The following is a 57671-nucleotide window of genomic DNA, read 5'->3' as shown; positions in this document are numbered from 1 at the left end:
ACCGCTATGGACTGATGATTACCTTTGTGTTGTCGTGGTTTAGTGCCAGTATATATTTGATTGTATTTTTACTGTTGCCAAGTTTGGCGGTGGAGTATTTTGACGCATCAACTAGTGAGATTATGATTGCCAATGGCTTGGCGATTTTGTTTGCAAGCATTGGGGCGGTAATGTTCGGTTATTTGTCAGACCGCTTTAATTCGGGTAAAGTCTTTGGCATTGGCTGTATGTTATTGACTGTTACGAGCGTGTTGTTTTTTTATCATTTGGCACAAATGGGCGATTTTATATTGCTGTATTATGTGATATTTGGCTTTTTTGTCGGGGTGATTGGGGTTGTGCCAAGCCTTTGCGTGGGTCTATTTCCGACCAAAGTCCGCTGTTCAGGCACGGCGTTGGCGTATAATTTGGCGTATGCAGGGACGGGGGTATTAACGCCGATTTTGCTGACATTTATGGTGACAAAGCTTAGCTTAGCCCCTGCGTTATATGTGGTGTTCTTGTGTATTGGCGGTGTGATTGTTTCTATATTATTGGCAAATTTGCACGGGCTTTACCGATTGGAAAAAAAATAAGCTGGGTAAAACCCAACTTATGTTAAGTAACTTTTTTGAATTATTTTTAAGCTGTGTCATAATTATTGCACCGCACTCGCTGAGGTAGGTACTCCAACTTTTGGTAATTGTTCTGGCGTTGGTGCAACGCCGAACCATTGTTCGTAAATTTTGGCATAAGTACCATCTGCAACCACTTCAGCCAAGCCTTTATTGAGTTTTTCAATCAAGGTTTTGTTGCCTTTTTTGGCAAGCCAAACCATCTCATAAGGCACAAAATAATTCCCTTCGCCTGTAAAGCGGAATTTTTTATTGCCAATTGATTTTAAATGATATTGCATGACGCCCTGTTCAGCAAGTACGGCATCTACTTTGCCTTGTGCCAGTTGCTGTAATGCCAAATAATTGGTTTTTGTCAGTACTAAGTTTGGATTATTTTCACCTTGTAGTTTTGTTAAATCTTCTGCTGAAAAAGTGTCAGTTTCTGTTGCCACTTTGACATTTTTTAGATCATCAAAGGTTTTAATGCTGGTGTTGTCAGGTGTTGTTACAATGACATCTTTGCCATAAGCATAGGTAGCTGATAGTTCATAAGCGTTTTCTCGCTCAGGGTTTCGTGCAATGGTAGACATCCCTACATCATGAGCGTCTGTATTCACACCTGCCAAAATGTTTTCAAATGATTTTGAGATAACGGTAATATTAATACCTGCTCTTTGAGCAACTGCATTCATCAAATCCACATCAAAACCAACAATCGCCCCCTTTTCATTCTTGAACTCATAGGGTGGATAACTCGCATCGGTTGCTACCACGATACTTTCAGCATTTGGGTCGGCAGATACTGGTGTAGTAGTTGGATTGCTTGCTGGCACAGGGCAGTTGTAGCTTCTGTTTTGGTTTCTTCAGCTTTATTGCAAGCCACTAACCATAAACTACTGACAGCGAGCATCGCCCCTGCTAAACGTGAAAATGAAAATTGCATAAAACACCTTTCGTCTGTTGGATTTAAAAATAAGTAGTCAGAAACACCACATACAACAAAGAATTTTTAAAAATTTATTTTATTATAACCCAAAATAGATTGAATAGAAATAGTAACGGCTTACATCAGGCTGTTTTAAGGATAAAAAATGGGTATAAAAAATAGATTAAAGCTAAAACAGATATCTTAAGAGATTGTAACAATGCTACTTGATTTTGTACAAACTTAACCATTTATCACTTTTGTTGTTGATTTGTTAAATCACTCTCGCTACAATAAAAAATGTAGAATTATGCGTTCTTATATTTTATCAAACGCTAGTGTTGCACAATTGTCGGTAAATAAGTTTGATGAAATAAATCATGCATAATCCCAAATGTTGGCTGAATTTAGCAAAAATTTGGTGCATTTGGTCAAGTACTGGCAAAGTAAATTCAGCAGTTGATAAAGAGCTATCAACTTGTTTTGATTTTGTCAAAAAAATTTTACCAATAAGTTAGCAAAGGTGAGTTGAATTATGAAGGCATTGTTAAAAAAGACATTGGGGTTAAGTATTGTGGTTGGCAGTTTGCTAGGTGTCAGCGTGTCAAGCCATGCGGAATTGGCATTACAATCAGGTCAGGCAAAAATCAGTTGGGGCGGACAAGATAGCCTAGATAAAGCCAAAGCCGTGATGTACAATAACAGCAGTTTGTCAACCACAACCACCACCCGCACCGTCCAAACCATTACCAATCAACCAAGCACAACCAATCAATACAACTGGTCTGCCAATTCAGGCAATACCAATTGGAACAATCCAAGTAGCTACTACGCTAGCTCAAAAGGGGCGTTGGTGCTAGATGCGTTAACAGGGCAAGTCATTTATGAAAAAAATGCCGATGTCGCTCGCCCAATCGCATCAATTAGCAAAGTGATGACCGCCCTTGTGGTGTCTGAGTCGGGTGCAAACATGAATGATATGTTGACCATTGACTCGCTTGATTTTAAAACCCCAAAAAAATCAGGTAGCGACCGCTTAAAAGTCGGCGATCAACTTAACCGTGCTGAAATGCTACTGATGATGCTGATGAAGTCAGAAAACCCTGCAGCAAAGGCTTTAGCCCGTACTGACCCATCGGGTTATGATGGTTTTATGTACAAAATGAACCAAAAAGCTCGTGAACTTGGTATGACTCAGACCGTGTTTTATGACCCGTCAGGGTTAGATGCCCGTAACGTTTCATCGCCACGTGATTTGGCGATTTTGGCACGTCATGCTTACAAACATAACTTGATTAGCCAGTTTAGCACCACACCAAATCGTGAGTTTTATGTCAATAATACGGCATCAGGTTTTCGTAGTATTGCGGCACGCAGTACCAATTATATGGTGCGTGATGGTTTGTATAATATTGGTTTTTCAAAAACAGGTTTTATCCGTGAAGCAGGCAACTGCGTGATGTTTGAAACCACGGTAAATGGTCGTCCGTCAATCGTGGTATTGCTTGGAGCTCCAGATTCAAAAACCCGTTGGCAAGATGCGGAAAATATCATTGCAAATTTGAGTATGCGTCGTTTTACTTAATTTAAGTTGATAAAGCTAATAATAAAAAACCGATAATTGATTGACAATTATCGGTTTTTATTTTAACAGGTTTTATAAAGCAAAAACAAAGATTTCTTAATTATAAACCAACCTTAAACCTAAGATAACAGATTAAAGGTTAGCTTGATAACAATAAGCAAGCGGTTTTTGCGATGGTGATTATAAAAAATTATAAAATACCATAATTTACCAACGCATCGGCAACACGGCTAAAGCCTGCGATATTCGCACCTTTTTTGTAGTCAATTTTACCATCAGCTGTTTTACCATATTGCACACAGGCTTCATGAATATTTTTCATAATGTCTTGTAATTGGCGGTCAAGTTGTTCAAATGTGCCATATTGACGTACCGAGTTTTGCGACATTTCCAAGCCAGAAACGGCCACGCCACCTGCATTTGATGCTTTACCAGGGGCGTAGTTGACGCCATTTTTTTGAAATTCGGTAATCGCATCGGCATCGCTTGGCATATTTGCCCCTTCAGCGACATATTGTACACCATTTTTCACCAAGTTTTTTGCATCATCGCCGTTGATTTCGTTTTGGGTGGCACAGGGTAGTGCGATATCCGCTTTGATGTGCCAAGGGCGTGAGCCTTCAATCCATTCACCGCCAAAAACGTTTACATACGCTTTTAATGGCTTGCGTTGGGCTTTTTGTTGGATAACCCAGTCAATTTTTTCTTGGGTCAAGCCGTTTTCGTCATGCAGTGTACCGAGTGAGTCTGATAAGGTGATGACTTTTCCGCCAAGTTCAGTTACTTTTTTGGCGGCATAAGTTGCCACGTTACCTGCCCCAGAGATAAGCACGGTTTTGCCTGCTAAACTGTCGTTGGCGGTTTGTAGCATGTTGTCAAGGAAATACACCAAGCCGTAACCTGTCGCTTCAGTACGGATAAGACTACCGCCATGTCCCACACCTTTACCTGTTAACACGCCTGTCCATTCACGGGTCATGTTTTTGTACATGGCAAACATATAGTTCACTTCACGTCCGCCCACACCAATATCACCTGCAGGCACGTCCATATCTGCTCCGATAAACGGTGCTAATTCACGGATAAACGCATAGCAAAAACGGCGAATTTCGTTGTCAGATTTACCTTTTGGGTCAAAGTCAGAGCCACCTTTGGCACCACCCATTGGCAAGCCGGTTAACGCATTTTTAAAAATTTGTTCAAAACCCAAAAATTTTAACACTGACGGATTGACGGTTGGGTGAAAACGTAGACCGCCTTTATAAGGTCCTAACGCATTGTTAAATTGTACACGCCAGCCACGGTTTACTTGTACGTTACCGCTGTCATCTTCCCAGTTTATACGAAAACTAAACATACGGTCAGGCTCGGTAATACGGCTTAGCACATCAACGGCTTGGTATTTATCATGATTGTCGTACACGTCGGCGATATCTTCTAATAACTCTTCAACCGCTTGGATAAATTCAGGTTCATGGGCGTATTTTTTCTTAAGAATTTCTAATACTTGATTACTTTTCATAAGGTATCCTCAAAAGTGATATGAGTAATGATTGGGATTTAACGCATATATTAAATGCTTATTTCACAAAGCGGAATGAATATAGCAATTTTTTTGATAGATTACAAAACATTTATTGTTGACTTTATGTTATGTTATCAATGAGTTCATGACGGATAAACGGTATTAATCAAACGCTGAACGCATAAATTTTTTATCACAAATAATTCTAAAACAAGTGTGTTCATGCTCTACCACATATTTCAAATCGGCATGATTGGCTTGACAAAATGCTTGTGATAAGTACAACCCAAGCCCTGTACCGTCATTGTCGGTGGTAAAAAATGGGTTAAATAAATCTTGAATATGATGTTCAGGGACACCTGACCCTGTGTCAATGACATCAATGTGAATAAATTTGCCCGTATCATAGACATCAAGGTTAACAAAGGCGTGTGGGTGGGATTTGCTACTAAAACGCAAGCCGTTTTTAATTAGATTCGTCAACACTTGTTCAAGTTGATAGCTATCAAACAAAAGTCCGCTATCAGTATCGCAATGCAAAAACACATCATGGTCTTTAAAATTATCATGAATAAAAGTAGGTAACCATGTTTTTGGTTCAAGATAAATTTGGTGGGGTTTTTGTTGGCGAGAGAGTTTTAGCACGTCTTCGATAATTTGATTGACACGTACGGTTTGTTTAAAAATCATGTCGTATAGCTCGATATCTTCGCTGTTAAGCGATGAGTTGGGCTGTTGGGCATCTTCTTTGAGCATTTGGCTTGCTTGGCTAATAGTGGTGAGTGGATTTCGGATTTCATGGGCGATGCTCGCGGTTAATTGCCCAAGTGATGCCAGTTTGAGCTGTTGGGCGTGGGCTCGTTCACGGCGTAAATCTTCCACCAAAATCAACGCCAAATTTTCATCTAACTGAGTAATGCGTAAACGATAATCGGTAAAAATTTGTATATTTTTGTTGGTGTTGGCTTTATGTTGGCGAAAAATTAGGGTTTCTTGGCTTTGTTTGATATAAGGTTGGATTAAATCGGCAAGCTCTGGCTTAATATTAGCCAAACAAAAATTTTCAATTTGTGTTGGCAGATTTAACTGCTCAACCACCTTATCATTGGCGATTAACACTTCTAAATCATGTGACAGTACCATGACACCTTGTTCAATGATTTGCACGATTTTTTTATTAATACTGTTGACCGCATTCATCTCTGTCACTTGACGTTCCGACAGAGCTTCGATTTGTTTGACCCGCTTTGACAAACTATGGCTCAAATACGCCACGATGATAAAACTTGCGGTCATTAAGCCAAATTCATTAAACATGGTATAGCTAATATCGCCTTTTAATGGCTGATAAAATTGCTGATATAACACTAAACTAATGGCAAAAAGCGTGAGTAACGTGGCTTGATGACTGCGTACTAGCATAAACGATGATGCAACTTGCACAAAAAATAATAATATAATCTGCAAATCCGAGCCACCACTAAAATACAATATCATCGCCAACGTGATGATATCCACGGTAAGGCTAAACATTAATAACAAATTGCGTGGATAATAATAATAAACCACCAACACCGCAATCGCAAACAACAAATAACCAAAAGTCGGCAATAAATTCATTAAAACTAACAAATTTTCACTGCTTTTTTGCATTGCCACGATAAAATTTAGGGTAAAAAATACCGCAATAATTATCCGATAAAAATTATAAATCATACCAAGGCGTTTGGTTTTATTCTTTTGCAGTTCATTGTTAAAAATAGACAAAAAAATCGGATTGGTAATCATTTTTTTTCACTTTTATTTTAGTGTAGATTAAGGTTTTATTAATCCATGTCGCATGGCAAGGTGGGTGAGCTTCACATCGCTATCAAGGTTGAGTTTTTCAAAAATGCGATAACGGTAAGTGTTTACTGTTTTGACACTGACAAATAACTGGTCGGCGATTTGTTGTGGACTTTGACAATTCACTACCATCATGGCGACTTGCATTTCACGTTCGCTTAACAAATCAAACGGATTTTCACTTTTTTCAGCGGTGAGCATATCGGCAAGTTGCTCTGCCACATCTGCACTAAAATAACGCCCGCCTTGTGCGACTTTTTTGATGGCCTTTATCATCTCGTCAAGCGGTGTGCCTTTGGTAATATAGCCCGTTACCCCTGCTTTTATGAGCATGGCGGGATAAGGCTGGCTGGCGAGTGAACTTACTGCCAAAATTTTGCTGTTTTTGTCAATCTGCATCAGACGTTTGGTCACCTCCAAGCCGTCCATATTTGGCATATTGACGTCCAACAATACCACGTCAGGTTGTTGGTTTTTTGCCAACAAAATAGCGGTTTCACCATTATCGGCATCAGCAATCACCTGTATGTCAGGGCTATCAGCTAGCATACGGGTAATCCCCATTCTCACTAAATCATGGTCATCTACCACCAACACTTTAATCATGCTTTCCCCAAAATTTGTTGTCAATTTTGGCATTTTAGCATAAAAATTTAGACTTTAAAAAAACTCAAAGTAAAATTGATAAAAAAAGTTGCCAAAAAAATGGCTGATTTTGGTAAAAGGCTTTATAATAGCTGAAATTTACCAGTAGGGTGGGATAAATCCGAGCCTACAAAAACAATTTTTATAATGAAGTAGAAAAATGCGTATCCGAAAACTTTTTAAATTTGAAAATGCTCATATCGTGCGGAATTGTAGCTCTGACCGTTGTAAATATTCTATTCACGGACACAGTTATCAAGTTGAGTTGTTGCTTGAAGCCCACCGCCTTGACAATGGACAAATGGTGTATGATTTTGGCTTATTAAAATCGTCCATTAAGGATATGATTGACAGTTTTGACCATGCCATTTGTTTTTGGGATAAAGATGATAGCGAGTATATTGACGCTTGCAAAAAATTTAGCAGTCGTTGGGTGTCGTTACCTGTTTCGCCGTCAGCCGAGCAGTTTAGCCGAGTGATTTTCTTTTGGGCAAGAGAAATTTTACAACAGACCCAAATGCAAAATGGTGAAACCGATGTCAAAGTGTATTCGGTGATTGTCCACGAAACCGCCACAGGCTACGCCCAATGTTTTGCTGATGATGTGAATAATGTACAAATGGGCGAGTTAAAATTAACCGATTTTGCCTTTAGCGAACAAGTCAAAGCCGAATGGCATGACCCAAAGATGTATGATAAACTCATCAATGGTGAAAAATTTGTCAATCCAGAAGTGGTAAAACAAGTTGAAGTTTGATTGTTTAAATGAAGTGGACGTTTTGTAGCTAATAAAACGTCCCTTTTTTTATGAATTATTCAGCAGGGCGATATCTATCTTTTAAAAAATCTTCATCGGTTTGCCCCATGATTTTAATCTCATCATCGCCCAAAATAAACTTGATATACAACACTTGTGTCCAAACAATCACAATTACCATAATCGGTGTTGCCAAGGCAATGCCTAAAATGCCTGTCAATGACCCCATGATAATTTGTGATAGTAATAAGGCAACAGGTGGTAAATCTACCAAGCGTTGCTGAACCAGTGGCGAAACAACATAGCTTTCAATCTGTTGTACAACCACAATCATCACTATCACCCAAAGCAGCATCTTTGGGGTAACAATCAAAGCTACCAATACAATCGGTATCGCTGCAAGCCAAGGACCTAGCACAGGGATAAAATCTGCAATAAACGCAATCACGCCCAGTGCTAACGCAAATGGCACGTCCATAAACCACAAAGCAACAGCGGTACTCACCCCAACAAAAGACATGACAACCATCTGACCAACGAGCCATTGTTTTAATGCTTCATAACTGCGTTCTAAGAGATATTTTGCCTTGTCTCGGTGAGCTTTAGGAATGAGTGCGATAAAACTTTGCTGATACAGTTTAGGATTTAATACCAAAAATAATCCCAATAACAAAATTATCAAAAATGTACCCACCCCACTCATAAACTTGCTTAACAGCATGGGTAGGGTATTCACCGCTTCTTGGCTATACTGCGAAAAAAAGGCGTGCGGATTTTGTTGAATTTGGATAAACCAATCACGGCTAGTAAGCCACTTATACAAAACAGGATAACCTTGCAAATATTCATCAATGGTGGTAATCGCAGTGGGTATCATTTTTTTAATATCGGAAAACTGATTAACCAAATCGGTACCAAAATTCGCTAAAAAAGTACATATCACTGTGAACAATAAAAAAGTGATAATACCAATTAACAAAGGTTGGGAAACTTTTTCTAATTTTTTGCCAATTTTGGGGATTTGTCTGGCATAATCAGCCAAACCCGACAAAAAAACGGCAAATAACACTGAGCCAAAAATGATTAACCAAACCTGTAATAAATAATAAAAGCTGGCGAACAATGCCATAATCGCAAAACCAAAAATAATCAAGGCTCTGGGTGGTAGGGTATACTGATTCATGGTTTTACCTATAAAAAACGCTTACTGCGGGTCGTCATGATAACTGTAATAACTGGCATTTAAATCCACGATATCAATTTTTTGCGGATTTTTGTCTCGATGATGAAAATTATTTTCACGTTCAGATTGCTGTAAAATGTCAGGAAATTTTTTGGCAATTTCGGCATTATACGCCACAAGGCTTTCATAGTCAGCATTAAAATTATCCGCATTTGCCATAATCCACATACGATTGTAAATGTCCGAGCGAGCGGTTAAATCCAACAAAACCCCTTCAAAGGTAAAATAATAATATTGTGATAACAGCTTGATTTGACCGTTTTCAAGTCGCCTTGCAATATGATATGGCTTTAAATCGTTGGGATGCGATACGCCCACTGCCCCCAAAATTCCTGATAGGGCTTTAAGGGTATTTTTATGAAAATTATACACACGTTCAGCCTTATCAGGGACGTATAGTGCCTTTTGGCGGTAAGGATCTTGCGTTGCAACCCCTGTTGGGCATTTGTTGGTATGACACGAACGAGATTGAATACAACCCACCGCAAACATGAAGCCACGAGCCGAATTACAAAAATCTGCTCCCAGTGATAAGATTCTGGCAATGTCAAAAGCGGTGATGAGCTTACCACTGACGCCGATTTTGATTTTATCACGGATTTTTGCTCCCACAAGTGTATTATGCACAAACAAAAATCCGTCCAATAATGGCATACCCACATTATCCATAAACTCAACAGGAGCTGCCCCAGTACCGCCTTCCGCACCGTCCACCACGATAAAATCAGGATAATCGTTCTCATCTATCATTGCTTTGACAATCGCCATAAACTGCCACGGCTGACCAATGCACAGTTTAAAACCAACGGGTTTTCCGCCTGATAATTCACGCAGTTGTTGCCAAAATTTCACAAGTTCTCGTGGTGTATTAAATGCTGAATGTGATGCAGGCGAGATACAGTCCACATCCATCGGAATATCACGGGTTTTGGCGATTTCTTCAGTGATTTTTTCTTTGGGTAACACCCCACCTTTACCGGGTTTTGCCCCTTGTGATAGCTTGATTTCAATCATCTTGACTTGTGGGTCTTTGGCTCGTTCGGCAAATTTTTCTGGGCTAAACGTGCCATCATGATTACGACAACCAAAATAACCTGTGCCAAGCTCCCAAATTAAATCACCGCCATGAATTTTATGATACGGACTAATCGCTCCTTCGCCTGTATCGTGAGCAAAACCGCCCATTTTTGCCCCCTTATTTAATGCCTCCACGGCTGCTGCCGACAGACTGCCAAAACTCATGGCTGAAACATTAAATACTGATAAATCATAAGGTTGTTTGCATTTTTCATTGCCGACATGGATTTTAAAATTGGTCTCTTTTAGTGGATAAGACCCCATCGACTGTAAAAACCACTCCTTACCACTAGCATACAGGTCTTCCAACGTACCAAACGCACTGGTGTCACTCACATTTTTGGCTCGTTGATACACCAATGCACGTTTTTGCCGAGAAAAAGGCACAGCGACTTGATCGTCTTCCAAAAAATATTGGCGAATTTCTGGGCGAAAATTTTCAAACAAATAGCGAAAATGCCCCGATAATGGATAATTACGCAAAATGGCATGGCGTTGTTGGCTGATATCATAAATCCCAAGCCCAACGCTGGCAAATCCAATCACAATCAGCCACCATTTAAGTAAAATTAAACCCAAAATTAAGGTAATCACTGCAATGCCAAATACGCTATAACGCATGATAAGCCCAAAAAAATATGATTCATCGCCATCTGTGTGGGAATTTTTAGTCGGGTGAGCGGGATTTGCAACGGTCATACGGCTACCTAATTTTTATTATCAACGTTAAAGTGGCGAATTATAACATTATTTTGTCAAATAGTTGGGTTATCGTTATGTAATTGGTAGATTTTAGGCTTTATTTGGCAAATTTATTTAAAAAAATTGGTAGAAAATTATGGTAAAATAACCATAATTTTTAGATACTTTTTAATTTAACCAACAAATTTTAGTAAACCAATAATGATGAAAAATCAAACCCTTATTTTAAAATCCGAAACCGACACCGAAAAATTTGCCACAGAGTTTGCCAAAACCAATCCAACAGGTTCGATTTGGTTGTCAGGCGACTTGGGGGCAGGTAAGACGACTTTTACTCGCTATTTGCTTCAAGCACTCGGGTATAACGGTGCGGTCAAAAGCCCCACTTATACGCTTGTTGAACCCTATCAAATCGCCCAAACTGATAAGTCAATTAAGCCCGTTTATCACGCCGATTTGTACCGATTAAATGACCCAGAAGAGTTGGATTTTATTGGGTTTTTTGAGTATTTTGATGAGACAAATTCGCTCGTGATTATTGAGTGGGCGAGCCGTGCCGAGAATATTTTGCCAAAACCTGATATTTTGATTGAAATCAAACGTTTAGAAAATGATGATAGACAGTTAATTTTAACCAACAAACTTTGACAAATGCAACAGCGAATTAAAAAACTATCCCCCCTACTCATCAACCAAATCTGTGCAGGCGAAGTGGTAACTCGCCCTGCTTCCGTGGTCAAAGAACTGCTTGAAAATGCCATAGACGCAGGGGCGACCCACATTCGCATTGATATCGAACAAGGCGGATTGGGGCATATCCAAGTCAGCGATGACGGACACGGCATTCACGCCGATGATATGTTGCTCGCTGTCACTCGTCATGCTACCAGTAAAATTGCGGACGTTGCCGAACTCACAGGTATCGACTCGCTCGGCTTTCGTGGCGAAGCCTTGGCAAGCATTGCAGGCGTGTCGCATCTGACGTTGAGTAGCAGTCCTGATAACACAGGCATAGGAAGACAACTTACAGTTTCTGGTAATGATGCTAGCCATGCCAATATTCAGCCAATTGTCAAAGACAAAGGCACGACTGTCAGCGTACGAGATCTGTATTTTAACGTGCCTGCTCGCCGACATCATTTAAAAAGTATTAGCACTGAGTTTAGCCACATTGAACAAATCGTGCAAAAAATCGCCAGCAGTTTTGCTAATATCAACATTGAACTGTATCATCAAAATAAATTACGCTTAAACTTATCCACCACCCAAAATTCATTAGTTCGACTTGAAATTTCGTTAAATAAAAATTTACAACCATTTGCCCATAACATTGAATTTAATTTACCAAATCTTAGTGAAAATCTTGATAAAAACGCTAAAGTTTTAGGTTTTTTTTGGGTAAATCAACCAACTTTACCCAGATTAATTTATATCAATCATCGGTTAGTTACCGATTTTTCTATCAGTCAAACGTTGCAAAAAGTCGCTCGCCAAGCGGGTTTTGACCAAATTGGTTATGCCTTGTTTTTTGAGTTGCCGACCGACTGGATAAACGTTAATATTCATCCGAGTAAGCAACAAGTGAAAATTCAGCCGTTAAGTCATATTTTGGCGCATTTAAGTCAAAATATGTTAGATAAATTAAAAAATTTATCGCAAAAAATTGAAATTAATAAGAATGTTAAAAATGATATTCAACGAGACAAAACCCATATTTTTGACAAACATATTTTAGCAAAAAAATCAGACACGTTAAGAACTTTAAAAGTTAGCGAAAAAAATGCGACTTATCAAACGCTTACACATCATCAAGGAAATCAACAAAATTTTACTCATTTTGCAAATATTAGCGAAACTCAAGCGAATTTACTGTTACCACTTGCCTTGTCTGTGGTAGAAAGTGTGGGGGAAAGTTCACAAAATGCTGGCAAAACTTTGGTGTTGCATTATGCTAATGCCTTGTATTTATTGAAAATTTCGTCACAAAGTTTGTTAAATGGGGTATTAAAAAAAGCCCAAAATCCTGTTGAAGCGGTGAACGTGTGGTTAACAGGGCAGTTTTTGGTGAGTGGGAAAATTGAGCAAAGGTTAATTGATGATTGGCTAAAATCAGCGAAAAAAGTGGATTATACCGATTTGTGTTAATGAGAGGTTTTAGCAACATTTTTAAACAATTCTTTAAGAATTTAGTAATTTATTTTGGTAAATAGCGGTGTATAATTTGTTGCTTTTTTTGTTTTTTAATCCTTAAATTTTTAACTTTTTAATTAACAGTGAAGTCGCCGATATGAACTCAATCGCCCCAAAATTGCCATTTAGCAAAGTTAGTGTCTCTATTTTAGCGGTTTCTGTACTTGCCACCTTGACGCAGTCTGCCTGTGCCAATCCAAATTGGCAAAACCAAAATCAAGGCTGGAACGCCCAAGGTGATGCCTACTTTAATGAAGCCGAGCAAGCCAGCCGTAGCGGTGCTGATATGTACCCATATCAACAACGAATGGCAGGCTCAAACCTAGAAATGTATCCAGAATATTGGCAATTAAATCAATATCTTAGTGCTCAATTGCCTGATAATATTATCAATTTTGTCAAACGTTATCAAGGCACGGTCATGGCAGAAAAATTGGTCGCCGATTATGCCGAAGAAAAAGCCCGCAGTGGCGATTATGCGTCTGTGCGTGCGGTGGCAGATTATATTACCAACCCCGATGCGTCAGAAAGCTGTGCGATTGGCTTGGGCTATCAAGCAGGGGGCGATGGTATGCGTGCCTTGGTGGAAAAAAATAAAGTGTGGCTAGATACCAACAAAAAACAACCTGAACTTTGCCGACAATTAGCCAGTCAGCTCAACAATAACGTCATGGTAAATAATGACGACCGTGTGCAACGCCTATACCGTATGATACGTACAGGTAACAATAGCGATATTGTACCGTTGGCAAGTCGCTTGGGCGTGAGTTTGGATTATGCTCAGTTGGCAGATATTGGTAATAATCCAAATCGCTTTTTTGCAAGGTTGCCAAATTTACAACCAAATGCAACGAACCGCTTTTTGTATCTATTTGCCTTGGCAAAAGTCGCCAATCAAGGCGGTGATGCGGTGAACAACGCCAATATGCAATTAAATTATGATATGCGTCAAAATCCGCAATTTTTTGATGAACGTACCAAACGCTATGCTTATCGTACGCTTGGCGTGGCACGCATGAATGTGAATACCGATATTGGTTTTAGCATAGAAGCAGTGGATTGGATGCAAAAAAGTCTGGGCGAACCGTTTAACTTTGAAGAAGCAGAAGATTATGCACAAGCGAGCATTCGTTTTAGCCGTTGGTCGGATTTGAGCCAAGCGATTGGGGCAATGGATTATCAAACCCAACAACAACCGATTTGGCAATATTGGTTGGCAAAATCTTATCACCACGCAGGTAATGCCCAACAAAAACAACAAGCTCGGCAAATGTTTAACAATTTAGCCCAAAAAAATGACTATTATGGACTACTTGCCAAAGAGCAATTGGGACAGCGTTTTGACCGTTTACCAACCACCAATGCACCGACCAACCAAGACTACCAACGTTTGGCACAAGACCCACATTTTAGCCGTGCCTTTAGTTTGTATAACCAATCGGCAAGTCCAACTTATACCAATCGTGAATGGAATTGGGCAGTGCGTAAGGCAGGTGAACGTGGCGATAATGGTGTGATTTTGGCGGCGGCACAACGAGCCAATGACATGGGGTGGTACGACCGTGCGATTTTTGCGATTGAAACCACTCGCACCATTCCAAATATTGCATTGGCGTATCCGATGCCACGTCAGTCGAGCGTGGTGAATTATAGCCGTCAAGTTGGCATTGACCCTGCTTGGGCGTATGGCATCATGCGACAAGAAAGTCGTTTTAATGTGGGGGCAAAATCCAACGTTGGGGCAGGTGGTTTGATGCAAATTATGCCTGCGACTGCCAAAGAAATCGCTCGTAAACTCGGCGAACCCTACAGTGCGAGTAACGTGGCAACAGGTGATACCAACATCCGTTATGGCACATTTTACATGAGCGATATTTTTAACCAATTAGGCGGTAATGCGGTACTAGCCACCGCAGGCTACAACGCAGGGGCGAGTAAAGCCCGCACTTGGCAACCTGACTTTGGCTCACTGCCTGCTGACCAATATGTAGAAAGTATTCCATACCCAGAAACGCGTGGCTATATCAAAGCCGTTATGGAAAATACTGCTAATTATGGTGTATTACTTGGCGAACCTCAACGCCTGAGACAACGTATGGGAACGATTTATTCCAAATAAAAAATTTGCAAAACACTTTATTTTAAAACAAATAAATGCTAAACTCTAGTTTTGCCAAATTTTACTCCCTTGCCTGTGTGATGGATGATTGAGCGATTATTTTTTGTGCTAATTATTCATGTGAAAATAATCGCTAAAAACAGGCAAATTTTTTATAAAACCACAACTAGGAGAAATCCATGTCAGCATTAAAACAACCCGTTCGTGTTGCTGTAACAGGTGCAGCAGGTCAAATCAGCTATTCATTACTATTTCGCATTGCATCGGGAGATATGCTCGGAAAAGACCAACCTGTCATTTTACAATTACTCGAAATCACCCCAGCCCTAGAAGCCCTAAAAGGCGTGGTGATGGAACTAGAAGACTGTGCATTCCCACTACTAGCAGGCGTGGTACAAACTGATGATGCCAACGTTGCATTCAAAGACGCCGACTATGCGTTATTGGTCGGTGCTCGTCCACGTGGTCCGGGCATGGAACGTAAAGACTTGCTTGAAGCCAATGCAGCCATTTTCTCAGCTCAAGGTAAAGCCTTAAATGACAATGCTAGCCGTAACGTTAAAGTATTAGTCGTCGGCAACCCTGCCAACACCAATGCGTTAATTGCACAGCGTAATGCCCCAGACTTAGACCCACGCAACTTCACGGCAATGACTCGTCTAGACCACAACCGTGGCATGGCCCAGCTTGCTGAAGAAACCGAAACCACCGTAAACGACATCAAAAAAATGGTTATCTGGGGTAACCACTCATCAACTCAATACCCAGATTTGACGTTTACCACGGTTAAAGATAAACCTGCCCTAGAGCAAATCGACCGCACTTGGTATGAAGAAACTTATATTCCAAACGTACAACAACGTGGTGCAGCGATTATTAAAGCTCGTGGTGCATCATCAGCAGCTTCTGCAGCCAACGCAGCCATTGCACACATTCGTTCATGGGCATTAGGTACAGACGAAGGCGACTGGATATCAATGGGTGTTTACTCAAACGGCGAATATGGTATCCAAAAAGGTTTGATTTACTCTTACCCATGTACTTGTAAAGACGGTGATTGGAAAATCGTTGAAGGTCTTGACGTATCATCAGCGTTCTCAACTGAAAAAATGAAAGCCACCGAAACTGAATTGGCAGAAGAACGTGATGCAGTCAGTCACTTATTACCAAACTAATGTGGAATAGTTAAAATGTTCACTTTTTAACATTTGCCAAAAAAATCCCTTTTATCACACGGTAAAAGGGATTTTTTAATGGCTTTTTTACCATTGGTAAAAGACATTTTCACAAAGTGCTGTTAAAATTTACACAAAATTTTAACACAAAAGTTATGGCTATTGTTGACAAAGGTTTGTTACAATGCGGTTGTTTTCATTGATTGATTACCCCACATTTTTAACCTATTTTTATTGAAAAGGAAACCATAATGCTAGGCGATGTTGAACATACCATTCATGAATTATTTGCCCAATTAGGCTTGGAAGATAGTGATGAAGCGATTGAGCAATTTGTCAAAACGCACCAATTACCAAAAGACGTCATGTTAAACCAAGCGGATTTTTGGAATGAAAAACAAAAAATGTTTATCACCGAAGAATGGCGACGTGATGCAATGTGGTCGTTAGTAATCGATGACTTGAATGAGCGTTTGCACAGAGATAATATTTAAAAATGCTAAATAAATAAAAAATATCTTAATTAAATATTAAGATATTTTTTATTATTGTGAAACTCTATGCTAACATTTGATAAAAATTAAGCAAAAATGTCACTCACCGCTTGTTTGTCAAAACGATAAATCTGCCCACAAAAACCACAATCCAAGCCGATTTCACCACCTTGTTCATCCACAATTGCTAGGGCTTGCTCTTTGCCAAGCTGAAAAATTGCTGAGGTACTTTTTTCTGCTGAACAAGTACAACCAAAACTCAAATTCACAGGCTCAGCGGTCACCACGTCTTCTTCATGATACAGACGGTACAAAATTTCTCTGGCAGGCAGTTGGGTCAGCTCGTCCGCTTTTAATGTTTTGGTTAACATGGTTAAACGTGGGAACAAATCGTTGTCAATGTGTTCTTGCTCATCTTCGCTGTGGGGCAAGAGTTGCACCAAAACTCCACCCGCCTGCTCGCCGTCACAGGCAAGGTTAATTAGAGTCGGAATTTGTACCGATTGCTGTTGATAATGTGCCAAACACGCCGCCAAATTATCTGCCACACGCTCCACAATGCCTTGATAACCTTCCGCTTGCATTCCCATAGCATTGTCAGGCTGAATGTTAATAAACAAGACACCTTCTCCAGTATTACCGAGTTTGGCAAACGCATCGTTGGCAGTGGTTAACGTCGTCCAATCGCCCACCCAATTCGCCAAACCACGCACAAAACCATGACTATCACACTCCGCCATTGCCCAATTTAAGCGGTCTGAGTTGTTATCGCTATGTTCGCTATTGTTTTGTAGTTGAATGGACAAACGCCCATTAATTTTTAGCGTACCGATCAACAAGCTTGCCGAAACTAACATTTCACCGAGCAATTTTTGTAATGCAATCGGATAGTTTTTTTGCCCAATCACGGCTTGATAACTGTCAGCAAGGCGTACTAAATCGCCACGCACAGGGCTGTTTTCAATGAAAAAACGTTGGCGTAAATTTTGGCTAGATGACATAATTGTTCCTAAATAAAAAATGGATACGTTTTAAGTAAGGTTTTTTTTCAAAAAATAAAGTAATTATGCGTAAAAAAATAAATGGTATCAAATTTAGGATAATTGCTTTTTGTAATTTTTTGTTTCAAAAAATGTCTTATATTTGTAAATTATTACGATTTGGTTAAATAAAATTAATGATTAAGCAATTTTTGATAGTATAAATACGTAACTAATGTTAGAATAAAGTTGTAAAAGTAGCAAAATTTTAGCGGTATTGTTTTATTTATTAATATTTTTACCATAAAAATGACACGGTAAAGCGATTAATCATTGGTTTTAATTTTTTTACAAATTGCCATTGGATAAAATTGATAATGTAAGCGAGAACGCATGATAAGAGACGATAAAAATATCAGACATATATCTAAAATCTCCCCTTTGGTTTTAGTAAGTCTGTTGCTATTCGGCTGTGAACGCAGCAGCTTTGAACAATCAGGCGAACAAAAGTCCACGATTTCTAATAATTTAACTCTTGATAAAATCCGCAGTAGCCAAACCATTGTGATTGGCTATCGTGATATGCAACCACCATTTTCCTATATGCCAAAATCAGGCAATCAACCGATTGGTTATTCTATTGACATTGCCAATCATATCGTAAATGGTATCAAAAAAGCGACAAACAATCCAAATTTAAACGTGGTGTATAAGCCACTCAAGGCGAGTGAGCGTATCAGTGCGGTGCAAACTGGTGAGGTGAATTTTGAATGCAGTACGACAACAAATACGGTTGCTCGACAACAAAAAGTGGCGTTTTCCATTGGGTTTTTTGTGGTTACTCCCCGTTTTTTGGCACATAAAAATACACATTTTCAAGATTATAAAGATTTAAAAAATCAAACCATTGCGGTGATTGAAAATTCGTCATCAGAAAGTAGTTTGCAAAATTATATTACGGTCAATCAGTTGGCGGTAAAAACGTTGCGAGTTGCCAGTAGCAAACAGCTAGAAGATGCGTTAAATACGGGCAAAGCACAGCTAATTTTTAGCGATGATGTGTTGTTGGCAAGTAATCGGCTAAATCTAAAAAATCAGCAAGATTGGCAGATTGTTGGCGAGCCAAAGAGTTACGAAATCTATGCCTGTACCTTGCCAAAAAATGATGCGAATTTTAAGCGAATTGTGGATAATAGCTTGTTAGATTTATACAGTACGGGTGGGATTTATCAGTTGTATGATAAATGGTTTAAAAATCCCATGCCCAAATTAGACGTGAATTTAAATTATACTTTGTCGTTAGAAAATGCTGAGTTGTTTGCCAAACCACACGATGCCTCCTCACCTGATAGCGTGACCCAAGCCACACAAGATATTTCTAAAGCGTTTAATATGGGCAATCACTAGCACTAAGAGTTAGCAAAGGTAGCTTTAAAAAACCAGTTAAATGTAAAAATATTTTCATTTCCCTATTGTAACATTCAACAAACTAGGTTACTATAATTATACAAAAAACACCTTTGGGTAAATGCTTTTGTTTTACGTTGGATAATTCAGCAAACGGAAGAATAATGGATTGAGAAAAGGTGTGATATTTTGTTTGTTCAATTAAAAAGGATAAGGAAAAATTTTATGAGCAACGTTTTATCACTTAATAAAAAAGCCCTAGTGTTAGCCACGATTGCTGGATTGGCTACAGGATTAACCGCTTGTAACAAAACCCAAGAAACAGCGAATAATGCATCTGGCCCAGCTCCCGCCACTGCACTAGCCGAAGGTACATTAGACAAAATCAAAAAATCTGGTGAGATTGTGTTAGCTCACCGCGACTCGTCCATTCCATTTTCTTATATCGCTAACAAGCCGAACGAACCTGTGGGATATGCCCATGATTTACAGTTAAAAGTCGTTGAAGCGGTTAAAAAACAGCTCAATATGCCTGATTTAAAAGTGCGTTACAACCTTGTCACGTCACAAACGCGTATCCCACTTATCCAAAACGGTACGGTGGATTTAGAATGTGGTTCAACCACCAACAACACCGAACGCCAACAGCAAGTGGATTTTTCGGTTGGTTTCTTTGAAATTGGTACACGTTTATTGGTGGCAAAAGATTCTGGCATTAAAGATTTTGCGGATTTAAAAGGCAAAACTTTGGTAACCACTGCAGGCACGACGTCAGAGCGTTTTATCAAACAAGAAAACGAAGCCAAAAAAATGGGTATTAACATCGTCTCTGCCAAAGACCACGGTGAATCTTTCTTAATGCTTGAAAATGGTCGTGCCGCTGCCTTTATGATGGATGATGTGCTACTGGCAGGTGAAAAAGCCAAAGCGAAAGACCCCGCCAAATGGGAAATCGTGGGTACGCCACAGTCTTTTGAAATCTATGGCTGTATGATGCGTAAAGGCGATACTGCGTTTAAGACCTTAGTTGATGATACGCTAAAAGCGACTTATGCCTCTGGGGAGATTAACAGTATTTACAGTAAGTGGTTTACAAGCCCAATTCCACCAAAAAATGTCAATATGGATTTTCCAATGAGTGATAATCTAAAGGCACTTTTGGCAAGCCCACACGATAAAGCTGAACCACAAAATGCGACAGCCACTGCGACAGCATCACCTGCGTCAGCAACTGCCACTGCGTCAAGTACAAAATAATTGACGTAAGGCGATATAAGGACTGACGTTCAAGTACTTATGAGCGTTGGTCTTTTTTGTTGGTTTAATAGTGAGAAAAAAGTATGAATTATACTTGGGATTGGGGTGTACTTTTAAACCCCACAGGCGTGGGTAGTGAGGTTTATTGGCAGTGGTTGGCGAAGGGCTTTGGCTGGCTACTTGTCATTGGTACAGTAGGCTGGCTGATTGCACTCATCATTGGCACGGTTTTGGGCATTATGCGTACCTTGCCGAACACAAATCCTGTTAATAAAGTCGCCCGTTTTATTGGCACGGCGTATGTGAGTTTTTTTCGTAATGTACCTCTACTTATTCAGCTATTTTTTTGGTTTTATGTCATGCCAATGTGGCTACCCGACAGTATTCAAAAATGGTGGCTACAAGATTTAAATCCCAATACCTCTGCGGTTATATCAGCGAGTATTGGCTTGGGATTGTTTACCGCTGCACGGATTATTGAGCAGGTGCGTACAGGCATTGAGTCTTTGCCAAAAGGGCAGGCGAATGCAAGTTATGCACTAGGTTTTAAAACTTCGCAAGTGTATCGTTATGTACTACTGCCACAAGCGTTTCGGGTAATTTTACCCCCACTAAGCTCAGAGATGACCAACTGCTACAAAAATGCGTCAGTTGCATCACTCGTGGGCGTAGCAGAGCTAATTTCTCAGACGAAAACCATCAGTGAATACACCCAGAATACCATCGAAGTGTATGCCTTTGCGACCTTGATTTATTTGGTGTTTAATTTATTGATTATCTTTTTAATGACCAAATTAGAACAGAGATTACGTATTAAAGGGCAAATTGACGGAGGTTTGGCATGAACTTTACCGAATTACAAACAGCAATGCCAGCCTTGATGAGCGGACTTGCTATGACCGCAAAGGTACTGTTTTTGGCAATTATTGGTGGTATGGTGCTTGGAACGATTTTGGCATTGATGAGATTGTCAAGAAGCAAAATTATTTCAACCTTTGCTAAATTATACGTCAATTTTTTCCGTTCTGTGCCGTTACTATTGGTGTTAATGTGGTTTTATTTTGCCGTACCGATGGTATACAAGCTTATTACAGGGCAATTTTTGACCATGGACACAGCGTTTGTGTCGTGCGTGGTTGCTTTTATGGTCTTTGAAGCGGCGTATTTTTCTGAGATTGTAAGGGCGGGTATTCAGTCGATTGGCAAAGGACAGGTGAACGCTGCCAAAGCCCTTGGTATGAATTACAATCAGACCATGCGTTATGTGATTTTACCGCAAGCATTTCGTAAAATGTTCCCATTACTGCTGCAGCAATCGATTATTTTATTTCAAGATACGACGTTGGTGTTTGCAATTGGCTTGGTGGATTTTTTCCGTGCCAGTTATGTACGTGGCGATTTAATGGGCTTTTTGACGCAGTATATTTTGTTTGCAGGTCTTGTATATTGGGTTGTGAGTTTTACGTTATCAACGCTGGTGAACCGCTTAAAAGCAAAATTAAGAACTTCATAAGGATTTAAAAAAATGGCAATTGTAACTCAAATTGACGACAAAACGTGGATTAACGAATTTGGCGGTCTGGTGTCAGATGCAGGTCATGAAAGTGACGAAATGATGATAAATATCAATAAGATAAGCAAATGGTACGGTGATTTTCAAGTCTTGACTGATTGCACCGCTCACGTCCATAAAGGCGATGTGACGGTGGTGTGCGGGCCGTCAGGCTCTGGTAAATCCACGCTTATCAAAACCGTGAACGGGCTAGAAGCGTTCCAAAAAGGCGAAATTTTGGTCGACGGCATTTCGGTGGGGGACAAAAACACCGACTTACCAAAACTCAGAAGCCGTGTGGGTATGGTATTTCAGCATTTTGAATTGTTTCCACATTTGTCTATTGTGGATAACTTAAGCTTGGCTCAAATCAAAGTCTTGGGACGTAAAGAAGACGAAGCTCAAAAAAAGGGCTTGTATTACCTTGACCGTGTCGGCTTATCCGCTCACGCCAAAAAATACCCAGCGGAACTCTCAGGCGGACAACAGCAACGTGTCGCAATCGCCCGTGCCTTAAGCATGGACCCGATTGCCATGCTCTTTGATGAGCCAACGAGTGCCCTTGACCCTGAGATGATTCAAGAGGTGCTTGATGTGATGATTGAACTTGCCAAAGAGGGCATGACGATGATGTGTGTGACGCATGAGATGGGCTTTGCTCGTCAGGTGGCGAACCGCATTATCTTTATGGATAAAGGCAATATTGTTGAAAACTGTAGCCGTGATGAATTTTTTAGTGGGGCAAAATCGGAACGTGCTAAAGACTTTTTGGCGAAGATTTTAAATCATTAAATCAATTAACAAAAAAGCACTTTTCCAACCAAAAAAAATGCGTTATCATCAAAACGCATTTTTTTATGTTAATGTAAGGAAAATTTATGGAAATCATTCATAAAACAGATAATCAACGTTTTGAAACCGTTATTGACGGTGTGATCGCTTATTTAAGTTATAAAAAAGTAGATGATAACACGCTAGATTACAATCATACCATCGTGCCAGATGAATTAGGAGGTCGTGGCGTGGGTAAGGCGTTAGCGACTTTTGCCTTAGATTATGCTCGTGATAATAATGTTAAAATCGTGCCAAGCTGTTCGTTTGTGGCTCATTTTATTAACAAAAATCCAGAATATGATGAGCTGGTGGCATAAGTTTATAGTCAATCAATTAAGAACTTGTATTCATGCAAAAGCAAAATTTTATTGATAAACTTTATGAAAAAAACTCAAAACGTGATATTGTGAATACAAGTTCTAACAATGAAATTAAGATTTTCTTTCGTTGAGCTTGTTGAGCGATAACGAACACTTTGATAGGCTCGGTGTCACAAAGCTTCAACACGCCCTATAGAACGCCATAAATGGATCGTTATGACCGTTAAAACTTAGTATAATGCGTTTAGTTGACAAAAACAAAGATAGTCTATGAATAACGCCCTTTTTTATCTCAATCATCCCCCTTTTGATGTACTGACGGACAGCGAACGAAATCGCTTAGCAAAACACAGTAAAATCAGCTACTTAGACAAAGATACTACCGTGCCAAGCGAGTGGCGAGATGATTTTTTTGTCATTATTAAGGGTAAAATCAAGCATTTTGAAAACGGTGAACTCATCGCAGGGCTAAATGCATCCGACTGGTTTTTTAATAAAACCACCGAAGCTATTACCTCCGAGCAGACCTTGTTATATCGGCTTGATGGTGGTGTTGTTGATGAGATTGCCAAAAATAATATCAAATTTGGATCGCTGTTGTTTGCCGATTTGTCCGCACGTACTCAGGCAAGCCAAGACCGCCGTGCCTTTTCTGAAACCCAAAGCTTATTGTCCATCGCCATTAAAGATTTGCACGAGCATATCAGAGAGCCGAATATCATTGACGACACGGCAAGTCTGTATGATGCTACCTGTGCCATGAATACTGCCCACGCCAAGCACATTTTAGTCAAAAAAACCGATAATAATCAGATGCTTGGAAAATTAATAGATAAAATCTACGTCCAACATATCGGTATATGTACCCAGACGGATGTGTGCCGTGCAGTGGCAGACAGTGTGGATTTCAAGACTACGCCTGTTGGTTGTTACAGTTTGTTTAATGTGAAAGCCATTCATCATGAGCAGGACGTGAGCGAAACACTAGTTACCATGCTAGAAAATAAAGTCCACCGCTTACCCATTATTGATGATGACGGGCAGATTATTGGCGTGATTGGGCAGACTGAGCTGTTAAATTTTTTAACCAATCATACACAGATGATAATGACTCGCATTGATAATGCCACTAGCCTTGATGAGTTGGCGATAGCGGTAAATTTGATTGGTAAATATATCCGCCGTCAGCATGAGCAAGGCATGAAAGTGGGGCTGATTGCCCGTGCGGTGCAAAGCCTAAACCGCTATGTCTTTGAAAAAGCATGGAAACTCATTGTCCCCAAAGTGGTTTTTGATAACACGGCAGTTTTTGTCATGGGTTCGGAGGGGCGTGGCGAGCAGATTATGCGTACCGACCAAGATAATGCCTTGATTATTCATGATAATTTCTTTAATAATTCTGACAATTATCTTAAAAAAGAGCATTTACAAGCCTATGCCGACACCTTTAACCGTGTGCTAAATGACTTTGGCTATCCGTTTTGTGATGGTAATATCATGATGAAAAATGCGATGTGGCAACTCTCCTTAGCTGATTTTAAATCACAGATTAGCAGTTGGTATTTAACCCCTGACAGCCAAAATCTGATTTATCTTGCCACCCTGCTTGATGCTCATTTTATCTGTGGTGATAAGGCGTTATTTGATGAATTGCACCGACGTATCTTTGATTTTTATCAGGATTTTCACGGCAGTAATTTTATCAATCGGTTTGCCTTGCCTACCGTTCAGATTAGCGATACCGCCAGTTTTTGGCAAAAATTCACAGGTGGAAGCGATAGCGACATTGACCTAAAAAAAGCAGGAATTTTCCCCATTGTGCATGGCACACGTACGCTTGCCTTAGAATACGGCATCACAGATTCTAGCACCAAAGCTCGGCTAAACGCTCTTGTCAAAAAAGGGGCAATAGATGAAAAACTTGCTAAAAATACCCTAGAAGCCCTAGAATTTTTCTTATCAAAACGCCTAGCCGTATCACTCATCACGTCTGATAAAACCGCCCGTAAGGTTAATCCAAATACGTTGTCAAGCCTTGAGCGAGATTTGTTAAAAGAAAGTCTGATTGTGGTGAAACAATTTAAAAGTTTTATCATTCATCATTATCGGCTAGATGTATTTGGGGTGAGTCGGTAAATCATTTTAATTCAAAAACTGATTGCAGCGGCCTAATGCTTACGCCCAAGCTCAAAAACAATCTCAAAAATCATTGATGATAAATAGGTAAGATTGATGAAATTTTTTAAAAAGTTATTTGATAAAAATTATAAATTTAATTATTTGCGTGATAAGGCATTATCTCGGTTAACTGATGATAATTATCGTTATTTGTTTGATGACACCATGTCAGATGAGTGGGTCTGCTTAGATTTCGAGATGACGGGCACCGACCCTAAGACAGACAAAATCTTAAGCGTCGGAGCGGTAAAAATCGTCAAAGATAACTCAATGTTCACGCTTGATATGACCGCTTCTCTTTCCATGATTTGCCGTCCGCCTGTCATGCCAAACACGGACAGCATTGTCATTCATGGACTTCGCCCAATGGATTTAGAAAATGGCTTAGATTATCGAATGATGTTGCAAGCACTTTTACCGCTCATTGCTAGTCGCCCCATTGTGGGGTTTTGTACAGGCATGGATAAGGCGTTTTTAAATGCCGAGGTAAAAAAATATCTCAACGTGGAACTCATCAATCCGTGTCTAGATGTCAGTATCATTGAGCAAAATTACCGTCAAAAACGCACGAGAAATCCCGATATGATTGCCGAGCAAAAGCATTTGAATACCTTAATAAGTGAGTACAATATACCGCTACTGCCCGCCCACGATGCCTTAAATGATGCGGTGATGACAGGTATGCTTTTTTGTAAACTGATGAATTTGGATAAAAAATAATGTTAGCTAAACTTAATTTTTAGTCTAATATAACCGCTGACTTGCCAACTGCATTAAATCCAATAAGCCTTGACGATACACTGAACTTGGTAAACTTAACACCGCTTCTTTTGCTAAATTGGTTTCGTGTATCGCCTTTTCACGGCAATATTCCAATGCACCAGAGGCTTTAACAATCGCAATAATCTGCTTGCTATCCGCCACTTCGCCTGTTTGTATCGCAATTCGTAAGGTTTCATAATCGCTTGGGTTGTTAATTTTGGTAAATTCTAAGGCTTTAATTAACGGCAAAGTCGGTTTACCTTCGGCAATATCATCGCCAACATTTTTGCCCAACACGTCGCTATCGCCTGTAAAATCCAACACATCATCAATAATTTGAAAGGCATTACCAAAATGTTGCCCAAATTTGGCAAAGGCTTCGTCAAATTCTGCACGATTATGCAAAATCGCCACGCCTTGACTGGATAACATAAACAAACGAGACGTTTTACCATCAATGATTTTCATATAATCATCTTCGGTAGCTTGTGGATTGTGCTGATGTTGTAACTGCAACACTTCGCCTTCGGCAATATCACAAGTACCATCGGAAAACAGCTTTAACAAGGGTAACGAACCAAACGCTACCAACAAATTAAATGCCCGAGCAATCAAATAATCACCCACCAAAACTGCCGTGGCATTGTCCCAAGTCGCATTGGCGGTTGGTTTGCCACGTCGCATACCCGAGCTATCAATCACATCATCATGCACGAGCGTTGCGGTGTGGAGCATTTCGGTAATCGCCCCTAAGTGCATGGCTGGTTGAAACTGCTTATCTTCACAAATCCGAGAACACAACAGCGAAATCAGCGGACGCATCCGCTTGCCACCTGCATCAATGACGTGCTGACTAACCGCCATGACGAGCTGAACTTTAGAGTTTAAACTACCAAACACTTGTTTATCCATAATCTCAAAATCATGGGCAACAATGGACTGAATTTGGGCATAAGTGATCGGATTGCTATTGGTATCAGCAGGATTGGTTGCGACGTTTGGGCTTGACATACTTAAAAACTCAATAAATATTGGTAAAATTTAACAATTTTTTAGCAAAAATAAGCATCACTATACCACAAAACCTTAAAAGAAAATAGTGCTAAAACCACTTGCAAAACCGTCAAAAATCAAGTAGAATTACGCCCCTATATTCTATTCATTCCCTGTGTATCCGTTTAAAAGCATTACCGTCGGTAATCACGGTGTACGGGTTTTTTTTGGAGCAACCCAAATGTATGCAGTAATCAAAAGTGGCGGTAAACAACACCGTGTAACAAAAGATGAGCTTTTAAAAGTTGAATTACTAAAAGCTGAAAAAGGCGAAACCATTAAAATTGAAGATGTATTAATGGTTGTTGACGGTACAAATATCAAAATTGGTCAACCGTTAGTTGCTGGTGCAAGTGTTGACGCAGAAGTGGTTGAGCATGGTCGTGGTGAAAAAGTACGTATCGTAAAACATCGTCGTCGTAAACACTACCACAAAGAGCAAGGTCATCGCCAATGGTACACCTTGTTAAAAATCAAAGCAATCAACGCTTAATCAACTATTTTAGGAGCTAACTCATGGCACATAAAAAAGCAGCAGGTTCGACTCGTAACGGTCGTGATTCTAACCCAAAAATGTTGGGTGTAAAAGTTTTCGGCGGTCAACAAGTTATCGCAGGTAACATTATCGTTCGTCAACGTGGTACAGAATTCCACGCAGGTGAAGGCGTTGGTATGGGTCGTGACCATACTTTATTCGCTTTGACTGACGGTGTGGTAAAATTTGCGGTAAAAGGTAAATTTAGCCGCCGTTATGTAAGCGTTGAAAGTGCATCTTAATTTTAACAGTTAAGATTGTAACTTTTTAAAGTTATCAAAACCCAGTCTTATTAGATTGGGTTTTTTGTTTTTATTTGTATCTAACCATAATTTTGTAGTGTAAAAATTATAAGTTGTCTGGTAGGGTGGATTATCGATAGCGTAACCCACCAAATTAGACGAAATATTAATCTTTTTAATAGTGGGTTGTGACCAAAAAGATGGGTTAACCTACTGTAAAAATATATATTCAATTTTATTTCACTACTTACCAACTTACCAAGCTTTATTCATACCGCAACGTCTGAGCAGGTTGAATACTTGATGCTCGTCTTGCAGGATAAATCGTTGCCAAAAAGCTAATGACCAACGATGCCGATACGATAATCGCCACATCTTGCCACTCCAACTCTGACGGTAAATAATTGACAAAATACGCATCAAACAAGTGTAAACCAAACACTGTATTTACCCAGCCGACCACATGGCTTACTGATAATGCCATAATCACACCCAAAATCGTGCCTGAAATCGTACCAATCACGCCAATAAATAAGCCTTGCACCATAAACACTTGGGTAATCAATTTTGGTGATGCCCCAAAGGTCTTTAAAATCGCAATATCGGCTTTTTTATCGGTTACCAGCATGACAAGCGATGAGACAATATTAAACGCTGCTACCAAAATAATTAAGAATAACAACAACCCTACCATGGCTTTTTCCATTTGGATTGCTCCAAACAAATTGCCATGCGTGGTTGTCCAATCGCTTGGTAACAATAGACTAGGGGAGAGATTGGCTGCTTCACGAGCAAGTTTTGGGGCAAGGAACAAGTCATTAAGTTTCATACGAATGCCTTGAGCACCATCTGGTAGCCGTAGCAACGTTCCTGCATCGTTCATCGGAATAAACGCCATAATGCCGTTCACTTCAGGGCTAATGTCATAAATTCCGCTTACGGTAAACCGCTTAAAACGGGGAATAACCCCTGCAGGCGACGGTGAGGCTTCAGGCAATACCAAAGTTACCTTATCGCCCAACCGTACATCTAGCGACTGTGCCATATCTCGCCCAATTACGATGTTAAACGCCCCTGCTTTTAGGCTATCAATATTGCCTTCATACATATGCTGATGAATGATGGACACATTTTTTTCGTACTCAGGCTCAATCCCTGTTACCATAATCCCTGCAACTTGGGCGTTAGCGGTGAGCATACCTTGTAACTGGACAAAAGGAGCTACTGCTTCTACATTGGGATTTTCATTGATTTTGTGGGCAAGTTGTTGCCAATCAGGAATAATCTCACCTGCGGTAACCGTCGCCTGTGGCACCATGCCCAAAATACGGCTTTTGAGTTCACGGTCAAAGCCATTCATCACTGACAACACGGTAATCAGCACCGCCACCCCAAGCGTCAGCCCAATCATTGAAATCAGCGAAATAAACGAAATAAAACGGTTACTCCGCTCGGCTCTGGTATAACGCAAGCCCAAAAATAAAGCTAAAGGACGAAACATAAACTACTTACTTCCAAATTTTACAAGAAAATTTTACAATGAATTGATACAATTAAAAACGCGATAGTTTGGCATATTTTAACCCAAAAAGGTATTGTTTTTCGTTGAAAATACACAAAATTTTTTGAAAAATGAAACTTTTATCGAAAAAAATTGATCCTTTAGCCAAATTTGATAAAAATTTATAAAAAAATAAGCAAAAAATCCAATTTTTTGTGAAAAATTCATCATTCATAGGTGAAAAAAATTTAACAGACCCCATTTATAATCCATGTTAATAATTGATAGCACAGGGCTGTTTCCATGATTACCAATTCGCCAGACATTATTTCACTAAATTGTGAACAAGCCGTTGGTCATGCCGACCATTGGGCGTGTTTTACCAATCAGATTTCACAAGATGTACCAACATGGCTCGCTGAACATATTGATAATGCGACTTTGCCAACGCCGCTACAGGCACACAAGCAGTCTTGTATGCTGTTGTCAGGCAATCAGCCCATTCATTTGAATCAAATTATTAACGTGGATGAGCAGGGTAAGCCGATCCGTTTTGTCAATGCCTATCCGTGTGTGAACAGTCCGTACACCCAGTGGGCGGTGATTGAAAGTGTGTATCATTGTGCGGAACAAGCCGAAGCCATTTTACGCCTAAAGTTAGATGACGGCACGATTGTTTACGCTTTTGACGTATTTTATGCGATGAATGGGCAATTTTACCAAAAAAATCAACGTTATCGAGTTAATCTTGGGGCGTTTGCCTATGATGTGAAACCAAGCAACCGTTCGGAAGTGATTGTAGTTGATCAACCTGACGCCATCCGTTATCACCGTGCCTTTAACGATATTTTGGCAAAAAACAACAATGTTGCCCCTGCGGATCTGGAAGCCCAAATTGCTAAATGGCAACCTGACCCTGCGGATTTACCGCTTGAACCGATTGAAATTAACGTGGGTAATATGTGTGCGTATTTGTTCGGTGATACGCTTGGGCAACAAGATGAAGCATGGTGTCAAGGGCAAGTGGTTGGGAAACAAAACACAATATTTAACGGTATTGAGTTTGTGCTATTGGATGTGGTGATTTTGCGTGAAAGCCTTGATAATCCTGTCGTTATTCGTATGGCGGCCAATGTGAAAGATATGGATAAATCTATTGAAGTCAATCATTATATCCAAGCTAATATTTGGCTACAAGCGACCATTTATCAGCAAAATCAAACTGTGTTGTCAATGCAGGTGAAAAGCTAGAACTGTTTAGCATTGGTTTAACTATACCGATTGAAAATTTTTATCGTAATGTCGTGTTTTCTTAAATATCATTCAAAAAAAGTGCATTCCATTTAACGACTGCACTTTTTATTTTTTCTTCTAAAATCAAGCATTTAATTTTTGCAAACTCGCAATCCTATCATCTAAGGTTGGGTGGCTTGCAAACAATTTCGCAATAAACCCTTCGGCACGACCTTCATTAATCGCCATGGCTTTCATGCCTTCAGGCAAATAATCAGGGCGTTGACTCGCAGGTTTTAGCATATTTAACGCCGAAATCATTTTATCACGCCCTGCCAACTTTGCCCCCATTTCGTCAGCACGAAACTCACGATAACGAGAAAACCACATTACGATCGCAGATGCCACAAAGCCAAATACGATATCCAACACCATAGTGGTCAGATAATAGCCCATACCGTAGCCTTGTTCATTTTTAAACACCGCTCTATCCACGAATTGACCAATAATGCGTGCAAAAAACATCACAAACGCATTCATCACGCCTTGCACCAACGCCAGCGTTACCATATCGCCGTTGGCAACATGTCCAATTTCGTGGGCGAGTACCGCTTCCACTTCATCTTGGTTCATGGTTTGCAGTAGCCCTGTCGACACCGCTACTAAGGCTTTGTTTTTATTCGAACCTGTGGCAAATGCGTTTGGCGATGGGTTGTCAAAAATCCCCACTTCGGGCATATCAATTTTTACCATTTCGGCTTGACGGCGTACGGTTTCCACGAGCCAAACTTCCATCGGATTACTCGGATTTTCAATCACTTTTGTGCCTGTGGAACGTTTTGCCAGCCATTTTGACAAAAACAACGACACCAATGAGCCAATCATACCGTACATAAAACACATCATCATCAGCCCCATCATGCTACCACGAGAGCCGATATGAATGCCGAATACTTGGCTTAAAATCATCATGACGATGCCAAACACCACCATGACCGCAATATTAGTCAACAAAAATAGACCAATTCTTAACATAATGACTGTTTCCTATACAACTAAATACCTAAAAATAGATGTTGGATAATAACGAGAATATAAGGCAAAAAAGACAAATCCACAAGTAAAACTTTGCAGATAATTGTATTTTTTCGTAAAAATTTTGCAAATCAATCGCCAAAATCAAAAAAACCAGTAATTTACTGGCTTTTTTGGCAAACAATCAAATTTGTTAAATAAAAATGCTGAAAAAATTATCGGCGAGCTTGTAAATTTGGGTCATTACGATACAAATTATGATAACGGCTAATTACCCGTTTAACGTAGTCTCGTGTTTCACGAAATGGCGGAATACCACCGTATTTTGACACGTTGCCTTCACCTGCATTATAACCTGCAATGGCGTGTTCTAAATTACTAAAACGTCCTGTCAAATACTTGATATATTTGGCAGCACCTTCAATATTTTGGGCGGGGTCCCACGCATTGGCAACGCCAAATCGTCTGGCAGTTGCTGGCATCAGTTGCATTAAGCCTTGAGCCCCAACGGGCGAGCGGGCATTTGGGTTAAAGCCTGATTCGGTGTGCATCATCGCTTTCATCAAAGCAGGGTCAACACCATGACGCAATGCCGAGGCTACGATTAGGCTATCATAGGCATTGCGGTTTTTGCTACCGCTAGCCGGCACGGCGTATTCGTTGCTACCCCAGTTGCTATAGCTATGCACGTTGGTGTCGGGGTAGTAGGTGACTTTCACAGTTTGGGTAAATTTAGAAAAATTTTCCCCTGTTGGCTTACCATTATTCACCACATTGGTTAATAATACTTGCCCTTTGCTGTCTTTGAACACATACATATTGGCGGAATAAGCGGTGGTTGTCGCACCCAATGCCACCAACAAAGAGCACGGCATGAATTGAAGTAAAAATCGTGTCTGTTTTGCAAACATGAATTAACCTTTTAAAAAATCTGACAAATAAAGAAATATGAACTGCTTAAATATAGCATAATTTTGCAAAAATAGCGAAAATTTTGTTAAAAAACAGATAACTGGCGGTAACATTTTCCTTAAATGCAAATTTGGCAAAAATCTGTAAAAAAAATCTGAAAAAAATCAAAAAAACTGCTTGATTTTGCTAAGTGTGTGATTTTTTTAGCAAAAAAATAAGGTTAGAAGTTGGTTAAAAAATGTACAATTTTAGCCAAAAGCCGATAGTTACAGGGCTAATTTGTCAACTTTTTAAGTTATCCACAAGGTTATCCACAGTTTTTGTGGAAACTTTTTTAAATTTTTGATTTTAAACGAAAATTTATGTGGTTTAAACCGATTGCCAAGCCAAATACACAATCGGAAACCAAATGGCGGTGATAATGCCATTAACCGCCAAGCCAAACGCCGCATAACGTCCTGCCAGTGGGCTGATTTGCCAAGCTTCGACCGTACCGAATGCATGAGCGACCAGACCTAATGCCAAGCCTTTGGCACGTTCGTCGGCGACATCTTTGAGCAAAAATTTGCCTGCAAATGCCCCCATTAAGCCCGAAATCACAATGATTAAATTTACCATGGCGAGCGGTGCATTGACAAGGGTTGCGATATTGAGCCCAATCGGGGTGGTGACGGAACGTGATGAAAACGCCATAATCGTCTCATGGCTTAGGCTCAAGCCTGTCGCTAACAGCATGGGAAATAATGCCCCTGTGGTTGTGGCTAGCAGAATGATTTTACTGAGTTTTTTTAAGGGGATACCGTCAAAATTCAGCGATGCCAACGGAATCGCCAACATTACGGTAACATAGCCGAGTAAGTGACTGAACAACGGTTGGGCAAGGTTATAATAATGCCGATAACCCCAACCTGATAAAAATAATAATAACAGCGTTAAAGAAATCGCAAAAATAATCGCAGGAATGACTCTGATTTTGGCATTTAGCAGCCGAGAACCAACATGAGCGACCAACGTCAAAATCACCGCACAGGCGAGCATCATGCCTGAGCTGATATTTTCTAGGTATTCAGGTGGTAAATTGGTGGTTAAACTGCTTAGCACAAGGGCGGGCATGGTTAGTTTTCTCCTTGTGGCTTTTGTGATGTGGGTTGGGTTTTGGTTGGCATTTGACGATTGCGTAATGTTCTACCGTTGAGCCAACGCCCTGCTAAATGCCCAATCGCCCATAACGGAAATAGCGTGCTAATCGCCATAATCGCAAACATTCGCCAAAACTCATCGCCCAAATTAAACATCAGCAAACCTGCCCCTGCTGAAATCGGTAAAAAGGCAAAACCGCTATCTTTGAGCCAAATATTACTAGATTCGGTGAGCCAAGTCGGTAAACCTTTGGTAAATCGCCAAATCATCAACAAAACTAACATTACCACCATGCCAATAATATTGCCTGCTGAGCCTAAACCGAGCGGTTCACTTAGCCACATACAACCTTCACGCACGATAACCACGAGCAATAACGTGGCAAGCATTGGCAAAAAGCGTTGTTTTACGGTGGCAAAATTTGGCATGATAATCACTTGTATTTAATAATTTGGTTTTGTTGATTTAGATTTGTTAATTGGTATTTATTTTGTTGTTGTAGCATGAGTTAGTTTGCAAAAACCACCGATTAATGAATAAAATCAATTGGGTAAATGACTATAAAATTATCTATATCAACCAATTATAACCAACGCCTTGTAAAAATTATAGTAAAAAATGATGGCTATATTATTTAAAAATATCGTCATAGGTTAAATCGAATTCATCGTCAAGCGTTTCGGTATTTTGTTGGTTTCGTTTGGCTTGTTGGGCGATTTCAAAAGGCTCAAGCGGTGGGATAAGGCGTGCGACATCATTGGCAGTTAATACGTCATCGGCACGGATTTGATATTGTCCGAGTAGTTGGCGTAAGCGATGATTAGCAAGATGTACGTTCACGAGCGTATTGCCATGTTCATCATAAGTTAGTTGTTGGATAACGCCTAATTCGTGCAAACTATTTAACAATTGTCCGCTATTTACCAAAGTTGGGGTGATTTTGAGTTGGTAATCTTGCAGTTTCCCTGCGATAAGTTGTTGTACGGCTAGGGTAAGTTTGTCCATGCCAAGCCCTGCTTTTGCCGAGACATAGACACGGTTGGGTTGCTCGCTATCACCGTAACCGATATGCGGTGGTTCGCCTGTGAGGTCAATTTTGTTAAACACATTTAACACAGGCACATCATTTTCAATTTGGCTTAAGACACTTTTAACCGTATCTATTTGTTCGTGCATATCTTCCCGACTGCTGTCAATGACGTGGAGCAACAAATCGGCTTCTAAGGTTTCTTCTAAGGTAGCGTGAAAGGCTTCCACCAATTCATGCGGTAAATGACGCACAAAACCTACCGTATCCACCAAAATCACCGAACCAAGTCCATCCCATTTAACACGGCGTAAGGTTGGGTCTAATGTGGCAAATAGCTGATTAGCAGCGTAAATATTTTCATTTGCCAAATGGTTAAATAAGGTAGATTTCCCTGCGTTGGTGTAACCCACGAGTGAAATGGTTGGAATGTCGGATTTTTGGCGTTTGGCACGTCCTTGGGCACGAGTTTGTTTGACTTTATCCAACTTGGCTTTGAGCTGATTGACGCGTACTTGTAATAAACGGCGGTCGGTTTCTAGTTGGGTTTCGCCCGGCCCACGCAAGCCAATACCACCTTTTTGCCTCTCCAAATGCGTCCAGCCACGCACCAAGCGAGTTGCTAAGTGATTGAGTTGAGCTAGTTCTACTTGCAATTTACCTTCATAAGTTCTGGCACGTTGGGCAAAAATATCTAAAATTAAGCCTGTACGGTCAAGCACACGACATTTTACCAAACGTTCCAGGTTTCGCTCTTGGGATGGGGTTAAACTGTGGTTAAAAATGACAATATCCGCCTCGTGCTGTTCTACCAAATCGGCGATTTCTTCGGCTTTGCCCGTGCCAACAAAATATTTGGCATCAGGCTTACTGCGAGTACCTGTGACAATCGCTTGTTGGCTCGCCCCTGCGGACTCAACCAAAAGTTGAAATTCTTCCAAATCGTCAGGGTCGGTTAAATGGGTTAAGGTCAAATGTACCAAAATAGCATTTTCACCGCCTTGATGTCGCTCAAAATATTCCAAATACGTATCCTTTAAAAATTTAAACTAAGTTAGAACCTGTATTATATGGTGATAATTGGCAAAATTACAATTTTTCTGTAAGAGATTAACAAATATTTAAAACATAGCCATGCGTTTTTTATGATTTTTTGGCAAAACATTGCTATAATAAAACAGTTGTTAACTAAAAAAGGTTATCTATGTCAAGCCAAACCAACCAAAATCAAAAAAAATCTAGCAAAAGTGTCATGACAAGTTTAGTATTAAGTTCATCTAAACAGTTGATTAACCCAAAAAACTACACACCGTCAGCGATAAAAACCCAACTCTCTCGCACCAAACGTGTGAGCAATGCCTTAACCGCCTTGGCAAAAGTGAGTAAAGTCGCCTACGATGTCAATCATCAACCCAATACCACCAATCAAGAAATTATCCAAGCTATTCAAAACTTTTGCCGAGAGTTTTGCCAATCCATTCATTTGGACGTGATTGCAGTCAAGCCAATTCCACAACATCACGCATTATGGACGAGCAATCACATCTCGTGGCTAGATATTCCTGTGGTTGGCAGTATTATTCCGACCTTTTTTTTATCCAAAGCCGAAATTGCTAAATGGCCGTTAATCGGTTGGTTGGCACGCACGGGCAACACCTTATTTATTCAACGTGGTTCGGGCGATACAGGGAGCGTGAGCGAGCAAATGGGCAGGTTTTTGCAGGCAGGTTCACCTGTGGTATTTTTTCCTGAAGCCACCACCACAGACGGTAAGGCGATTAAAAAAATTCATGGCAAGTTACTGCAATCTGCGATTGATACAGGTGTGAATATTCAGCCGATTGTGATTGCCTATGTCAATGATAAAGGGCAGTTAGATGAGAGTATCCCTTACTTTGGCGATATGAATTTTTTGCAAAGTGTCAAACGTGTGCTAGATAATCGACCCGCGAAAGCCTATGTATTGCCCCTTGAACCAATTAATCCTATTGGTAAAAGCCGTGATGAACTGACCGAAATTTTGCAAAAAGCCATGATAAATGGCTTAGCCGAACTACATCAACAAGTAGTACGTTAATGATAAACTCAACAAAAAATTGGATAAACGTTGTTAAATAAATGATAATAGGCAATTTTTTGTTAGTTTTTTTGGTGAAACATCACAAAAAATCGGTTATAATGACAAAAATATTTTTAAATATGCCGATTATTAACCACTTACTAGAATATATAAAAATAGGGCGTTAATAACGGTTTCTTTTTAACCAAATAACATTTTAATAAAAATTAAACTTGACTAAATACTCTATTAAAATGTTATAAAAATTAGACAAAACCAAAGGATAGATGCCATGCGTACCGAAATGTTCCAACAAATTTTAAATGATTTAAATAGCTCATCATCAGATGTAGAAGCATCTGCTTTGATTTCAACTGACGGTTTGATGATTGCATCAGCATTGCCAGTAGGTATCGACGAAGACCGTGTTGGTGCGATGTCAGCAGCGTTGCTATCGCTGGGTGACCGTGCAGGTCGTGAACTAGCACGAGGTACGATTGAGCGTGTTATGGTGCAAGGTGAAAAAGGCTACGTCATTATGTCATCATCAGGTTCTGAAGCGGTATTGACCGTTTTGACTAAGCCAAATGCAAAATTAGGTTTGGTATTCCTAGATATTAAACGTGCCTCAGAAGCCTTGGCAAAATTAATCTAATTCTTTTGTAATCATTTTTAAAAAATTAGATTTTGTGACAAAATTATTAAGTTTAATATACTAATTAATTGAAGGAATAAAAATGGCAGTAATTGAACTTCCAGACATGCAAAAACCTGCAGGTGATAGCAAAGAATATCGTTTAAAATTTAATGACGGTAGCGAACGCACCGTCTACGCAACCAGTAACGAATTGCCATATCCTGACGGAAAATTGATTGTATCTCGTGTGGATTTAGACGGTGTAATTACCCATGCTAATGATGCCTTTGTGGATATTAGTGGTTATGAACGTCATGAATTAATCGGCAAGCCACACCATATTTTGCGTCACCCAGAAATGCCAAAAGGGGCGTTTAAAGACTTGTGGGAAACGGTTCAAGCGGGCAAAAAATGGCATGGTTATGTGAAAAATCTATGCAAAGATGGTAGCTACTACTGGGTATATGCCACCGCTGTGCCAAACGTACGCCGTGGCGAAACGGTGGGTTATACGTCAGTTCGCCGTAAGCCTTCTCGTAGTAAAATTGCCGAAACTGAACAATTATACGCCAAAATGCTACAGGAGGAGCAAGCATGAAATTTAATTTACTGATTGCCCCAGATTTCTCGCCAGAGCGTTTTGCAGGCTGGCATATGCTAAATACGTTGCTCCAAAAACGTACAGGCTTACATCTACGTCTATTGACCCCTGCCAGTCATCAAGAACAAATAGATATGATTGCCAAAGGCGATGTAGATATTATCTATGCTAATCCCTTTGATGCAACGACATTAATTCGTGAAAAAGGCTACCGTGCGGTCGCTCGTCCAAAAGGCAAAGCCGATGAAATGGTAATTGCGACGAAAGCAGAAGGCACATTTAAACAACTTGATGAGCTAAAAAAAGGCTGTAAAGTTGCCATGGCGGATAACCGTGATGTAAAATTAATCGGTTTACGCTTGCTTGAAGCGGTGGATTTGGCAGAAAGCGATATTGAGTGGAATATTACCGAAAACTACCAAGCAGCAGCACGTGAAGTTATCAAAGGTAATGCTGATGTCGGCTTTTTCTTATCAGAAGTGTATCATGGCTTATCACGTTTGACGTTGTCACAGCTACATATCTTGATTGAAAGTGACTTGAGCGATATTACCCATGTGGTGCTTATCAATGACAAAATGGCAGGTAATCAAGAAGCCTTGCAGGCCTTGATGAGCCTGACCGATGACAACGACGGTCAAGAAGTATTAGCAGAACTGGGTATTAATAACGGTTTTGAGCCAATGACAGAAGAAGAAGGCGAATTTATGATTGATTTGATGGATACCTTGTTAGATTAAGCTAATCATTCATTGCCAATAAAAAAATCCGTTAAAGCGTCATTTATAAAGCATGAATGACGCTTTTTTTATGATAAAATTTTTTTAGTCAACACCAAAATTATGATAAAATAATACTTATTATTTAACAATCGTTAATTTTTTGCGAGTTACTTTTGTTAGTTACAATAAAGTATTAGTCACAAGGAATTTGTATGTACTCATTGTCATCACATAGCCGTAAAAAACACAACAAGCACTGGTTGAATTACCGTCTTTATAGCCGACAAGTCATGACCCAACCAATGAATATGGACTTGCATACTAGTCGTGTGATGACGGCAATGGAACTAGATGAAAAAGAGCCTTTACAAGGAGCACTGGCGGATATGTTTTTTGGTTGTTGGTATGATGTCCCCTATTTTGGTGAACGGATGTTATCTCAAGTCAAAGAAAAACTGAATCCAAAAGTGATGGAAGGTTTTGAGACGTGTATTTACAATAAAAAATATATTTTGGAAAGCAGTAGCCTTGCCACACGTTGGAGTGTGCTGGTTTCGCCGTCTATGTCGGTGTTTGAAAATCAAATGTTGGTATCGCCTGATGACTCACGTTCCGTGGCACAGATTACCATCTCGGCATTGCTCGATGCCTTAGAAGATTATGAAGATGATCCTGAAGAAGTTGGTGAAGAAATTCGTGAAATTGAAGAAGAGTTTTTTAAACACTGCTTAACAACTGATGACCGCTTAGCGTTTACCATTGTATGGTGGGAATTATCCAAAAACAAATGGCAATTTAGCGAAAATTGGACACAAACCCGTCATGCTTTTGAAGAAAAAATGTACCAAACGCACCAAACTAATGATGGTGATAATGAAGATGGCGAGCTCGATTTAACAACCGACACGCCAATGGCATAATTTTTTAACTTGAGAATTAAAAAATATGCTGATTTGATTATAAATGGGGACAATAATGCCAAATACGCCAAGTTTATTATTAGTTGGATTTACCGAAACCAATGCCAATGTGATTCAAATTTTTTTGGAAATGACGTTCAAAAATATTCAGGTGAATTCTCTTGTGCGTAATTTGGGGCAGAATGTGCTTGAGTTGCCAATCTTGAGTGATGAACAGCAACAAAGTGATATTTTTGTCGTTGATTTTGAAGGAACAGGACTGGATTTAGCCTATAGTAAACAGGCGAAAAATTTAGAAATTTACACTAATGGTAAGCCGATTTTGTTTGTTGCTCGTCAAAATGAAACCATTCCTGTCACTTTTGCTAAGTATAAATTTTTGACCGTACCTTATACCCGTCAACAGATGACGGAATGTATCAGGGGTATGTTGGAAAGTCTGCCAGATACGCCAGTCGCTGATAATCTAAATGCGGAAAACAAAGCCAATCTGCTCAATTCGTTGCCAAAAAATTCAAATAAAGCGGTACAAGACTTAATCAACGAATCATTTGCTAGCACAAAAATAGGCAAGGTGTTTAAAACTGACACTCCAAGAACTACCGCTCAGCCTGCAATATCTCACGCTAATTTAGAAAATCAGCCCAATCCAACAAGCCCAATTAATCAAATTACGCCAAATAACGAGCCTGTGAATGTTGATGATGTCGAAAAAGTATTTGGGTTATTAGTAACAATTTTTCCAGATATTGCTGATAGACTATTATTTACATTTGCTAAGAAATTGCAATCGTTAAAAGATTTTGCCATGGTAACTGTCAATGGCTATCATATGTATGTCAATCCGATTGATAAAAGTGTGATTACCGATAATTTAGAGCGGATTAGCGATAGTTTTTTAGTCGGTATTGGCTTAAAAGAAGAAAATTTGACGTTTCAAACCTTAGATGCCAATCATTTTCGCCAAAAAACTGCCAATCATTTGACATCGGGTGCTAAGCAATATAATCTTGCTCAAGTCATTTGGTTTATTGGTTTGGAGCTGATGCAGGTTCGGCGAACTAGCTATGCTGACTCCCACCGTTTACAAATTCAAGCGACTTTCATGCCGAATTTTGCAGGGGTAAAATTTGTACCAAATTACGTTGTACCCTTGATTGCAAGCTGTTTGGGTCGTCCACGTACCTTATTGGATTTTAATAAATTATTTCCACATTTGACCAATTCTCAAGTGAATCAAGTGTTGTTGTTACTCATTATGTCTAATGCGGTTAATTATCAAGTTTTACTACAAAGTGTTAACACACCAATGACTACTGCAACGAGTACGCAAACCCAAGCAAAACCTATTGACAATTCAATTAATAAAGGTATCCAAAAAGCGAATAAAACAGGATTTTTATCACGATTATTAAACCGTTTAGGCGTGGCATAGCTTAACAATATCGTCAGAAATAACATTTTGTTTTGGTAAAAAATTTTAAAATTAGGATAACTTAATGTCGATGTCACAAACTGATATTTATAAAATTATTTTTGCAGGACCTGTCGGAGCAGGAAAAACCCAAGCTATTCGTTCGTTATCGGATAAAGAAGTTGTCACTACCGAAGAAAACGCCAGCGATGATGTTAAACTGATGAAAAAAACCACCACGGTGGCGATGGATTATGGCCTTATGAAATTGCCAACAGGTGAACAAGTGCGATTGTACGGCACACCAGGGCAAAAACGCTTTGATTTCATGTGGGAAATCTTAAGTGAAAATGCGTTGGGTTTAATTTTATTAATCAATGCCGAAAATCCCGATCCTGTGCAAGACATGAAAGATTATATGGAAAGTTTTTTGCCATTAATTCACAGTAGTGCGATGATTGTTGGGATTACCCATGCGGAAAATATGCCATGGAATTTGCATCAGAATCTATCTGATGAGTTAATAAAAATGAACATTCCTGCGAACGTGATGAGTGTTGATGCCCGTGATAAAGAGCAAATGGCACAGCTGATTAGTGTATTGATTTATGCGATTTTGTAATTTTGCCAAAACTTGTAAAATGTTGCTAAAAATATAAATTGGTTGATAAATATATTACCTTTTATCGTAACGAACTTTGTATTTTGGCAAAATTACGATACAATTAACCCATTTTCTAGAGTTTAGTTAGTATTTAAAAAAGGATAGCCCTATGGCGACGAGTAACGAACCGATTGTTAATCATGTGATTTTGACCCCAGAGGGTGTATTACATGGTTTTTCCCAAGTGAACCCATCTGAGCAACAACTTGCCCTGCAAGCCATGCTTGCCCCTGAGCAAACGATGACCGCTCACGAATGGAGCGAGCGTTATAGCGAAACGTGGCTAGATATGTTTATTGAAGAGGGTTGGGTGGAAGTGGTGGATAAAGCGATTGTCGCACCGCACGTTCAGCTAGATGACTTTTTGCGGTATGTGTCAGCGAGCTTGTCGGGTTCTCGCCGTGTGGCGATTGGTTCGGATGAAGGGTTCTGTTTGGCAAAAATGGGCTTTACCCAACAAGAAGCAGATACATTGTGTGTGGCGGCGGCCGACTTTTTTGACTTTTTGCAACGTCAACAACAGCGTGGTTGGGCAATTCATGGACAAGCAGTATCCTTTTTCTCCACCATTGATATGTTAATGCCGAACACGAGTTTTATTTTCTTGTGGATTAATAACCAAGGCTACTGGCTGATTATTGAAGATGAACCGCTACTTAATAACCGAGCGTTCGTTGAGTTGGTTTGGGGGATTAAAGCCACTGGTGAACGTTTTGAGTTGCGTGCGGAACGTGCATTGCAAGAGGAACAACAACGTGAGCAGGCAGAAGACAAAGCGAAAAAATAAGCAGTATAGAAATAATTTTAATAAATTGTTAAAACCCTTAAATTTACAGATTTAAGGGTTTTTTATGCGGTCCAAATTAAGTCTAACTCATTGATACTTATTGTATTATCATCAATTAATCCAAAATTAATCAATTTTTGTTTTGCTAACTCCAAAACCGCCACAAAACTTACCACCACCCCCAATCGACCCTGTGATTTATCCAAAATATCGGCAAATGTTCCTTTTCCACGATTTGCCAGAATTCGGCTGATACTCGCCATACGGTCGGCAAGTGGCACAGGGTCGGTTTTGATGTGGTGCATTTGGTAATCAGGCTTGATTTGCATTTTAATTAAACTATCCATAAGTAAGTTCGCAGGGTAGGGCGGAATTTGTTTTGCCAAAACTTCTGGACTTGGCAAGCTAGCAAATGCCAAAAATACATCTCTTTCTAAGCGGATTAATTCATCAATTTTTTTACTCACTGCTTTGATTTGGGCGTATTCTTCAAGACGGCGAATGAGCTGTTTGGTGGGATTTTTTTCATCATCAGGTAGGTTTGGAGTTGGTAATAATAGACTACTTTTGATATTAATTAAGGTGCTTGCCATCAGCAAATAATCGCCTGCGAGTTCAAAATGTGCTTCATCTAAGTCGTTGATATAACTTAAATATTGCTCGGTAATCGGCAAAATGGCGGTGGTTGTAATGTCAAAGTTATTTTTTTTGACAAGATACAACAAAAAATCAAGCGGGCCTTCAAATTGCTCAAGCCACACCGCAAAGGCTTCTGGCGGAATATACAAATCGTCAGGCAGGCTTTGGATTGGCGTGTCAAAAATACGAATACTAGAAAAGTTCATAATTAAATAAATTTAAAATATATCAAAAAAGCCACCGCTTTAATCGCCACCAAAGACCACGATGGTTGCTATATGCTTTATCAGTGCATATTTGAGTAAAATAACCGTGTGAATCGGGTACATATCCTGCTTGATTGATTTGTAATGCTCCAAATGCTCCACTATGTTCTACTAAACAAAAGTAAGCACTGGCACTATATTTACTGCTAGATACGACATAAATGTTATTTAGTCTATAGTTAAAGTCTGAAAACATAAAACAGCTTTCAGGGCTTTTTAATATGGGTAGGTCGCCAGTAAAAGAGATCCTTTGCCCTTCTTTTTCGTTATTCACAGATGGTTCGCTATTCTCAAGAAGTAGATGATAGTTGTACGTCTTTTCATTATTATTATGTTCGTCATACAAATAAAAACACGGCTGATTGTCTTTTAGGGTAATCAACACACCACCATCGTTGGGTTCTCCATTACTACAAGCGGTCAGTATGGCACTCATCAATACCAATATTATTAGCGGTGATTTTTTCATAAAACACTCTCGCTTTGTATCAAAAAAATCCCCACTTTAATCGCCACCAAATGCCACGATGGTTGCTATATGCTTTATCACTGCATACTTGTGTACGCCAACCTTGCGAATCAGGTACATACTCTGCTTGATTGATTTGTAATTTGCCATTGTTTTCTACTAAGCAGAAGTCGGAGCTGGTGTAGTGGCTAGAGCTTGCTATTACATAAATGTCGTTTAGACGGTATTCAAGCTCTTGGGGAAATACAAAGCAACTGTCTGAATTTTTTAATGTTGGCAGCTCACCTCTAAAAAAGAGCGTTTGCCCTTCTTTTTCATTATCTACGGATGGATTTAGATTGGCAAGATGCAAAATATATTCTTCTGCATACTTGTCTTTGTGTTCTTCGCCATACAAATAAAAACAAGGGCTATTGTTTTTTAAGACAATCAAGACCCCACCTTCTGTAGGGCCTTTTCTGCAGGCAGCAAGCATGACGGTCATCAATATCAGTATCATTAGCGGTGTTTTTTTCATGGAATAATCCCTATTTTATTATATCAAAACATTCTATCCATTTAATGTCTTTGGGTAACAATAAAGGCTCACTTGGGTTTTGTAAGAAAGAATCTAAGCATTTTTCATAATATATTTTTAGATGATAAAATTTTGCCTTTTGACCAAACTTAATAATTCTAAAATAATGCGAGACAACCTCAGCTTGTTGCTCCATGCTATAATGAGGAAAATCAATACCATCTTTGACGATGTCATAATCATAAGCCTTGGGGCTATGAGATGCTTGACCATTTTGTGTACCACCACTACCAAAATATTTGCCCCCAACAAAAATACAAGCACCGTGTGCTAAGGTGGATCTACCTAGCTGATTTTGCCAAATATGTACCATCTCGTGTATAAACCACACTTGGTGGTTGGGATCGGCAGCGTTTGAAAAATCATTGTTGCCTTTGCTGTATTTATCATAAATATCAGCAGGAAAGGTAATGTTATTACCGAGTACTTGGGCGTTCCCCGTTAGGTTATGAAACGGATTGCCACGGCAGATTTTTACCTGCTGATAGTTGAGACTGTTTTTGAATATGCTTCTTGCCATAGTGATTTCAGCAGGCGTTAGCCCTCTGGTGACTTGAACACGTATCTGTTTGGTATAATCTGATGCCTCACTAATAGGACCTCCATGATAAGCACGCTTAAACTGCATCATCATCTCCATGAGTCAGACCTATTTCTACTTCCACCTGTTCCATGTTGTCGCATTCAATGACTTTGGTATAGCCATCATCGTCAGTGATACCGACCGCAACGATTTTCTCGCCTAATTTTATGCGGTAATTGATTTGACGGAGTGGCAAGCCTGTATTGTCATCTATGAGTTGAAAGCGTTCTTTATATTGTTTGGTGGTATTTGCTAAGTCATCAGCGATATTAAAGTAGCTATTATCAATCATTTGATTGTTATCACCAGCAAAGGTTCGATGTTGCAAGGGTTCTGTGATGATGGCACCACAAGTAAGCTTGTCACTGACCATGGCAACATACTTACCATGAACATTAATGAATGTGTTACTGCGAATGATAGATGACCAAACGCTACATTTGGGGCATAAAAAACCATCATCCTCTCTCAGCCAGTAACGTCCATCGGTGCTTGATTTATTTTGGGTGGCTTTAATGATACCACCATGCGATGTAGTAGCACCATCTACTGCGATTGCTTTCTTCATAAAAGTATCCTTCTCTTAGGTAAATAATTTCTGCTTATTTCAACTTCGCCAAAGGTTTAATGCCGATGAGTTTTCGCACTTTTTCCAATCTTTTACGACTTTCACGGCGAGCCTTTTCTGCCCCCATTTGTAAAATCTCTTCCATTTCTTTGGGATTTTTCATTAAATACACATATTTTTCACGAAATGGCGCGATTTCACTATTAATTTTTTCAAATAAAATTTCTTTGGCTTCGCCCCAGCCAATGCCTGTTTCAAAATGCAGTTTTAATTCGGCAATTTCATTTGGCGTTGCAAAGGCTTTATAAATTTCAAAAATCGTACTGTCGTCTGGGTTTTTGGGTTCTTCTGGCAATTGGCTATTGGTAACAATCCGCATAATGGCTTTTTTTAGGGCTTTTTCGCCGTCAATATTAATATCTTCGCCAAACAAAGGAATGGTGTTGCCATAGGATTTGCTCATTTTGCGTCCGTCAAGACCTGTGAGTAGGGGCGTGTCTTCATCAACCATGGCATTTGGCAAAACAAACAACGGCTTGTCATCACAGAATTTAAAATTAAATGAGCCTGCCATGTCTCGTGCCATTTCAATGTGTTGAATTTGGTCACGACCCACAGGCACAAGGTCGGCATTAAACATCAAAATATCTGCTGCCATCAAAACAGGGTAACTAAATAGCCCCATACTCACGCCAAAATCGGGGTCGGTGTCAGGCGTGGCGTTATTAATATCCACTTGAGCTTTATAGGCGTGAGCTCGGTTCATCAGCCCTTTGGCACAATGACAGCTCAAAATCCACGACAATTCGGCGATTTCTGGAATGTCGGACTGGCGGTAAAACACGATTTTTTCAGGGTCAAGACCGCAGGCAAGCCAAGTGGCGGTAATGGCTTTGGTGCTGTGGGCGATTTGGGCAGGGTCGTGGCATTTAATCAGAGCGTGCCAGTCCGCCAAAAAGAAAAAAGCGTCTATCTCAGCGGAATTTGACGCTTGTATGGCAGGCCGAATCGCACCGACATAATTGCCCAAATGCGGAATGCCTGTGGTGGTAATGCCTGTGAGAATGCGTTTTTTGTCGTTCATAAGGTTCTCTTTTAAGTTAAATTAAGATGATTGTGTAAAATATTTTAGTCAATGTTGTTCGCTAAAATTTTGTAATTCATTGGTTTTGTCAATTTGAAAAACAAATTTAATAAAATTTGTAATGATTTTTATAAAGTGTTTTAAGGATGTTGGTCTTATTTTGCCCATAAATTAAAGCGAATTATACCAATTTTTTTCTGATTTATCTAATTATCAGCGATAAAAATAAAAACACCAATTAATTAATTGGTGTTTTGTTAAGAAAAGCTAAAATTACTTATAAAGTGTTGTCATATCAACTTTAGGCAAACTATCCGCTTGACCTGTCCATTGGGTCATAATTTTTGCTAAAGTACCATCATCTGCCAACTGTTGTAAACCTGTATCAAATTTTTTGACTAAATCATCGCTACGACCTTTTTTGGCAAAACAACCCACATAAATCGGCTCTTTATGCCCATCATAAGGGATGTACTTGGTTTTGACATTTTCAGGTAGATTTTTTTGGATATCTTTTAAGGTAGTTTCTACTGCAAATACAGCATCGCCTTTTTGTTGGGCAAGTGCCTGTACCGCCAGATAAGTGGTAGGGTAGCCTTGTGTATTGGTTGCTTGACCTTTTAATACTTCATTTTTAAGAATTTCTTCAAAAACATTTGCGCCAGTACGACCCATCACCACTTTGCCGACTAAGTCATTTGATTTGTTGATAGTGCTATTAGCAGACACTAAACTACCTAATTTAGCTTGCATATAGGGACGCGTGATTTGGTATTTTGTCGCACGTTCAGGGGTGATAAATAAACCTGAACAAACGAGGTCAGCTTTACCTGTGGTAAGATTGTCAAAAATCCCTTGCCAAGGGTGAGCGACGATATTAACTTTGAACCCCTGTTTTTCGCCGATAGCGGTTAATAAATCTGCTTCTAAACCGATCTTATGGCCTTTTTCATCTGAAAAAATGTAAGGTGGATTTTCACCTGTTACATTAACGGTATAAGTTGGCTGGTTGGTAGTAGTTGGTGTTGCGTCCGAAGACGGTTGCGTTTGTTTGAGTGGTTCAGACTGAGAACAGGCGGATAAGCCCAATACACCTGTCATGGTTAAAATGCCCAACAAATTTTTGTTTATTTGCACGATTCCCCCTTAAAGAATCAATAAAAGTATGGATTGTAATTATCGATAATTATTGTTATTTCAGATACTTATATAAGGGAAAAGATTATAATTACTTTGGCTCTCATTTTCAAGCAAAAAATATAACCGTTTGTCGTAAAAAGCAACAATTTTTTAAATATAATAGTTTTTACCACTCGGTTGCGTTTTAAAGCGACGATGAAACCACATATATTGCGTAGCGTCAATACGGATATATTGTTCCAGTAACGCATTCACACGTGTCGCATCGGCTACTTCATCATCGCTTGGGTAATGCTCAAGTATCGGCGAAAACTGTAAGTGATAATGTGGACGGCGACCGTTTGGCATATCCACAGGTGTTTCTCGGTAGCTGTGAAATAAGATAATCGCAGGTGGGTTTTGCTTGTTACCAAGTTTCGCTAAACGTCGTTGAGCGGTAATCGTCGCTGATGGCACACCAAAAAAGCTTGCCATAACGCCTTGTTTGAGCCCAAAATCTTGGTCAGGGGTGTACCAAACAATGTGTCCGTCTTTGATGTTTTTTGCCAACAGTCGCATATCTTGGTTGGCGATTTGGGTATTAAAAATTTGTTGACGACCGTTAAAAATCAACCATTCTAACAAAAAATTATTTTGCGGACGATACATCACATCAAGCGGTAAGAATATGCTAGTCAAACGCCCTGCTAAATCCAACATGGTATAATGAGCACCCAACAAAATAACGGCTTTACCTTGCTGTTGTGCGGTCTTGATGTGTTGTAAGCCAGACACGGTAACGCACCGAGTGAATACATCAGGACGATACCAAGCACACAAACTTTCAAACAAGCCAACCCCAGCATTGATGAATACTTGTTTTGCCATGTCAAAACGTTCTGCTTCACTTTTTTCAGGAAAAATCAGTTGAAAATTCACCAATGTATCTTTTTGACGGCGTTTTACCAAATGAAAAATCAATAAACCCAAATTTTTACCCAGTTTAAATTGCCAACGCAATGGCAAATACATCAAGGGCAAAAAGATGACAATCATCAACCAAATACCCCAATATTTTGGCAATAAAAATTGCCATTGAAAGGGTTTTTTGCCTTGTCTATCTGTAGACAAATGTTGTTTTGTTAATTCGCTTAGTGTTGGTATTGTTGTGAGGCTGGTGTTTTGTAGGGGTTTACTTTGAAAGCTACAAGTTTTTGTTTGACAAGTTGATGGTTGTTGATTGTTCATAAATGTGATGACTTTGTGGATTTTTATAGGGTTATTTATGTTAAATTAATATTTGATAAATACTTTCCAAATATCATTATTGGCAATTGGGTTTTGATAAGCGTCATTGCGTTTTTTGCGTGGCGTCTGCCGACTGTCTACCAGTTTAAAATCTGGTAGGGCGTGAATAATCAACCCAGTTCGGTAAAACCGCAAACGCTGCGGCTCTAACATTTCGCCTTTATCATTTCGGCAAAACACATAGGCACGCAAATCAATAAATTCACGATGAGCGACCAAACGGGCATTAGGATTTTGAGAAAAAACTTGCTCCATTGCCAAAATTTCACGGTCTTTAAATTGACCACATTTATCGACCAATGCCCCAACCGACCCAAAATTTTTGGACTCTTTGGCTTTGGTGCGTGTCAAATGCAATTTTTGCACCCGATACACAAACTGCGGAATCTCAAGGCTGGCGGGTAACGGCAAATAATCGGGCGGTAAATAGGCGGCCGGATAAAAAGATTTTGCTCGTTCAATAAACGGTTGCCATTCGGCTTGATAATGCTGAACTTCGGCAAGGTTACCTGTATAAATTGGCATATCTTGCACTTGCTCCAAAATCGGTGGTGGAAAAAAATTATTACGAAATTGGGCGATGTCCGCTTGCAAGGTTGATAATAAAACTTTTGTTTGTTTTTTAGCAGACTTTTCGTCTAAAAGTTGGTTGTTTTCATCAAACAGTGATGGAATGGCAAGCGGAGCAGAGCGGTGGGACATGGTCAAATCCTGTTAAAATTTTTGGTTAGTTTAACATAAATAGCCTAAGTAATAAAGTCGCTTGAATATTGTAAATAATCTTCGCTCGGTCATAGTTCCCAACTCCATAGAAAAATACGGAAAATAGGTTTAAGGATTAATGCTTAAAACTTCAAAACATTAATCATCTTAGGCGTACTACACGCCACTATTGGGTCAAACTTAAAACCCCCAATTACTTTTCTTAAAATATTAAAAGCACCATTAACATCGGCATTAATTAAGCTACCATTTGATGATTTAAACAAACCACGTTTTACACGTCTGCCTTGATAACCTATGTGTTTTTGTAATGGTTCATTATCCAAAATTAATTTTAACTACTTTAACTTCTTGCAGATTATCATAAGTAACAATGGTTTTTAATTTACCCAAATCAAAAGATAAATCTATATCAAAACGGCTTGAAAGCGTTAATATGCCTTTATTTAAATCACGTTTTGATATAGCCTGTTTGGTAAAAATAATATTGGCTCGCCCTTTGGTTTTGTCTAAATATTTTGGTAGCTTTGGACAACCTAAAAATCTACTTTTGTCGTTGTGGTAAGATTTGATAACCGCCCAAAAAGATTGAAAGTTTTGATAAACTTGTTTGATGACTTGCTGGGCAACTTTTGCAGGTATGGCGATATAATCTGTTTGTTTTTCTTTGGTTAATTGATTGATAAGTTCAAAAGCATTTGGGGTTTTGTTGCTCGTAATAACACTTTGTCTATTATGATAAGTGGCAACATTAAATAAGTTTTTACACAAAAACGCATAGTCATCAAGCAGTTTATAATGCTTGTGGTTTGGTTTTATGCGGATTGTGTGGGTAAGATACATGGTTATTTTTGTAGTTCTTTAATAAGTTGTTCGGTCTTGCATTTGGTTCGTCTTTGTGTAATTCGTTGTCAATGACCAATATCCGACCTGTGGTTTATTTCTGATTTAACTTTACCACTTTTTAGCCATAATCAAACGGTGCGATAGGTTACTTTATTGAGTTTAGCATATTCGGATATTTTGTACTTCATTAAAATATTGTTGATGTTATATTGATATTTTATTTTATAAAAATATGAAAGTTTATGCAATTTTTTTCCGTGATTTTCTGTTATTTTAATGAAGTTAAATTATACTGCTAATTTTATCAACATATTTTTACTCTAATAAGCAAAATCCAATATGAAAATTTGTTAGTCAGCAAAAATTACCCCCACCCACTAGGGTCAATGTCTAGCGTAATTTTAATATATTTTGCAGAAGGTAACGCCAACACTTGCTCCCACCACATATCTAGCAACTGATGTAGAGTTTGCCGTTGCCGACTTAACAACAACAGTTGGGAATGATAACGGCTATTTTTTTTGGTCATCGGGGCATCGATAACGCCCAACACCGCCAACCCCATGTTGGTTAAATCTTGCCGATTGGGTAACAACTGTTTGGCATCATTTAACAATTTATGATTTTTTTCTAAAGAATTGCTTTCGACACGTACTAAGCACGCAAAGGTTATCGGTGGCAAACCTAACAACCGCCGAGTGCTTAACAACTGCTGTGCCAATACCCCATAACCATCACGAATCAGCGATAACAAATCGGGATTATCAGGTTGCAAAGTTTGGATTAGCACTCGCCCTTGTTTATCGGCACGCCCTGCACGTCCTGCTACCTGTGTGATGAGCTGGGCGGTGTGTTCAGGCGAACGGAAGTCTGCTGATAAAAATCCCCTATCTGCATTCGGCATCGCCACGAGCGTCACATTGGGAAAATGATGCCCCTTGGCTATCATCTGCGTACCGACCAAAATCGCCTTTGGATTATCCGATATTTGTTGATAAATTTTTTGCCAACTGTTTTTGCGTTTGGTGGTATCTCGGTCAATCTGAATAATCGGCACATCATCAAAAATCTCGCCAAGCCCTTCGGTGAGCCGAGCCGTCCCCATACCGACAGGGTCAAGATTGCCACTACTACAGTTAGGACAAGTTTTTGGAATGGGATTTTGCCAGTCGCAATGATGACATTTTAACAAAGCAATCGGCGACAAATGTACGGTCAAATGAGCATCACAGCGTGGACAATCCGCTTGCCAACCGCACGCATCGCATAGCAAAATCGGAGCATAACCACGCCGATTAAGAAAAACCAATACTTGTTCATTTTTATCTAATGTCTGTCGCATGGCATTCATTAGATTTTGTGCCAAGCCGTGTGTCCACTTTTGTTGGCGAGCGTCAATCAGCTGAATGGGAGCAGGTTTTGCATTGCCCGCTCGTCTCGTTAGACGTAGTTCGGTTAATTTGCCCAACTGCACCAACTGCAAGCTTTCAAGCGAAGGTGTCGCTGTGCCAAGTACCACAGGAATTTTTGCCATCACCCCACGATATAACGCCACATCGGACGCATGATAACGCAAGGTGTCCTGCTGTTTATACGATTGGTCGTGGCTTTCGTCCACGATAATCAAGCCAAGATTGACAAAAGGATAAAAAATTGCTGAGCGAGTACCGATGATAATTTGGGCTTGTCCTGTACGACAGGCTTGCCAACCGTGCAAACGTATTTTGTCGGTGAGACCTGAATGCAACATCAATACATGGGCAGAAAACCGTTCGGAAAATCTCGCCAAAGTTTGTGGTGTCAAGCCGATTTCAGGGACAAGGATTAATACTTGTTTGCCTTGTTGCAAAATCGGTTGCATGGCTTGTAGATACACTTCGGTTTTACCCGAACCTGTGATACCATTTAACAAAAACCCTTGATAAATCTTTTCATCAACGGCGTGAATGATGTTATCAACGGCGGATTGTTGTTCATTATTTAAGGCTAAATTATCTTGTTTAAGGGTAACTGGTGGTGGTAACACCAAATTTGGTAAAGCACAAAAACTTTCTATCAGGCCTTTTTCGGCAAATTTTTTTAAAAAACGTTTTTCTACGCCTTGTTCAAGTAGTTGATTTTCTAAAATTTCAGTTTTTTGGTTAGATAAATTAAATTGATGATGCAACTCAATTAATGAAAATTGTTGGCGTTCTTTGGTTGCTCGTGCGGAAAAATCGTTGTCATCTGCCAAACGCAACACTCGCCAAAACGTTTCGGCTTGCTCAAGCGGACTGCCTTGTCGCACCAAGGTTGGTAGTATCACGCCAAACACATCGCCAAGCGGATAATGGTAGTAACTGGCGAGCCAATGGGCGAGTTTTAACAGATTTTTGTCAATAATCGCTTGATTATCAATGACTTCGCTAATTTTTTTAAGCTTATCAAGGGGAATGTCGCTGTGTTCAAGATGAGTCACCACGATACCGACCAACTTTTGTCGTCCAAAAGGCACCCGCACCCGACTGCCGATTTTAGGGAAATGCTCGGCAGTTTGCCACTTGGCAGGCACGAGATAATCAAACACTCGGTACAGCGGAACGGGTAGGGCGACTTGAATAAGCATTTATTTTAGCCACTCGTCGACCTGCACTCGCCCATCAAGTGCCATGTTGATATCGCCACCGTTAATTTTTTTTTCATCATCAAATGGATTAAACAACAAATCCATCTCATAAAACACAATATGTGAGTCAATAATTGATAAGTGATGCTTATTAACTAGCTTAGAAAAATTTAATAAATCTTGCTCATTGCCAAAGCGATACGTCAAAACTTGACCTGTCTCAACGTGTTGGCATTTTAAATAATATTGTAAAACTGTATCCATTTTTCGCGAATTTCCAATTAAAGAACCTGTGTTCATAACGTTTTTGCGATGAAAAATATGATAAATCGCCCGCTTTTCAAGGAAAAAACGCAGGTTGATAGTGATTCTATCAAACAAGTTTTTGACGCAGAAAAGCAAGATTTAGTCAGTTTTCATGCAAAAGCAAATTTTTGTTTTATATTTTCAAAGTAACATTCAGTTGCGTAAGGTTGTGAATACAGGTTCTAATTAAAGTTGTTTCAAAGCGGGACAAACTCCCGTAACACATTGATTAAACGCTGATTTTGGGCTTGCGTACCAATGGTAATGCGTAAATAATCAGCGATTTTTGTCGAATTAAAATGACGGACAATCACCCCTTGTTCACGCAATTTTTCAAACACTTGCTTGGTTTCACCATATTGGCTTGGTGGTTTGGCAAATACAAAATTGGCTTGGGATGGCAACACATCAAAGCCCAAATCCGTCAGATTTTTTACCAAAGCTTGACGTAACGCAATCACTTTTTGACAACAATCTTGAAAATACACCGTGTCTTGCAAGCTCGCTACCGCTCCAGCCTGTGCCAAACGGTCGATCGGATAGCTGTTAAAGCTGTTTTTGTAACGGTTTAACGCTTCAATCAAGGACGGATTGGCGAACGCCATGCCAACCCGCAACCCTGCTAATGAGCGAGATTTGGAAAATGTTTGGCTGACGATTAAATTATCAAATTCATGGATTAGGCTTATCGCTGAGCTTGGATTTTCGGCAAAATCAATATAGGCTTCGTCCACAACCACCACACTATTTGGATTATTTTTTAATAGGATTTTAATGTTTTCTAAATCTAATAAAATGCCTGTTGGGGCATTTGGATTGGCAAAAATAATCCCACTATTTGGCTGATTGTAATCGTTAATATCAATACTAAAGTCTTGTTTTAACGCAACTTTTTTTAAATTTATCCCAAAAGTATCAGCATAAACAGGATAAAAACTATACCCAATCTCAGGCGTTAATACAGGCAAATTTTTGACAAAAAAACAGGCAAAAATATGTGCCAATACTTCATCCGAACCATTTCCGACGAAAATCTGGTTTTTATCCAACTGATACACATTGGCTAAAGTGGCTCGCAACTCATCTGACTCAGGGGCAGGGTACAAGCGTAAATTTTCCGCTTGATTGCTAATCGCTTGGGCAATCGCTTCGGCGACTTTTGGTGATGGTGGAAAGGGATTTTCGTTGGTATTGAGTTTGCACAGATTGGCGTGTTTTGGCTGTTCACCGGGGATATAAGGGTTGAGATTTTTTACCACATCGCCCCATAGACGGCTATTGGCTTGGGTTGGGTCAAAGTTTAGCACGACTATTCCTTTTATAAGAATTAAATATGTTATTGAACATAAATCAATTAATTTTCATCAAATGATGTTAAAGGCTTAAAATCAATTTTTTTATCCGTTGGCAAAGTTTGCACACTGCGTAATCGCCATGAATTTTCAGGATTATGTACGATAATATAGTATTTGCCTGCACTTTGGTCAAGTTCTACCGTTCCGCTAAAATTACCATTTGCCGAGTGTTTTAGGGTAAAATCACGGTCTTTTTGCACTTGGGTGGCGTGGGAAATTTCTACTTTTAATTCATTGGGCATACTAAAGCTTTGGGGTGGTGTATGTAGTTGAAAATTAACCTGATTTTTTTGAATGTGCATTGCCCCATTTAACCCCAAATCGTGGGCAAGTTTGTCTTTGGAAACGTCTGCATACAGGGTTTTACCGTCCATATACCAGTCATCACGCACCACGCTGTCTTTGATTTGTACCGAATAAATGATAAAAAAGATACAGGCAATCACCACAACCACAGGCAAACCAATGACAAAAATCCAAACCATATAATTTTTGTACCAAAGTTTTGAAATTGGTTGTTTTGAATTTTTGGGCTGTGTGGTTGGGTTAATGGTTGATGTTTGAGGAAGCTGGGTCATAATTTGGCTCAATTTTTAGCAAAAAACAAAAACTTATTATAACAAAAAAATAAGCCAACACTACTAAGAGTCGGCTTATTTTTTGCAAAGTTTGTCAAAAAAATGGGTTTATTTATCGCTAATTATTTAGCATTGATAAACACATTTTCTTTGGTTGCTTTATATTTACCACCATCATCTACGCTAACAACTTCCATTTGAATTGGCATTTTATCTTGGGTGATGACATTTGGGTCACCAATAATACTCACAGGCATGTCATAGCTTTCGCCTGCTTCTAACGGAATGGTTTTAAAGCGACTCTCTAAGGTCAAGCCTTTTTGTGGTACAAGACTAATTGCATATTCGTGAGGATGCTGAGTTTTGTTGGTAATTTTGATAATATAGGTATTTTCCACCATACCTTGAGTGGTCATAGATGATAACTGCCCACGGTCTCGGCGAATGTCCAACTGTAACGGCACATGCCCTGATAAGGTATAAATCGCCCCTGCAAATAATGCCACCAACACAAACATATAAGCAAACAAACGGGGACGTAACAATTTACTTGGCTGATTTTCCTCCAACTGACGTTCGGTAGAATAACGGATTAAGCCACGTGGCAAATTCACCTTATCCATAATCTCGTTACACGCATCAATACACGCCGCACATTGAATACATTCTACCTGCAAACCATCTCGAATATCAATGCCCGTTGGACACACTTGTACACACATCTGGCAGTTGACACAATCGCCAAGACTTGGGTCTTCTTTGCCTTTTTTTCTCGCTCCACGTGGCTCACCACGTTTATAATCATACGAGACAATCAGGGTATCTTTGTCAAACATCACACTTTGGAAACGACCATATGGACAAATGTGTGTACACATATGTTCACGCATATAACCTGCATTAATAAAAGTCGCAAATGCAAAAATAAACAACGACACCCATGTCAAACTTGACCAATTAAAAAAGTTAGTATATAAATAATCCGTGCCAACCGCATAACTCGTAAACGTCAACGCTGTAACCACCGAAATCATTGCCCAAATCACATATACGATACCACGTTTAACGATTTTTTCACCATTTAACGGGGCTTTATCCAGTTTAAACTGCTTATTACGGTCCCCAATCACCAATTTTTCGGTATATTGAAACATATGTGTCCAAATCGTCTGCGGACACGCATAACCGCACCACACACGCCCTGCATACACCGTCACAAAAAACAACAAAAATGCCGCAATAATAAAGAAAAACGCAAAAAAGAAGATATCTTGGGGCAAAAAGGTCATGCCAAAAATATAAATCCGTTGCCCTGTAAAATCAAACCAAATCGCCTGATGTCCGTCATAGCGTAGCCAAGGCAAGACCAAAAACAACACCAACAAAAAATACATACTTACCAAACGAATATTTTGATAAAACCCAGTCACAAAACGTGGATGAACCCGTTTTTTAGTTGCATCGATTTGATGCACGGGAATTTTATAATCAGAATTTGACATATTGCCCCCAGTGGAAAAAATAAGCTAACGCATCATTGAAGATACAAACCAGTTTTCTATAGTATTAATGGTGAAAACTTGGCATAAACAAATGACTTGCTGGCAAAACCACTTTATTATACGCCTATAAACTGTTAAAAGCCAAAAAAATCACAAAAAAAGCCAACAAAACTTAAATATCCAAAAAAATAAAAAATAATTAAAAATAAATTTATATAAAAAACAATAATTTAGAAACCAACCCAACAAAAAACCCGATTTTTTTCACAAAAACTGCTTGACTGGAATTAAAAAGACTATATAATACGCACCCACGATAGGGGCAAAGCGAAAGTATAAGGTATAGCGAGCTTTCTTTCAAAGAGAAATCTTTTTTATATTAAATATTTATTTTTTTTTAAAAAAGAAAATAAAAAAAAGCATAAAAAAGAAAACAAAAAAAGCGAAAAAAGTTCTTGACAGCTTAAAAAACTGTGATAGAATATGCGACCTA

At 39.5% G+C, this 57671-nt stretch carries 57 protein-coding genes (1 of these 57 running past the window's edge); 27 read left to right on the top strand and 30 right to left on the bottom strand.

The features are described 5' to 3' along the window. A protein-coding gene (locus tag A3G3_RS0112555; RefSeq protein ID WP_019520877.1) for an MFS transporter crosses the window boundary here: on the top strand, positions 1–575 show its 3' end. 736 nt of this gene lie to the left of the window's left edge; only the last 575 of its 1311 coding nucleotides appear in the window; its start codon lies off the left edge, out of view; its stop codon occupies positions 573–575. Positions 576–637: 62 nt separating this feature from the next. Here A3G3_RS0112555 and A3G3_RS0112550 read toward each other — a convergent pair whose 3' ends face one another. Continuing rightward, the gene (locus A3G3_RS0112550) at positions 638–1429 is read right to left on the bottom strand and encodes a substrate-binding periplasmic protein (RefSeq protein ID WP_026213049.1); all 792 of its coding nucleotides are present in this window, start codon (positions 1427–1429) and stop codon (positions 638–640) included. Further along, positions 1363–1539: a hypothetical protein gene (locus A3G3_RS14570; RefSeq protein WP_019520875.1), complete on the bottom strand. Its 177-nt coding sequence runs from the start codon at positions 1537–1539 to the stop codon at positions 1363–1365. The genes A3G3_RS0112550 and A3G3_RS14570 overlap by 67 nt, the downstream gene beginning before the upstream one ends. A gap of 517 nt (positions 1540–2056) precedes the next feature. Here A3G3_RS14570 and A3G3_RS0112540 point away from each other — a divergent pair. Next, a complete protein-coding gene (locus tag A3G3_RS0112540) occupies positions 2057–3106 on the top strand; it encodes a D-alanyl-D-alanine carboxypeptidase family protein (protein WP_019520873.1) in 1050 nt (349 codons plus the stop codon). Positions 3107–3296: 190 nt separating this feature from the next. On the opposite strand, the gene gdhA is transcribed toward A3G3_RS0112540, so the two are convergent. From gdhA to A3G3_RS0112525, 3 genes are all read right to left on the bottom strand, one after another. Next, entirely contained in the window at positions 3297–4628 is a 1332-nt protein-coding gene (gdhA, locus tag A3G3_RS0112535; protein WP_019520872.1) for an NADP-specific glutamate dehydrogenase, read from the bottom strand. A 165-nt stretch (positions 4629–4793) separates the two neighbouring features. Beyond that, positions 4794–6419, bottom strand: a complete 1626-nt coding sequence (locus tag A3G3_RS0112530) for a sensor histidine kinase (protein ID WP_019520871.1) — start codon at positions 6417–6419, stop codon at positions 4794–4796. 27 nt (positions 6420–6446) lie between these two features. Continuing rightward, positions 6447–7082 (bottom strand): response regulator, encoded by a 636-nt coding sequence (locus tag A3G3_RS0112525; RefSeq protein ID WP_026213048.1) that lies wholly within the window; start codon positions 7080–7082, stop codon positions 6447–6449. Between the two features lie 199 nt (positions 7083–7281). Here A3G3_RS0112525 and A3G3_RS0112520 point away from each other — a divergent pair, with 199 nt between their 5' ends. After that, positions 7282–7878, top strand: coding sequence for a 6-pyruvoyl trahydropterin synthase family protein (locus tag A3G3_RS0112520; protein ID WP_019520869.1), 597 nt, complete (start codon positions 7282–7284; stop codon positions 7876–7878). 55 nt (positions 7879–7933) lie between these two features. Here the strand turns inward: A3G3_RS0112520 and A3G3_RS0112515 are convergent, their stop codons facing one another. After that, on the bottom strand, positions 7934–9061 hold the full coding sequence (locus tag A3G3_RS0112515; protein ID WP_019520868.1) for an AI-2E family transporter: 1128 nt from the start codon (positions 9059–9061) through the stop codon (positions 7934–7936). Between the two features lie 21 nt (positions 9062–9082). Continuing rightward, complete coding sequence (locus tag A3G3_RS13820) at positions 9083–10897, bottom strand: FMN-binding glutamate synthase family protein (protein WP_019520867.1); 1815 nt, start codon at positions 10895–10897, stop codon at positions 9083–9085. Positions 10898–11104: 207 nt separating this feature from the next. Here A3G3_RS13820 and tsaE point away from each other — a divergent pair, with 207 nt between their 5' ends. The 5 genes from tsaE to A3G3_RS0112485 all read left to right on the top strand — a co-directional run bounded on the left by tsaE (position 11105) and on the right by A3G3_RS0112485 (position 16878). Then, positions 11105–11548 (top strand): tRNA (adenosine(37)-N6)-threonylcarbamoyltransferase complex ATPase subunit type 1 TsaE, encoded by a 444-nt coding sequence (gene tsaE / locus A3G3_RS0112505; RefSeq protein WP_019520866.1) that lies wholly within the window; start codon positions 11105–11107, stop codon positions 11546–11548. Between the two features lie 3 nt (positions 11549–11551). Further along, on the top strand, positions 11552–13045 hold the full coding sequence (gene mutL, locus A3G3_RS13815; protein ID WP_019520865.1) for a DNA mismatch repair endonuclease MutL: 1494 nt from the start codon (positions 11552–11554) through the stop codon (positions 13043–13045). Positions 13046–13187: 142 nt separating this feature from the next. After that, a complete protein-coding gene (locus A3G3_RS0112495) occupies positions 13188–15209 on the top strand; it encodes a lytic transglycosylase domain-containing protein (RefSeq protein WP_019520864.1) in 2022 nt (673 codons plus the stop codon). Positions 15210–15388: 179 nt separating this feature from the next. Beyond that, positions 15389–16384 (top strand): malate dehydrogenase, encoded by a 996-nt coding sequence (locus tag A3G3_RS0112490; RefSeq protein WP_019520863.1) that lies wholly within the window; start codon positions 15389–15391, stop codon positions 16382–16384. A gap of 251 nt (positions 16385–16635) precedes the next feature. Next, positions 16636–16878 carry a DUF2789 family protein gene (locus A3G3_RS0112485; protein ID WP_019520862.1) on the top strand — a complete coding sequence of 81 codons (243 nt, stop codon included), beginning with the start codon at positions 16636–16638 and terminating at the stop codon, positions 16876–16878. Between the two features lie 86 nt (positions 16879–16964). Here A3G3_RS0112485 and hslO read toward each other — a convergent pair whose 3' ends face one another. Further along, complete coding sequence (gene hslO, locus A3G3_RS0112480; protein ID WP_019520861.1) at positions 16965–17879, bottom strand: Hsp33 family molecular chaperone HslO; 915 nt, start codon at positions 17877–17879, stop codon at positions 16965–16967. Between the two features lie 372 nt (positions 17880–18251). On the opposite strand from hslO, the gene A3G3_RS0112475 reads away from it, so the two are divergent. From A3G3_RS0112475 to A3G3_RS0112435, 8 genes are all read left to right on the top strand, one after another. Then, complete coding sequence (locus tag A3G3_RS0112475; RefSeq protein WP_026213047.1) at positions 18252–19265, top strand: amino acid ABC transporter substrate-binding protein; 1014 nt, start codon at positions 18252–18254, stop codon at positions 19263–19265. A 225-nt stretch (positions 19266–19490) separates the two neighbouring features. After that, entirely contained in the window at positions 19491–20522 is a 1032-nt protein-coding gene (locus tag A3G3_RS0112470; protein WP_019520859.1) for a glutamate/aspartate ABC transporter substrate-binding protein, read from the top strand. Between the two features lie 83 nt (positions 20523–20605). Beyond that, a complete protein-coding gene (locus A3G3_RS0112465; protein WP_019520858.1) occupies positions 20606–21367 on the top strand; it encodes an amino acid ABC transporter permease in 762 nt (253 codons plus the stop codon). Next, positions 21364–22035 (top strand): amino acid ABC transporter permease, encoded by a 672-nt coding sequence (locus A3G3_RS0112460; RefSeq protein ID WP_019520857.1) that lies wholly within the window; start codon positions 21364–21366, stop codon positions 22033–22035. The genes A3G3_RS0112465 and A3G3_RS0112460 overlap by 4 nt, the downstream gene beginning before the upstream one ends. A gap of 102 nt (positions 22036–22137) precedes the next feature. After that, positions 22138–22866, top strand: a complete 729-nt coding sequence (locus tag A3G3_RS0112455) for an amino acid ABC transporter ATP-binding protein (protein ID WP_156802177.1) — start codon at positions 22138–22140, stop codon at positions 22864–22866. Positions 22867–22952: 86 nt separating this feature from the next. Next, the gene (locus A3G3_RS0112450; RefSeq protein WP_019520855.1) at positions 22953–23225 is read left to right on the top strand and encodes a GNAT family N-acetyltransferase; all 273 of its coding nucleotides are present in this window, start codon (positions 22953–22955) and stop codon (positions 23223–23225) included. Between the two features lie 273 nt (positions 23226–23498). After that, positions 23499–25364 carry a DUF294 nucleotidyltransferase-like domain-containing protein gene (locus A3G3_RS0112440; protein WP_019520853.1) on the top strand — a complete coding sequence of 622 codons (1866 nt, stop codon included), beginning with the start codon at positions 23499–23501 and terminating at the stop codon, positions 25362–25364. Positions 25365–25460: 96 nt separating this feature from the next. Continuing rightward, positions 25461–26126 (top strand): 3'-5' exonuclease, encoded by a 666-nt coding sequence (locus A3G3_RS0112435; protein WP_019520852.1) that lies wholly within the window; start codon positions 25461–25463, stop codon positions 26124–26126. A 24-nt stretch (positions 26127–26150) separates the two neighbouring features. On the opposite strand, the gene A3G3_RS0112430 is transcribed toward A3G3_RS0112435, so the two are convergent. Beyond that, the gene (locus A3G3_RS0112430) at positions 26151–27080 is read right to left on the bottom strand and encodes a polyprenyl synthetase family protein (RefSeq protein WP_394261872.1); all 930 of its coding nucleotides are present in this window, start codon (positions 27078–27080) and stop codon (positions 26151–26153) included. Between the two features lie 322 nt (positions 27081–27402). Here A3G3_RS0112430 and rplU point away from each other — a divergent pair, with 322 nt between their 5' ends. After that, positions 27403–27714 (top strand): 50S ribosomal protein L21, encoded by a 312-nt coding sequence (gene rplU / locus A3G3_RS0112425; RefSeq protein ID WP_019520850.1) that lies wholly within the window; start codon positions 27403–27405, stop codon positions 27712–27714. Positions 27715–27737: 23 nt separating this feature from the next. Next, the gene (gene rpmA / locus A3G3_RS0112420; RefSeq protein ID WP_019520849.1) at positions 27738–27998 is read left to right on the top strand and encodes a 50S ribosomal protein L27; all 261 of its coding nucleotides are present in this window, start codon (positions 27738–27740) and stop codon (positions 27996–27998) included. Positions 27999–28263: 265 nt separating this feature from the next. Here the strand turns inward: rpmA and A3G3_RS0112415 are convergent, their stop codons facing one another. Then, positions 28264–29499 (bottom strand): lipoprotein-releasing ABC transporter permease subunit, encoded by a 1236-nt coding sequence (locus tag A3G3_RS0112415; protein WP_019520848.1) that lies wholly within the window; start codon positions 29497–29499, stop codon positions 28264–28266. A gap of 303 nt (positions 29500–29802) precedes the next feature. On the opposite strand from A3G3_RS0112415, the gene A3G3_RS0112405 reads away from it, so the two are divergent. Further along, positions 29803–30750, top strand: coding sequence for a hypothetical protein (locus tag A3G3_RS0112405; protein ID WP_019520846.1), 948 nt, complete (start codon positions 29803–29805; stop codon positions 30748–30750). 126 nt (positions 30751–30876) lie between these two features. On the opposite strand, the gene htpX is transcribed toward A3G3_RS0112405, so the two are convergent. From htpX to hflX, 5 genes are all read right to left on the bottom strand, one after another. After that, entirely contained in the window at positions 30877–31767 is an 891-nt protein-coding gene (htpX, locus tag A3G3_RS0112400; RefSeq protein ID WP_019520845.1) for a protease HtpX, read from the bottom strand. A gap of 215 nt (positions 31768–31982) precedes the next feature. After that, on the bottom strand, positions 31983–32678 hold the full coding sequence (locus tag A3G3_RS0112390; RefSeq protein WP_019520843.1) for a lytic transglycosylase domain-containing protein: 696 nt from the start codon (positions 32676–32678) through the stop codon (positions 31983–31985). Between the two features lie 370 nt (positions 32679–33048). After that, on the bottom strand, positions 33049–33792 hold the full coding sequence (locus A3G3_RS0112385; protein ID WP_019520842.1) for an LrgB family protein: 744 nt from the start codon (positions 33790–33792) through the stop codon (positions 33049–33051). A 2-nt stretch (positions 33793–33794) separates the two neighbouring features. Further along, positions 33795–34247, bottom strand: a complete 453-nt coding sequence (locus A3G3_RS0112380) for a CidA/LrgA family protein (protein WP_019520841.1) — start codon at positions 34245–34247, stop codon at positions 33795–33797. A 202-nt stretch (positions 34248–34449) separates the two neighbouring features. Then, positions 34450–35871, bottom strand: coding sequence for a ribosome rescue GTPase HflX (gene hflX, locus A3G3_RS0112375; RefSeq protein WP_019520840.1), 1422 nt, complete (start codon positions 35869–35871; stop codon positions 34450–34452). A gap of 179 nt (positions 35872–36050) precedes the next feature. Here hflX and A3G3_RS0112370 point away from each other — a divergent pair, with 179 nt between their 5' ends. From A3G3_RS0112370 to A3G3_RS0112335, 8 genes are all read left to right on the top strand, one after another. Beyond that, on the top strand, positions 36051–36923 hold the full coding sequence (locus A3G3_RS0112370) for a lysophospholipid acyltransferase family protein (RefSeq protein ID WP_019520839.1): 873 nt from the start codon (positions 36051–36053) through the stop codon (positions 36921–36923). Positions 36924–37197: 274 nt separating this feature from the next. Next, complete coding sequence (locus A3G3_RS0112365; RefSeq protein ID WP_019520838.1) at positions 37198–37560, top strand: roadblock/LC7 domain-containing protein; 363 nt, start codon at positions 37198–37200, stop codon at positions 37558–37560. 82 nt (positions 37561–37642) lie between these two features. Continuing rightward, on the top strand, positions 37643–38140 hold the full coding sequence (locus A3G3_RS0112360) for a PAS domain-containing protein (protein ID WP_019520837.1): 498 nt from the start codon (positions 37643–37645) through the stop codon (positions 38138–38140). Further along, entirely contained in the window at positions 38137–38883 is a 747-nt protein-coding gene (locus A3G3_RS0112355) for a PhnD/SsuA/transferrin family substrate-binding protein (protein ID WP_019520836.1), read from the top strand. Before A3G3_RS0112360 ends, A3G3_RS0112355 begins: the two co-directional genes overlap by 4 nt. A gap of 194 nt (positions 38884–39077) precedes the next feature. Continuing rightward, positions 39078–39785, top strand: a complete 708-nt coding sequence (locus A3G3_RS0112350) for a hypothetical protein (RefSeq protein WP_019520835.1) — start codon at positions 39078–39080, stop codon at positions 39783–39785. 55 nt (positions 39786–39840) lie between these two features. Further along, the gene (locus A3G3_RS0112345; protein WP_019520834.1) at positions 39841–41220 is read left to right on the top strand and encodes a hypothetical protein; all 1380 of its coding nucleotides are present in this window, start codon (positions 39841–39843) and stop codon (positions 41218–41220) included. Positions 41221–41284: 64 nt separating this feature from the next. Continuing rightward, on the top strand, positions 41285–41821 hold the full coding sequence (locus A3G3_RS0112340; protein WP_019520833.1) for a GTP-binding protein: 537 nt from the start codon (positions 41285–41287) through the stop codon (positions 41819–41821). Positions 41822–41972: 151 nt separating this feature from the next. Further along, positions 41973–42650 (top strand): hypothetical protein, encoded by a 678-nt coding sequence (locus A3G3_RS0112335; protein WP_019520832.1) that lies wholly within the window; start codon positions 41973–41975, stop codon positions 42648–42650. Positions 42651–42712: 62 nt separating this feature from the next. Here the strand turns inward: A3G3_RS0112335 and A3G3_RS0112330 are convergent, their stop codons facing one another. The 15 genes from A3G3_RS0112330 to ccoG all read right to left on the bottom strand — a co-directional run bounded on the left by A3G3_RS0112330 (position 42713) and on the right by ccoG (position 57178). Continuing rightward, positions 42713–43495 (bottom strand): segregation and condensation protein A, encoded by a 783-nt coding sequence (locus tag A3G3_RS0112330; RefSeq protein ID WP_019520831.1) that lies wholly within the window; start codon positions 43493–43495, stop codon positions 42713–42715. A 22-nt stretch (positions 43496–43517) separates the two neighbouring features. Then, on the bottom strand, positions 43518–44024 hold the full coding sequence (locus A3G3_RS0112325; protein WP_019520830.1) for an NF045616 family extracytoplasmic (lipo)protein: 507 nt from the start codon (positions 44022–44024) through the stop codon (positions 43518–43520). A gap of 19 nt (positions 44025–44043) precedes the next feature. Then, positions 44044–44541, bottom strand: a complete 498-nt coding sequence (locus A3G3_RS0112320; RefSeq protein ID WP_019520829.1) for an NF045616 family extracytoplasmic (lipo)protein — start codon at positions 44539–44541, stop codon at positions 44044–44046. Between the two features lie 10 nt (positions 44542–44551). After that, positions 44552–45241 carry a hypothetical protein gene (locus A3G3_RS0112315; RefSeq protein ID WP_156802175.1) on the bottom strand — a complete coding sequence of 230 codons (690 nt, stop codon included), beginning with the start codon at positions 45239–45241 and terminating at the stop codon, positions 44552–44554. Next, positions 45219–45752, bottom strand: a complete 534-nt coding sequence (locus tag A3G3_RS0112310; RefSeq protein WP_019520827.1) for a PAAR domain-containing protein — start codon at positions 45750–45752, stop codon at positions 45219–45221. The genes A3G3_RS0112315 and A3G3_RS0112310 overlap by 23 nt, the downstream gene beginning before the upstream one ends. 34 nt (positions 45753–45786) lie before the next feature. Next, positions 45787–46836 (bottom strand): tryptophan--tRNA ligase, encoded by a 1050-nt coding sequence (trpS, locus tag A3G3_RS0112305; RefSeq protein WP_019520826.1) that lies wholly within the window; start codon positions 46834–46836, stop codon positions 45787–45789. Positions 46837–47109: 273 nt separating this feature from the next. Further along, complete coding sequence (locus A3G3_RS0112295; protein ID WP_019520824.1) at positions 47110–47973, bottom strand: substrate-binding periplasmic protein; 864 nt, start codon at positions 47971–47973, stop codon at positions 47110–47112. A gap of 153 nt (positions 47974–48126) precedes the next feature. Next, positions 48127–49203, bottom strand: a complete 1077-nt coding sequence (locus tag A3G3_RS13810; RefSeq protein WP_019520823.1) for an LpxL/LpxP family acyltransferase — start codon at positions 49201–49203, stop codon at positions 48127–48129. A 45-nt stretch (positions 49204–49248) separates the two neighbouring features. Next, entirely contained in the window at positions 49249–49965 is a 717-nt protein-coding gene (locus tag A3G3_RS0112285) for a hypothetical protein (RefSeq protein WP_019520822.1), read from the bottom strand. 339 nt (positions 49966–50304) lie between these two features. Next, entirely contained in the window at positions 50305–50829 is a 525-nt protein-coding gene (locus A3G3_RS0112275) for a hypothetical protein (RefSeq protein WP_019520820.1), read from the bottom strand. A 367-nt stretch (positions 50830–51196) separates the two neighbouring features. Next, positions 51197–53437, bottom strand: a complete 2241-nt coding sequence (locus A3G3_RS0112270) for a primosomal protein N' (RefSeq protein ID WP_019520819.1) — start codon at positions 53435–53437, stop codon at positions 51197–51199. Further along, the gene (locus A3G3_RS0112265) at positions 53438–53701 is read right to left on the bottom strand and encodes a hypothetical protein (RefSeq protein WP_019520818.1); all 264 of its coding nucleotides are present in this window, start codon (positions 53699–53701) and stop codon (positions 53438–53440) included. Positions 53702–53940: 239 nt separating this feature from the next. Continuing rightward, complete coding sequence (hisC, locus tag A3G3_RS0112255) at positions 53941–55050, bottom strand: histidinol-phosphate transaminase (protein ID WP_019520816.1); 1110 nt, start codon at positions 55048–55050, stop codon at positions 53941–53943. Positions 55051–55097: 47 nt separating this feature from the next. After that, entirely contained in the window at positions 55098–55676 is a 579-nt protein-coding gene (locus tag A3G3_RS0112250) for a FixH family protein (protein WP_019520815.1), read from the bottom strand. A 122-nt stretch (positions 55677–55798) separates the two neighbouring features. Then, complete coding sequence (gene ccoG, locus A3G3_RS0112245; protein WP_019520814.1) at positions 55799–57178, bottom strand: cytochrome c oxidase accessory protein CcoG; 1380 nt, start codon at positions 57176–57178, stop codon at positions 55799–55801. Positions 57179–57671 lie beyond the last annotated feature (493 nt).

Source organism: Moraxella boevrei DSM 14165, from assembly GCF_000379845.1.
GTDB classification, from domain to species: domain Bacteria; phylum Pseudomonadota; class Gammaproteobacteria; order Pseudomonadales; family Moraxellaceae; genus Faucicola; species Faucicola boevrei.
Note: the sequence above shows the minus strand (reverse complement) of the source record. Positions and strands in the feature narration are given on the sequence as shown.

Excerpts from the sequence above, each read along its gene's own strand:
- A3G3_RS14570 (WP_019520875.1), bottom strand. The coding sequence starts at position 1,539 with ATGCAATTTTCATTTTCACGTTTAGCAGGGGCGATGCTCGCTGTCAGT.
- A3G3_RS0112540 (WP_019520873.1), top strand. The coding sequence starts at position 2,057 with ATGAAGGCATTGTTAAAAAAGACATTGGGGTTAAGTATTGTGGTTGGC.
- gdhA (WP_019520872.1), bottom strand. The coding sequence starts at position 4,628 with ATGAAAAGTAATCAAGTATTAGAAATTCTTAAGAAAAAATACGCCCAT.
- A3G3_RS0112530 (WP_019520871.1), bottom strand. The coding sequence starts at position 6,419 with ATGATTACCAATCCGATTTTTTTGTCTATTTTTAACAATGAACTGCAA.
- A3G3_RS0112525 (WP_026213048.1), bottom strand. The coding sequence starts at position 7,082 with ATGATTAAAGTGTTGGTGGTAGATGACCATGATTTAGTGAGAATGGGG.
- A3G3_RS0112520 (WP_019520869.1), top strand. The coding sequence starts at position 7,282 with ATGCGTATCCGAAAACTTTTTAAATTTGAAAATGCTCATATCGTGCGG.
- A3G3_RS0112515 (WP_019520868.1), bottom strand. The coding sequence starts at position 9,061 with ATGAATCAGTATACCCTACCACCCAGAGCCTTGATTATTTTTGGTTTT.
- A3G3_RS13820 (WP_019520867.1), bottom strand. The coding sequence starts at position 10,897 with ATGACCGTTGCAAATCCCGCTCACCCGACTAAAAATTCCCACACAGAT.
- tsaE (WP_019520866.1), top strand. The coding sequence starts at position 11,105 with ATGAAAAATCAAACCCTTATTTTAAAATCCGAAACCGACACCGAAAAA.
- mutL (WP_019520865.1), top strand. The coding sequence starts at position 11,552 with ATGCAACAGCGAATTAAAAAACTATCCCCCCTACTCATCAACCAAATC.
- A3G3_RS0112495 (WP_019520864.1), top strand. The coding sequence starts at position 13,188 with ATGAACTCAATCGCCCCAAAATTGCCATTTAGCAAAGTTAGTGTCTCT.
- A3G3_RS0112490 (WP_019520863.1), top strand. The coding sequence starts at position 15,389 with ATGTCAGCATTAAAACAACCCGTTCGTGTTGCTGTAACAGGTGCAGCA.
- A3G3_RS0112485 (WP_019520862.1), top strand. The coding sequence starts at position 16,636 with ATGCTAGGCGATGTTGAACATACCATTCATGAATTATTTGCCCAATTA.
- hslO (WP_019520861.1), bottom strand. The coding sequence starts at position 17,879 with ATGTCATCTAGCCAAAATTTACGCCAACGTTTTTTCATTGAAAACAGC.
- A3G3_RS0112475 (WP_026213047.1), top strand. The coding sequence starts at position 18,252 with ATGATAAGAGACGATAAAAATATCAGACATATATCTAAAATCTCCCCT.
- A3G3_RS0112470 (WP_019520859.1), top strand. The coding sequence starts at position 19,491 with ATGAGCAACGTTTTATCACTTAATAAAAAAGCCCTAGTGTTAGCCACG.
- A3G3_RS0112465 (WP_019520858.1), top strand. The coding sequence starts at position 20,606 with ATGAATTATACTTGGGATTGGGGTGTACTTTTAAACCCCACAGGCGTG.
- A3G3_RS0112460 (WP_019520857.1), top strand. The coding sequence starts at position 21,364 with ATGAACTTTACCGAATTACAAACAGCAATGCCAGCCTTGATGAGCGGA.
- A3G3_RS0112455 (WP_156802177.1), top strand. The coding sequence starts at position 22,138 with ATGATAAATATCAATAAGATAAGCAAATGGTACGGTGATTTTCAAGTC.
- A3G3_RS0112450 (WP_019520855.1), top strand. The coding sequence starts at position 22,953 with ATGGAAATCATTCATAAAACAGATAATCAACGTTTTGAAACCGTTATT.
- A3G3_RS0112440 (WP_019520853.1), top strand. The coding sequence starts at position 23,499 with ATGAATAACGCCCTTTTTTATCTCAATCATCCCCCTTTTGATGTACTG.
- A3G3_RS0112435 (WP_019520852.1), top strand. The coding sequence starts at position 25,461 with ATGAAATTTTTTAAAAAGTTATTTGATAAAAATTATAAATTTAATTAT.
- A3G3_RS0112430 (WP_394261872.1), bottom strand. The coding sequence starts at position 27,080 with ATGGATAAACAAGTGTTTGGTAGTTTAAACTCTAAAGTTCAGCTCGTC.
- rplU (WP_019520850.1), top strand. The coding sequence starts at position 27,403 with ATGTATGCAGTAATCAAAAGTGGCGGTAAACAACACCGTGTAACAAAA.
- rpmA (WP_019520849.1), top strand. The coding sequence starts at position 27,738 with ATGGCACATAAAAAAGCAGCAGGTTCGACTCGTAACGGTCGTGATTCT.
- A3G3_RS0112415 (WP_019520848.1), bottom strand. The coding sequence starts at position 29,499 with ATGTTTCGTCCTTTAGCTTTATTTTTGGGCTTGCGTTATACCAGAGCC.
- A3G3_RS0112405 (WP_019520846.1), top strand. The coding sequence starts at position 29,803 with ATGATTACCAATTCGCCAGACATTATTTCACTAAATTGTGAACAAGCC.
- htpX (WP_019520845.1), bottom strand. The coding sequence starts at position 31,767 with ATGTTAAGAATTGGTCTATTTTTGTTGACTAATATTGCGGTCATGGTG.
- A3G3_RS0112390 (WP_019520843.1), bottom strand. The coding sequence starts at position 32,678 with ATGTTTGCAAAACAGACACGATTTTTACTTCAATTCATGCCGTGCTCT.
- A3G3_RS0112385 (WP_019520842.1), bottom strand. The coding sequence starts at position 33,792 with ATGCCCGCCCTTGTGCTAAGCAGTTTAACCACCAATTTACCACCTGAA.
- A3G3_RS0112380 (WP_019520841.1), bottom strand. The coding sequence starts at position 34,247 with ATGCCAAATTTTGCCACCGTAAAACAACGCTTTTTGCCAATGCTTGCC.
- A3G3_RS0112370 (WP_019520839.1), top strand. The coding sequence starts at position 36,051 with ATGTCAAGCCAAACCAACCAAAATCAAAAAAAATCTAGCAAAAGTGTC.
- A3G3_RS0112365 (WP_019520838.1), top strand. The coding sequence starts at position 37,198 with ATGCGTACCGAAATGTTCCAACAAATTTTAAATGATTTAAATAGCTCA.
- A3G3_RS0112360 (WP_019520837.1), top strand. The coding sequence starts at position 37,643 with ATGGCAGTAATTGAACTTCCAGACATGCAAAAACCTGCAGGTGATAGC.
- A3G3_RS0112355 (WP_019520836.1), top strand. The coding sequence starts at position 38,137 with ATGAAATTTAATTTACTGATTGCCCCAGATTTCTCGCCAGAGCGTTTT.
- A3G3_RS0112350 (WP_019520835.1), top strand. The coding sequence starts at position 39,078 with ATGTACTCATTGTCATCACATAGCCGTAAAAAACACAACAAGCACTGG.
- A3G3_RS0112345 (WP_019520834.1), top strand. The coding sequence starts at position 39,841 with ATGCCAAATACGCCAAGTTTATTATTAGTTGGATTTACCGAAACCAAT.
- A3G3_RS0112340 (WP_019520833.1), top strand. The coding sequence starts at position 41,285 with ATGTCGATGTCACAAACTGATATTTATAAAATTATTTTTGCAGGACCT.
- A3G3_RS0112335 (WP_019520832.1), top strand. The coding sequence starts at position 41,973 with ATGGCGACGAGTAACGAACCGATTGTTAATCATGTGATTTTGACCCCA.
- A3G3_RS0112330 (WP_019520831.1), bottom strand. The coding sequence starts at position 43,495 with ATGAACTTTTCTAGTATTCGTATTTTTGACACGCCAATCCAAAGCCTG.
- A3G3_RS0112325 (WP_019520830.1), bottom strand. The coding sequence starts at position 44,024 with ATGAAAAAATCACCGCTAATAATATTGGTATTGATGAGTGCCATACTG.
- A3G3_RS0112320 (WP_019520829.1), bottom strand. The coding sequence starts at position 44,541 with ATGAAAAAAACACCGCTAATGATACTGATATTGATGACCGTCATGCTT.
- A3G3_RS0112315 (WP_156802175.1), bottom strand. The coding sequence starts at position 45,241 with ATGGAGATGATGATGCAGTTTAAGCGTGCTTATCATGGAGGTCCTATT.
- A3G3_RS0112310 (WP_019520827.1), bottom strand. The coding sequence starts at position 45,752 with ATGAAGAAAGCAATCGCAGTAGATGGTGCTACTACATCGCATGGTGGT.
- trpS (WP_019520826.1), bottom strand. The coding sequence starts at position 46,836 with ATGAACGACAAAAAACGCATTCTCACAGGCATTACCACCACAGGCATT.
- A3G3_RS13810 (WP_019520823.1), bottom strand. The coding sequence starts at position 49,203 with ATGAACAATCAACAACCATCAACTTGTCAAACAAAAACTTGTAGCTTT.
- A3G3_RS0112285 (WP_019520822.1), bottom strand. The coding sequence starts at position 49,965 with ATGTCCCACCGCTCTGCTCCGCTTGCCATTCCATCACTGTTTGATGAA.
- A3G3_RS0112275 (WP_019520820.1), bottom strand. The coding sequence starts at position 50,829 with ATGTATCTTACCCACACAATCCGCATAAAACCAAACCACAAGCATTAT.
- A3G3_RS0112270 (WP_019520819.1), bottom strand. The coding sequence starts at position 53,437 with ATGCTTATTCAAGTCGCCCTACCCGTTCCGCTGTACCGAGTGTTTGAT.
- A3G3_RS0112265 (WP_019520818.1), bottom strand. The coding sequence starts at position 53,701 with ATGGATACAGTTTTACAATATTATTTAAAATGCCAACACGTTGAGACA.
- A3G3_RS0112250 (WP_019520815.1), bottom strand. The coding sequence starts at position 55,676 with ATGACCCAGCTTCCTCAAACATCAACCATTAACCCAACCACACAGCCC.
- ccoG (WP_019520814.1), bottom strand. The coding sequence starts at position 57,178 with ATGTCAAATTCTGATTATAAAATTCCCGTGCATCAAATCGATGCAACT.